The following is a 57,671-nucleotide window of genomic DNA, read 5'->3' as shown; positions in this document are numbered from 1 at the left end:
TAACTGCCGTTTTATCCCAATCCCCTTTGTGTTGCAGCGCTTCTATCTCGGCAAAGTCGACACTATTCAGAATGAGTTTGGCTGAATGCAACCCCCTTTTTCTCTCTTGACGCTCTGGTTGATGAGTTTGTAGTAACTTGCTGTTGATTCCCAACTCATCCCGCCAATAATACCGATTGTTTTCATCACGACTCCCTTCATATAGATATTGTTTTAATTAATCAAATGCATAACGAAATTACAAACAAAAAGTGATCTGAGGTTGTTAACCGATACCCTGTAAGATCCTCACTCCATAAAAAAACCCTGAGTGGTTCACTCAGGGTTTTTGTCTTTTCAGTAGTGTTACGCTAGCTAGTGACTTCTTCTTTAACGGGCAGCACTTGCTTGACATAGCTACCTGGTGCAGGTTCCAGTACAGGGAACTGTTCATTGCCTGTGCTGAACGGCTCAACTTGCTCTTCAGGGCTAAAGCCCAGCAACCACTGATGCCAATGTGTCCACCAAGAACCTTCTGTGTGAGTGGCATTACTCAACCATTCGTCTGCACTCTCATCCAAACTATCGTTGGTCCAGAAACCGTACTTGTTTTTCGATGGATGGTTAACAATACCAGCAATGTGTCCTGACTCACCCAAAACAAACGTTTTGTTGCCACCCACATTCAGTGCACCACGATACGTCCCCTGCCATAAAGCAATGTGGTCTTCTTTGGTTGAAACAAAGTAACTTGGGACCTTTATTTTATTCAGATCAATCCAAACGCCGCCAATTTTGACACCTTTGTCCTGTACCAGTTTGTTGTTTAGATACAGTTCACGAAGCATAAAGTTATGACAACTGGAGCTAACATTAGTGCTGTCGCTGTTCCAATACAGAAGATCGAAGTCTACTGGGCTTTGGCCCTTGAGATAGTTATCTACGTAGTAGTTCCAGTAAAGACTGTTCTCACGCAGTAAACTGAAGGTCACGCTTAATGAACGGCCGTCCATATAGCCTTTGGCATTGTTTTGCGCTTCAATGGCACTGATAATGGTGTCATTAATGTAGGCACCAACTTCACCAGGTTGCGAGAAATCTAACAAGGTGGTGAAGAAGGTCGCGCTCTTAATACGCTTCTTCATACGCTTAGCCGCATAGTAAGCAATCGTACTAGCCAGAACCGTACCACCAATACAGTAACCCGCGGCATTGATTTGTTCCTGACCTGTGATGTCCTCTATTGCTGATACTGCTTTCGCCACACCTTCAGTCACATAGTCACCAAATTCTATCTGACTTTGCGCTTTGCCCGGGTTGCGCCAAGACATCATAAATACCGAGTGTCCTTGTTCAAGCAACCAGCGAACCATAGAATTCTTCTGACGCAAATCCAGAATATAGTATTTGTTTACGAATGGCGGCACGATCAATAACGGCGTCGCATGAACTTTTTCAGTCATTGGACGATATTGAATTAGCTCAAACAGTTCGTTGCGATACACCACTTCACCTGCCGTATTCGCAACATCGTCGCCCAAGCGAAAAGCGTTATTATTGGTCATGCGGATCTTAAGAATATCTGCGCTCGATTCAACATCTTCCTTCAGTTGTTCTAAACCTGCCAGCAGATTTTCGCCATTTTGCTCTAGAGTCAGCTTCAACAACTCTGGGTTAGTTGCGATGAAGTTACTTGGAGACATAGCGTTAATGGCCTGACGAGAGAAGAAACTGATGCGCTCTTTTGCTTTCTCATCGAGGCCTTCAATACTATCGATTGTCTGTAGGTATGTTTTGCTGAAGAGTAAGTATGACTGCTTGATGAAGTTGTAAAACACATCATTTTGCCATTCTTCGTTCGAGAATCGCTTATCGCCCTTTTCCGCTTCAACAATGGATTCACTGTTTTGCGCAAGAGCGACGTTTTGCCAAATTTGCAACTGCTGTTGCCACCATTCAGCTTGGATTTTCAACATTGCAGCTGGTTGGTTCGCAACACTTTCGAAGAGCTTAGTCGTATCTTCGAAATTCACTTCTTGCATTGCTTTGTTCAGAGGGGAATTGACGGCTGCCCTGCTTAGTTCTAGATCTTCCCACCATTTTTGATTGGTTTCCTGGAGCTTCACAAGGTAGTCCGAAAAGAAGTGTTGATACATATTGCTACTCCTATGATCGGAAAAAATGCCGCCTTGCGGCGGCACATACAAGTCAGTGTTATGCGGGCGTCACTGTCTTAAGGTTTTCCGTTGTTAGCTGATCAACGTCATCTTTGAACTCTTTAGCAATAGACTGAAGCTTGTTGCTGTCGTCCATCATTTGTTGAGAAAGCTTAGTTAGAACTGAAAGCTGCTGGCTGTTGAATGCGGTTAGAGAAGTGACGTCTTTGATTTCACTGGCCGCTTTCATTTGAGTCAGGCCCATTTCGCTGTAGGTGCGAATAGCATTCAGTTGAAGTTCAGTCATGACTTCGACATTCTTAGTCACAAGTTTGTTGAACTTTACATACGGTTCTAGGCTCTTTTCAGTTTGGTCTGTGAAAGATTTGAAAAAATCAGTGTACATAGTCTTACTCCTGGGTTAATTCCATTTTAATTTGGCTAAAATTCAGGCTCGATTTGAATTTAAGCGATAGATTTAATAACGACTGCGGTTCCCATACCGCCACCAACACATAAGGAAGCGACACCATAAGTACCGTTACTTCTGTTAAGTTCGTGAACTAGGGAAACCAAAATACGGTTGCCTGATGCACCTAGAGGGTGACCAAGAGCAATTGCACCACCATTGACGTTAGCTTTGTCTAATATTGAAGATACGGATACATCGTGTTCTTGCGCTAGCTTGTGGATGACACCAAGTGCTTGCGCAGCAAACGCTTCATTCAGTTCATAAACACTGATATCACCGGTTGTGATGTCGGCGTTGCTCAATGCTCTAGTCACAGCGTCTACCGGACCCAATCCCATGATTTCTGGGTTTAGACCAGATTGTGCGTAACTTGCAATCTCAGCAATAGGCTGCAAACCATGCTTTTTAACCGCAGTTTCGCTTGCGACTATGATGGCACTTGCACCATCGTTAATACCCGACGCATTACCAGCGGTGACAGTGCCTTCTTTTTCGAAAGCCGGACGAAGCTTTTCTAGACCACTCAAAGTTGCATTCGCTTTTGGGTATTCATCCGTATCAAACACAATCGTTTCTTTACGTTTTTTCACGTCAACAGCAACAATTTCATCAACAAACTTACCTGCCTCAATCGCCGCAACGGCTTTCATTTGACTGGCAAGTGCGTATTCGTCCTGCTGCTCACGGCTGATGCCGACTTCACGAGCAACGTTTTCTGCCGTTTTGCCCATATGATATTGATTAAAAACATCAGTCAATCCATCATTGATGAGCAGATCAGTCAGATTCATGTTGCCCATTTTGTGGCCATCACGAATGTTGCTAGAAACAGTGAAAGGAATCTGCGACATCACCTCAACACCGGCTGCAACGACGACGGAAGCATCACCAGAGCGAATATGGCTGACGGCGTCCATAACCGTTTTCATTCCACTACCACACACCATGTTGAGAGTGTATGCAGGTACCGATTCGGGAATACCGGCATAAATAGCTGCCTGACGGCCAATACCCATGCCTTGTCCCGCGCCGACAACGTTACCAACGATAACTTCGTCAACGAGTTCAGGAGCAACATTGCCTTGCTCCAATGCCGCTTTGATCGCAATTGAGCCAAGGTTTCCTGCCGAGATATCTTTTAACGTTCCGCCAAATGCGCCAATTGGCGTGCGCTTCGCTGCGACAATATAAACTTTTTCCATTTGTCTGGTCCTTAGTGCATGTATAAGCCGCCATTCACAGACAAGGTCTCGCCTGTGATGTACGCGCCGGCATCACTTGCTAAGAACGAAACTGATTTAGCAATTTCTTCCGGTGTTGCGAGACGTTTCATTGGAATTTGAGCTTTGATTGATTCAAGCACTTCTGGCTTCATCTGCTCAACCATAGGCGTACCTGTGTAACCTGGAGCAACAACATTAACCGTCACACCGCTTCTCGCACCTTCTGCAGCAAGCGCTTTGGAAAAGCCGATCATGCCCGCTTTCGCCGCCGAGTAGTTTGCTTGGCCAAACTGACCTTTTAAGCCGTTGACTGAAGAGATGTTGATAATTCGCCCATTGCCTTTTTCACACATCGCAGCAAACAGTGGCTGTGTGACGTTGAACACGCTGTTAAGGTTCGTGTCCATGACTTCTTTCCAAGCCGACGCTGTCATCTTTTTAAACACGCCATCTCTAGTGATGCCCGCATTGTTCACCACAACATCGATAGTCCCTTCCTCTTCTAACAAAAAGAGCTAAGCGTTCAGCGCACTGTTCAGTATTGGTGACATCCAACTCGAACAAGCGAACTTGATCTTCATTGAATCCTTTGTCGTTAAACCACTCTAACGCACACTGATATTTACCCGTAAAATAGGTGGCAATGACACGATAACCATCGTTAACCAATTGAGAAGAAATTGCAGAACCAATTCCGCCTTTAGATCCAGTGATCAAAGCGATTTTTTTCATTAAGAGACTCCATTCTTAATAGCAATAATAATAATTAACTTGCCACTAACCGATGCCAACAATAAGCACCAACCAACGTTATTAATAATATTTAAATAAGGAACTTTCCGCCCTTGCTCTGTTATTTAAAACTAATGCCTTAATATGACAGTTCAAATACTTTTTTAATTTAGTTGCATAATGTTGAACGGGATCTCATAAGGAGTGTAATGTTACGTAGCTGTTAACTAATCATAAGTCATTGTTTTGCAAGAGCATTATTTAAGATCCACTTTTATCAGCAATAGCTAAAACACTGTTTTAACTTAATTTTTCCTCATTTACACCTATTTCATCAGTCTTTATCACCTTTTATGATGTATTTATTTCCGTTGCCGATTGGTTCACATTGATATGATAAAATAACCATTTTGTTATTAAACTTTGGTTTAACCATGCAATGCATTGCTATCTACAATATGGTTAATTAAACTCATAAACCCATGTTTATTTTAATATATGTTTAAATTAACGTTATTTATACTAAAGTAGAATAAAATTCTCGAACACTGTGCTTATTTTATAAAATCTAGACGCAAAAAAACCCGGTAAAGCTTACCGGGTCAGCCAATATCGAATCGTCTTCCTATCAGTGAACTGATACGGCAGCGGATGGTTTAATTCGGTAGAAAATGGCAAATAATACCGGGACGACGATCAGTGTTAATACCGTCGCAAACCCCAAACCAGACATGATTGTTATAGCCATCGAGCCAAAGAAAGCATCGAACACAAGTGGAATCATTCCTAGTATCGTTGTCAATGCGGCCATACTTACCGGGCGTACACGAGATATCGCGCTGTCAAATATCGCTTGATAAGGCTCTTTACCCGATTCCAACTCAATATTTATTTGGTCCAATAAAACGATACCATTCTTGAGAATCATACCACTTAGGCTCAGCAAGCCAAGGAATGCCGTAAAACTAAAGGGCATGTCGGTCGCCAACAATCCTATAGAAACACCAATGATTGACAGTGGGACGGTCAACCAAATAACCAGCGGTTTACGCAGTGAGTTAAATAAGAACATGGTGATAATAAACATCAGCATGTAACCCATGGGCAATGAACCAAACAAGGCTTCTTGAGCATCTTTAGAAGACTCATATTCGCCACCCCAGCTGATGCTGTATCCTTCAGGTAAGCTCATTGCCTGTACTTTAGGCTGAATACGAGCAAATAAACTTGCTGCAGTTTCATTACCCAGTACATCATGGTCAGCCAATACAGTTAGAGTACGTTTACGATCACGACGCTGAATCAGTGGTTCTTGCCATTGAAGGCTTACACCATCAATCACTTGATCCACTGGGATATATGTCTGCAGCGATGGGCTCCAAATCTTCACATTGGCCAAGGATTCGAAATCAACGCGTTCTTCTTCTGGCAAACGAGCGATAATCGGCAGCATATGCGTTCCATCACGCAATAGACCAATTGGCGTTCCACCAAATGCCATTTGCAAAGTATTGGATACATCCTCTTTTGAGATGCCTAAACGACGAGCTTTTGATTCATTAAACTGAGGTACTAACTCCTTGGTACGTTCACGCCAGTCGTGACGAATATTTCGAGCGCCAGGATCGGCTAATAAAATGTCTTCAACCTTAGTCGCAATCGAGCGTAGAGTCTTAGGGTCAGGACCTGTGATTCGAGCTTCAATCTTAGAGGCTGGTGACGGACCAAACTCCATCAACTTGAACTGGAATGTGGGCTGATTGAACTGAACTGAAAGTTCTTTATCAAGCTCCTCCAGAAGTGAGAACATCACTTCTCGATCTGTTGTCCTGATCTGCAGCTGAGTATAGGCTTGATAACTTTTCTCTGGCTGATAAGTCAGTGCGAATCGCTGCAAGCCTTGGCCTGTTGTAGTGGTTACAAATTCAACATTATCTTTAGCACGAATGTACTGTTCGACCTTCTTCGTTTCTTCGATTGTTTTACGAATGTCCGTGCCTTCTGGCATCCACATATCTACGTAAAACATGGGGGTATTTGAAGGTGGGAAGAATGACTGCTTGACCATGCCAAAGCCCATCACGGCAACGACTAGCAGTCCAACCATGCTAGCAACGGTTAACCAACGGAAACGAAGCGCCAACTTTAAGCATGCGCCAAACACAGCAAACAAGATACCTTTGTAAGGATCAACGTCTTCACCGTCAGCGTTCGTTTCATTTTCCTTAAGCATTAAGTCCGCAAGAAAAGGGGTCAGCGTGAGAGCCGTGATCCAGCTTAGGAACAGTGAGAAACATAACACCCAGAACAAAGACCCCATAAACTCACCGGTCGCATCTTGCGAAAGACCAATGGGGGCAAATGCGGTAATAGCGATGACTGTGGCACCAAGTAACGGCCATTGAGTCTGCTTAACAATATCAACAGAGGCTTGAAGCTTAGTCTTGCCTTTCTTCAGCCCGACCAATATGCCTTCCACAACAACAATGGCATTATCCACCAGCATACCCAAGGCGATTATCAGCGCACCTAGGGAAATACGGTGTAATTCTACATCATACTGTTTCATTAAAATGAACGTACCGAATACCGTCAGTAAAAGCACAGCACCAATGATCAGGCCACTGCGTAATCCCATGGCGAAAAGCAAAACGATGATAACGATCGCAACGGCCTGACCTAGGCTGATAATGAAATCATTGACTGAATTGTCAACTTCTGTGGACTGATTGTAGAAGTAATTGATTTCTACCCCTGCTGGCTTAATGCTCTCCAATTCCGCCAGTTCGGCCTGAATCGCGTTCCCTACCTCGACAACATTGACACCAGATCCAAAAGAGATCGCTAGATTGATTGCTGGTTTACCGTTGTATGTCAGTACGTTAGAAGGTTTGTCTTGAATACCTCGTGACACTGTAGCCACGTCTTTCAAACGAATCAGGTTACCCGTATCACGGCCGTGGATAATGAGGTCTTCCAACTCCTGTTCCGAGCTCATAGTTCCGTTTGGTCGAATAGTTAGTGACTGGCCATTCACCATCACATCACCAGCGGACTGTACACTGTTTTGCTGACTCAGTAGGCCAACCACGGTGTTCATATCCAAATTAAGAGCAGCGAGTCTTTCCAGCGACACTTCGACGAACAATTGTTCCTGCTGATCACCTGAGATGGTTACCTTGCCAACACCATCAACTAATTCCAGCTCACGGCTCAAATAATCAGCATAACGTTTTAGCTCGATATAGTCGTAGCCATCTCCCGTTAGCATCAACATAACGCCATATACGTCACCAAAATCGTCAATGATCTCGATAGAATTCACCCCACTTGGCAACGATGGTTGAAGATCATTGATTTTACGGCGCATTTCATCCCAGATTTGTGGCAATTCGTCCGGGCCGTATTCCATTTCCATGCTGACCATAATCTGTGACATGCCATTGGAAGACGTGGAGGTGATCTTGTCGATATAAGGCAATTTTCGAATTTCTTTCTCAAGCGGGTAGGTTAACTCTTCCTCCACTTCCTGTGAGGTTGCCCCCGGATACGTCGAGATGATCATCGCATCTTTGATGGTGAATGCTGGGTCTTCCAAGCGACCAAGATCCATAAATGACGTGTAGCCACCCACCGCCAAAATGACCAGAAATAGCCAACTGATGACTTTGTTTTTTATTGAATACTCCGCAATGCTCACTGCTGCGCTCCTTTAATTTCCATGCCTTCACGCAGCTTGCGTAAGTTAGAGTTAATAATGATGTCACCAGCATTAATGCCTCCAGTGACCAGCGCGCCAGAGCCGTTAATCTCGCTCACCGCAATCGGATAGCGATGGGCAATATTGTCTTCCAACTTCCATGCAAAAAAGTCCTGTGGATTAACGCCTGTATCAACCGCTGTCATTGGCAGTTGATATCCTTGAATGGTATTGAGACCAGCCTTAACCAGATCGACTGAGACTTGCGCGCTCGTACCCGGCAGAATACGTTGCTCAATCTGAGGCATGGACAGCCAGAACTCATACGTTTGGCTATCTGGGTGCAGTTCACTCGTGTGCTCCAGATAAGACACGGTATAAGTTCCATCATGACCCGCAAACGTCGCCGTCGGTTGGTAGCTGTCTGAGCTCAATTCAGGTTTGAGCATTGCTAGGACGGTATCCGACACGTTGAGTTTGACGTAAACTTGTTCGCCTTGGTAGATGGAGACAACCATTTCACCGGGGCTGGTGTTCTCAAACTTTTGCTTGTCTACGCTAGACACTACACCATCAAACGGGGCTTTTAGACGCGTATAAACCACTCTGAGTTTGGCAGTACCTAAGTTCGCTTTTGCTAGTTTGAAATTGGCACTTAACTCATCAAGATCAGCACTTGAGATCATTTTGTTGTGTCTTAATTCCTGACCACGCTTAAACTGCTTTAGTGCCAGCTCGTATTTGGCCTGAGCATCGGTAAGGTTTTGTTTTGCTTTCGCATCATCAAGAATCGCAACGACCTGTCCCTTTGTGACATTGTCACCTTCCTGAACCAGAATCGAGGATATCTCGCCATCAAGTCGGAAAGATAAAGGGGTCAGCTCAGCGGGCATCACCTGACCATTGAAGCTTCTATGTTGACTGGTGAGAGGCGAGCCAACTTCAAATGTATCCACTCGTAGTTCATTTTTTTTCTCTGTGTTCCACAGATGGTTTACACGCCACAAGACCTAAAACAGAGAGCGCAATGATTGAGGCTTTAAACATTTTCATATCAGATCCCTCCCTCTTTGATCCAAGCTTTAACCTGTTGACCAGAAGCCAATTTGTCTACGCCAGCTTCGACAATAAGGTCGCCTTTCTCCAACCCGGAGATAACGTCACCATGTTCATCTAGCGTTACTTGAATTTGTTGGATGGTCTGATTTTCAGAATTAAATCGATACAAAAGTCCAGTGGTATCGTGCTTTGAAATCCACGCAGAAGGCGCAATTTTTATCGTCGCTTTCTTCTCATCATTGACCAAGCGAACTTGGCCCGTCATTCCAGGTAATAGGTTTAATTCTTGTGGTCGTTGAATCGTGACGCTGGCGCTGTAACTGTTGGTATCAACGTCCGGTTGCGTTGAAATCTCTTTGAACTGCGAAGCTATGTCGACATCGCGATGACTGTCCATAGAGACGGTGAGTGTCGAAGCGCTGAACTTGTCTAATCCATATTGCTCGGTGTAAGTCACAGGTACGGTGAAAACAACGTCCATGACACTGTTATCGATAAGGTTTAGGATCGGTTGGTTTGCACCAATGACTTGATGTTCTTTGGCAAAGGTAATGGAGACAACACCATCAAAAGGAGCGGTAATACGGGTATAGTTTAAATCTGTGACAGCCTGTTCATAGGCAGCTTTAGCCGCTTTATACTGAGTTTCTGTCTGGTCAAAATCATCCGTACTGATCAGCTTTTTTGAGTACAATTGATCTGCTCGATTAAATGCTGTCTTAGCTAAGCTGTACTCGGCCTGACGAGCATCCAACGCAAGCTGATAATCGTTAGGGTCCAAAATAGCAAGCACATCCCCTTTCTCGACCATACTTCCCATCTTTACCTTAAGACTCTCGATTTCTCCAGCGACTTGAAAAGAGAGGGTCGCTCGGTCAGTGGCATCGATTTTAGCAATAAAGGAATCGACCTGGCTTTGGGTTACATCCGGCACTTCCATCAACTTTACTGGTGTCACAACGGGTGTTGTTACTTCTGATATGGCTTTATTACAGCCAACCAGCGTCAACCCGATCGCACTTGCGATCAAAAGCTTCGCTGATGGCCTCATTCTGAATGCAGATTTGATCATATGGTGATCTCATTTTAATTTTATTACACAGTCGTGCAGTATATTGGTAATATAAGCGAGATCAATGTTTATTTTCCACACGTACAGTATAATTTTTTAGTAAGCTTGTTTTATAAGTGATGTATGAGATGAAAAGCGCTGCGATTTCTGTTAGAAATACCGCGTCACAAGTAATTGAATGAGAAAATGACTGAAAGAAAGCAAGGCCGCCGAAGCGCCCAAGATGCAGAAAAGACAAAATGTGCAATCATGAAAGTGGCAACAGCACTCTTTTGTGAGCTCGGCTATGAACGTGTGTCACTGCGAAACATCAGCGAAAAAGCCGGGGTTTCGCACAGTTTGATCAGGCACCACTTTGGTAGTAAAGAAAAAATCTGGTATGAAATCAGTGATAGTCTCCATCGCTATATGGAAACCTATATGCGTACTATCGTCGAACACATGCCACAAGACATCACCGCTAACGTTAAGCTATATTTATTCTCTGTCCGCCTACTCGCGCATCTGTTGACCTTTAAGCAACCTATCCAGCTGATCGCCGACGCGGTGCGTCAAGAAGACACGCTGTTCGACTATTTCATCGATAACTCAGGTGAATTAGAAGATATGGTCAACCGTATCGCTGATGACTATAACCAAGCCTTTCCTCAAACTCCGGTTAAGATCTGGGAAATCAAATGGCAGATGATCATGTTCGCCCATGGTGCCGCAAGCCTGGGGCCATTTATGCGTGAAACCTGGGTTGACGAAACGCAAGATTATCAGCAGTGTTTGCTCAATCACTGGGGCATGTTTAACCAAATGATGGCCTGCCGTTTTCACATCCCACAGGAACACATTCTTTCCCCAACCAAAGTCGCAGACTTGGTCTTTGACGTACCTTGCGAAGTGTCGGAAACGCCTGCTTAATGACGTTAAACATTGACAATGCCAATTATAGACAACCAAATCCTTTATATATGTCAATGATTTAAACAATTGGATGGTTTGTGTTCAAACATAATAAGCCCAAGTGCAGCAACACTTGGGCTTAGCAAAAGACTCATTGCTTATATTAACAAGGCGATCACTGAAAATTAGCGATTAAGTTTTGAAAATTGGTATCAATGATCAAATACGTGGCCGCGTACATAATAGAAAATAGGATAGCTGAGACGCCCAGAGTCACTCTTGGAGGGATCACTCGCTTCAAAGGTTGCTTAAGGTATTTCGCTTTGAGGTTGACGAGAGAAACTTTTTCATTTTCCGCCAATCTTTCATCTTTAATCAGACGATAAATCGTATTGGCGATGTCAGCAAGCTTCTCTTGTCCGCGCTCCTCTCGACCATACTTACCCTGAAAACCTAACTGAATAAGAAGGTAGAGTAACTCTATAACATAGCGATAACGACGTGGATCCGCTTTCAGACGTTCGAGAATGGTAAAGAACTTATCACCACCAGATGTTTCGTTGTGAAATTCGGCCAACAAGCTATTTTGGCTCCAGTTACTGTTTGTTCCCCACTCTTGACGACATACCGCCTCGTCAATTGCGGCACAAAGACAATAACGGATCACCAATATAGAGGCGCGATCCACTTCCATTTCGTTTAGCTTGCGCTCACCTTTTGCGTATTTCGCGCGCGATTTGCTCACGAAAAGGCATCGGATCTTCTAGCCACGGGATAGAAGACATACACGAAAGACTAGCAATAAGCCAAGAAAATTGGTCTACCAACGGGTTGACACCCATCTTCTCAATATTCGGGTCTTTAACCGCGATATTTCTCGATAAGTCAGGCGCGGGCATCACCTCCATAGGCTTACCCGGCTCTGGCTGGAACAATACAACGGTTACATCGTTATCTATGTAACTCATGCTCTAACTGCCCATAACTGTAGGGATAAATTCGCGAATTCACCTGACACATGCACAGCAATTGCTGATGCACTTTCTAAACCAGCCCATTCTTCACTCGCTCTGTCGAGTTCAAAGTATGTGTAACCAGCATGATAAGGAAGTGCACGCGGAACAACCGGCATTGGTTTAATACCGATCCCCGGAAGCTGCAAGTTAATAAGGTCGCGAATATTATCGATTGAGCCAATCTTAGTCTGGGTAACAAACTGAGTATGAAGGACATCAAGCGTAACATCCGCTTTAACCGCAAGAATAAAGGTCGCTGTCTCGACCACCTTCTTATCTGGAATAACAGCAGTACGAATACCGAAGTTCTGTTCTTTAAGTGTCAGCGGTATAGCACGTTGTTCAGACATGACACTCAACGTACGCTTCGCATTCTCCAGTGTATGAGACAGACAACTGGTCAAATCGCCATGATTGTACTCGATAAACTGAGGCGGTCTGCGCGATGTCGAACAAAGAGTCGAAAGCTCACCTTCAGCCTGCAGCAAAATGCGATACAGAGATTCAGGGTGAACCCCTTCGACACTCGAAAAATGCCAGAATAGCGGTTCATAGCGATTCAACGCTTGGAGTAACATAAAATCAGATACCGTCGAAACACCTTGCTGATCGACAGTACCCAGACGCTCTACAATTGACTCCGCGCGATGTTTTAGCATGGAAGCAAATTCCTTGGTGAACTTGCTCAACACTTGAGAAGCGTTGATATCAATACAAGTAGGAATATAGCGTTCATCGAGCACCACGGTGCCATCCGGTTTAACTTCTGCGATTTTTAGAATGGGAATCGCAGTGTACGCGCTCCGGTCTTCATCTTCGGTCATCAGACGGAATTTAAGCTGCCCAACAGCAATATTCGCGGTGTCTTCACTTGCATAAACGGCATCGACAGCATCTTGGTGATGAACAAGATAGCGTGCGCCGTCTTTGTCAGAACCGAACAGCTCTTCCCTTTCGGAAGGGAGTGGGCAACAAAGATAAATCACTTTATCTGTAATCGAAGGGTCGACTTCTTTGACATCTGGCACCTCGGCCAACAAAGGCAGATCGAAAGGCGTCTTATCTTGGAGCACACCAATAGCCCGCGTGACTGCGATCTTTCCTTGAGTCAATAATTCAGTGTTAATCTCAATTTGATTCACACCCCAGTGCAATGGCGTACTACTGGCAAACAGCATTGTGCTCAGTTTTGTCTGAGCGCGGTCAAATTGCTGAAAATGCTGTGGTTTCATGAACATGCCATCTTGCCACACTACAGGATTATATAATGACATCTCGTTGTCCCTTAAAAGTAAGTTTGTTCGATTCCACGGGTAGAGTTGAACGACAACTCGCTTCCCTCTAGCTTCAGTTTTAAGAAGTACTCCGACTTCTCCTCAATTATTTCGACTTTTCTCCATGACGAACCGTTAATGTCGCGAAAAGCCGCTGAAAAGCCCAAGGCTCTGGTTCCGGGATCAAGAATGAGCATCTCATGGATTTTTTCGCCTGGTTTCAACTGATATTCATACCGTTTAATGTATTCATCACCCAATGACGATTTGTCATTTTCAAACAAGGCAAAAAGTCAAGATTTCGGAACAAAACCGGAGAAGTCAATTCATGAATTCGAAGTATAACCGGAGAAGGCTGCCCTCCTTCACGTATATTCAACTGAGGAGAAGCTTCAATAACAAGCTCAATAGATGACGTTTCCGGCGTAATGCCGCTCGACTCCTTGAACTGGTCCCACATCGAGCAACCAGTTAAGGAGAAGAATAAGAAAAGGACGATAAGTTTACGCATATTTTTCTTTTAGCAGTCGATTATAGTTTTCTTGAACGAGTTTCTTAGTGCCTACACCGTGCACACCTTTCAAACTCTCCAAATAATGCAGTTTGTAAGCATCCCACAACTTTTGTTTGGCCAAAAAGCCTTTATTTTCGCTTTTCTGCTCAAAGTTTATTGGATCATATTGGCTAATACTCTGCTGCACATAGTTATTCAGTGCCTGCTCGTACAACGACTTATGCTCACTAATCTCATCAAGCATTTGCTCTACCAACTCATTCGGCGATAGCATACTTTGCTTGTTAAGGTCGAGCATCAGGCCAATCAAATCTGTTTCAGCGGGCGTAGGAGACTGTTTTAATTCCTCTATTTCGACAAGTTCATGTTGTAATCTTGTCATACACAAACGAAGGCAGACTCCCATCTGTTCGAACAAGTGAGGATCCGCTTCTAACAGTGCATCATCAGTCACACCCAGCCCCCTCTTAAATGACGACAATAAGTCGCTTTCAGAACGTTCAGGAGTCGCGACACTAAACGGCTTTTCAGAAACGTCTGAAGATTGGGCATCCGGCGTCGGAGCGACTTCTTCCCATTGCTCACTCTGTACCTTTATTTCACTTGGCACCGAAGTCATGGTCTGCTTCGGAGTCGATACTGAGGCAACTGTTGTTTTGGGTTGCGCTTGACCAGCCAAAGATGAGGGTACCTTTTCTACTCGCTTAGGTTCCACATCCGCACTGCCCAGCCAGTCTTCAGGAATCATACTTGGCGCATCAAACTCAGAATAAACACTCAGGCTGTCATCGGCTATTTGACGAGTGGATTCATTGGTCACCACAAACTGGTCAATTTCGTCGTTTTCTGAGCGGATCAGATGGTCTTCACTTTTATCCAATGAGAAATCTAAATGTGTCATTGGATCAGAAGCGTCGGACTCATCAGACTTAGTCTCAAGAAAAATCTCTTCTAATGGACCTTGCTGTTCAAGTTCAGCAGGCACTTCATCCAAGTTTGCCAGAGGATCGGTAGTATCTCGGTCAGGCGTGATATCAAAGGCAATATCAGCTGTGTTTGTAGTACGCTCCACACTCACTGACAATTCATATTGCCCCAGAACAATGCTATCCCCTTCGTGAATTGGAATAGGTTGATTTTTCAGCAACTTATTCCCATTGACAATGAGTCCATTGGTACTCACATCACTGATGTAGTAAGCGTCACCATAGATACTCACCAAACAATGTGTACTTGAGATATAACGATTGTGGTCTACCAAAGGGACGGAACATCCTGGGTTTCGGCCAATAGAGCCACCGCTTTCCGGCAACTCTACAAACTTTGCTCCTGTGTACTCTTCAGGATGCTTTGATATGACTATAACCAAGCGCTCTAACAAAGCTCTTATCCTCTAAAATAGCAGTGATACTGAGAACTCGACACCACCTAGACCATCATTATAAACAGGCAGAATGTACGAGGCCTGTGGGACAATCTGGAGATGCGCATCTGGGTTACTACCTAGTTTGATAACCGTACCAATGGTTGCTACCGCCCCTACTTCAAATTGATCAATATCGTCGAGTTGAGAACCATACTTGTAGCCATCGCTATCCACTACCCAACGATTAGAATACTGGCTATAGCCTGCTGATAGACCCGCACCGATATATGGCGTAAATACTGACCAAGTGCCCAAAGCGTATTGAGGGACAACGCGTAACTCGTAGTTTGTGGTCTCTTGATAAATACCGTTAGCTGGCGCATCAATTGATTCGTTGAGGTAGTTAAAGCCCAGCCACCATCTCCAACGGTTATTGTCTTCATCGATTGGTCGAGTATGGACAAACCCGTACCTCATCGCGTTCGCCGTTCCGCTATCTCCTTGTTTGTAATCCATGCTGTCAATACTCAGCATGTTGATGGAACCACCGTAGCGCTCCCCTTTCGCGTTAGCCGCGACTGACACTGTACATGCCAAAGCTAATAAGCCCAATTGACTTAACTTGTTCATCCTTTTATTCCTCAAAAGGTCTACAGCCAAAAGATAAATTTAAGATTCAACAAAATAACAGGCTAAGTAACAAATTCAATAGCGAAAAAAAATGCCAGTGCAATTAAGAGCATTCGACTAGCAATAACGTCTTTTCTCCTATCAAAACGGACATTTTAACGGTTGCTCAAAGATTAACCTAAGGGACAAATAAACCTAACGAGATGGAGGGCTTTAGATATAGATAAAATTGTAATCAAATAATCTTATAAAATGATGATTAAGTAATCATACTGTAAATTTATCATTCTTTTTAATTTATAGTTTTATCAATTAAACTTTAGTAGTAACGGATAGTCGTCACATTTAATAAACTTTAACTAGTTTTAATCAATATCTTATCTACAAATTACTTTTCTCCCACGTAAAATCCACCCCTTGATAATTAATCATTATTAAATAAGAAACGATCAGAAGTGCGGATACATTTTTATAACTAATGTCATTTGGGTAGGATTTAATGTACTTTTCAGACTTTGCTCGGCGGCCAGTGGACGAGCTCACTCCTTGTGGAGTAAACCCAAACAATCTCGAAGAGTTTGAGGAAATAAAGCGTCAGATTAATAATATTAACAAAGTTACTGGTCGCGTCTCATGGAAAAAGGTCCAGCAGCTTTCCAAAGATATTCTCAAGAACAAAAGCAAAGATTTACGCTGCGGGTGTTACTATGCCGTCGCCTCTGCGCACAATGATGGCTTAAACGGCTTTATTGATGGATTAAATTCAATCCTAGATCTGTGCGTTATCTATTGGTCATCGTCATACCCAGAAGTGTCTAAAACCAGTGCGAGAATGGGCGCATTTGAATGGCTAGTGGAACACGCCGAGAGACGAGCTAAACAATTCAAAGTTGGTATTGAAGATCGCGCTATGCTCGAAGCTGGGCATAGAGTCTGCCTAAGAATAGAAGAAGAGCTGAGATTGCATTATGGTCACAAAGCTCCGTCGTTAGGGACAATTCGCAGACTCTTTAGCCAATACATCGAAGAAATTAAAGAACTCGAAGATAAGAAAGAAACGGCACGACAACAAGCGAAAGAGCAAAATGCAGCCAAGGCACCGGTATCCGGTGGTATTACTGTTAACGTAAAACCGCCAATCGCTGAAAAGCCTGTCCAGGCTCAAACAGAAGTAGAAAAAAGTCGCTCTGCCGTTTGGACAGTGGCCATTGTTGTCGGGCTGTTTCTATTTTCTTTAAGTGCTTACTATCTGCACAAAGACCAAAAGCTAAACAGCTACAAACAACAGATCGCATCAAACAATATTCAAGTCATCCTTCAAGTCACTGAGAGCTTAAGTCTAGAGAACAAAGATACTCTAAATAAGCTTAAGGATCCCTTAATTAGCACAGTTGATGCAATGGTTTATGACCTAGATAAGTCACCTGAAAAAAATTGGCCAGATATCAAGCTTAATTAGCATTACTAACAATCTATCTGAGCTTTATGCTGATTCATCATCGGTTCAGGTTTTATCAGCAGAGCTTCAGCGAGTGAAAAACCAGTTAGAAAAAGACTTTCTCGACATCAGCACTCGATTTTCACGTGCGAGAACCGCTATTGCTAATCTCAAGCTAAATTCTGATGACAAGAATACTAAGCTCGCCTATCAATACAGTAATTCTCTATTCCCATTGTTGGGGCGAATAGAATATGCAGAAAAGTCAAACAACACCGATGAACTCGACCGTTCATTAGTTTTAATCAACGTTTACTTGCATAAGATCGCTCAATTAAAAGCGTCGCATGAGAGTCAAGCATTAAACCAAGTAGTGGCAGAATAACCATGTTAAAAAATATAATACGTCATCCGATATTCATATCTTCGCTACTTGCTATCGTTTTAGTCGGTGTTTTAACAGCGTTACACTTGTTATACCCAGATACCATTTCTGAGCCTATCTTATATTTCGGTATCGGCATCGTTGCATTGGCATTTTGTGCTTATCAAATCGTACTTTTCGTTAAGAAGAGAAAACAAAGTAGAGAACAGCAACTAGAAACAGAAGAAGAAGCTTTAAGTTTAGTCTTGAGACCATTGCTAATCAGCTCCAAGAAAAAACCAATTTATCTGATGATTGGTAACAAATCAGCGGGTAAGAAGCAGTTCCTATTCAGTTCAAATGCAATCAAATCGATTGATACTGCTCGTACGACAAAAAACGACTTTTTCGAATGGTATGAATCTGACGAAGCCATCTATTTAAAACCTGACCAGCGTTTAGTGTTCCAGGAAGTCTCCGCCGCAGACTCTCTGCTCTGGGATGCGATGGTGTCAGAGGTCATTCGAAATCGCCCACGTAAACCCTTTGCTGGCTGTCTGTTCTTTACAGACATAGAGTTTTTGATTATTTCGGAAGAAGAACAGGTCGATTACGCTCTTACCGCTTTGATTGAACGCATTACCTCTATCTGCGAGCGCACCAATACGGCACTGCCTGTGTACATGGTGATGTCGAAGCTGGATAAGCTTCAAGGTTTCAAAGAGTATGTGCAGCTTAGCCCTCTAAAACACAATGTCGAATATCTATCCATCCCACTTAAGGATTCGAAAGGTATCTTAGTTGACTACTACCGTGATAGCTTCAACAACTTAGTCAAAGTCATTGAGCAAAACGCACTAGACTCAACGTCTCAGTCTAATGACACCAAAGAAAAACAAGCCATTCTGTCATTCCCAAAACAGTTGGAAATCTGTCAGAAAGAGATCGAGTATGTCGTTCAGAGATTAAGTGAAGTCAACCGCGGGGCATACTTTCTTGATCTACGAGAGATGTTCTTTTCTTCTTGCCTGCAAGGGGGAAGAAAGTACAACTTACTTGCCAAAAGCTGCAGTACTTACTTTAACTTGCCTATTATCGCGTCTGAGCACACTCAATTATCTGAAACACCGTATTTCACGCGTTTTCTTGTCGAGTCTCAAATTTTACCAGAAGCCGATTTTGCTGGTGAGAACAAAACCTACCTGAAGAGAATACTGCGCCAGAGCCGATTGGCTATGGTGGCTTCTATCGTATTCTTGGCGGGCGGAGCATACATGCTTGGTACGACACTAGACAGCAATCTAAGAGTTATCTACCAGCTATTGAACATTGAGACTGACGATCGAGCAGCAAACTCAGGTCGCTTACTTGATGATAAACTCGCTCGTGCCATTGCTCAGATTCAGCCAGTGTATGGCGCATGGGTTGAAGGTAGTGAGGCCCTAGACCAAGAACTAGTATCCCTTAATGTCAGCCGCCTAGAGCCAACAACCAAGATGGCATATCAAACACTGCTCAACTCAATTCAGCAAGAATTGATACCAGTGATCGAACAATCGTATCGTGTTCAGTTAACTAAGTACCAAGACAAGCCGATTCAAGCGCTTCCTGTCCTAAAAGGATACTTAATGTTGAAAGAACCGAGCAAGCGTGATTTGCCCTTTATGACGGCGCAGACTCAATTAACTCTTTCAAAGGTGATTGGCAACTCAGAACAAGTGAATGACGCGATGAAGTTTCTTAATGCTTACTTCAGAACAGACTTCGAGCCAGTCAATATCAACATGGACATTGTACGGGCCACTCGTCGCAGCCTATTGTCACAATCAAACGTTGATTTGGTTTATGCGCAGTTAATCAACCAAGCAAACACTATAGACTTGGGCACGTTGAACATTGAACGCGCTGTTGGTTTCGACTTCAATAACATCTTTAATGATCAAATCGACCAGGAGCTCCTTGATATTAGCAAAGTGTATACCGCGACAGGTTTCAGCACTTTCTATCGTCCTCGTGTTGATCTGATGTCAAAAGATGTCATCACCAACAACTGGGTATTGGGTCTATCTAAGAATGTCACGCCAAGCAAAGAAGAGCATGAAGCATTTAAAGATCAAATCCGTAAAAAATACACGGACGACTACATTAGTTACTGGCGCAATGCGCTGAGTGAACTTAAGGTGAAAAAATACGACTCGATTGGCGATTTGACCAACGCTATCGATCTGGTTTCTGGTCCATCCTCACCATTGACCACGGTATTGAAGCAAGTCTACTCCAATACTCACTTTTCTCCAGTAGGCGAAAAAGAGCTGCTCGCAAACAAATTGCCAAAAGTCGCCACAGAAGCGATCGACAAACTCACAGATTCAGCAGAAGAGCTTGTTCAACCTGACTACCTGTTAATGCAGCGTGTCGAACAAGCGTTCTTTCAACTGAACCAGTTACAGATCAATGAAACGCCTAACTCCCCTACTCCGTGGGATGAAATTGTGACTGCGTTGAGCCGTTTGCGAACCTACATGAAAGATATCGCTGACTCACCGGATCCACAAATGGCATCGCTCTTGGCAGCGCGATCACGCATGCAAAGCTCAGAAGCCGATCCAATTATTCGTTTGAAACAGATCGCACAAAAATCACCAGAGCCTGTGCGTAGCTGGTTATTAGGAATGGTTCAGCAAAGCTGGTCTGTGATGATCACAGAGTCAGCTAAAGGCGTTCAAAGTCAATGGTATAGTGATGTCTATACAAAATATCGTGATTTGGCTCTGAATAAGTATCCATTCGATTTAAATGCTGAAGAAGAGATTGCACTAGAAGATTTTGAGCTGTTATTCGCTACAGGTGGCATAATTGATACCTTCGTCCAAAACAATCTAGCATCGTTTTACGATACTAACCTTTGGACACCAAAGCGTGTCGATGGTGAAACCATGCCATTAACACCAGAACTTCTGGTTCAACTTAAAAACTACAATGTGATACGCGACACTTTAATCAACAAGAGTACCAACCGTGTCTCGATACCATTTAGTACCAAGATTCTCGACTTAGACTCTAGCGCTATTCGTGCAACCGTTAAAGTCGCAGATTCTCAAATGAGCTACTACCACGGTCCAAGTCGCATTAGGGAACTGGAATGGCCACCTAAGAGCGGCGACTTCAACGTGAGTATTACTATCCAAGACGTAACTGATGAGGGCAAACAATACGTACTAAGCAAAAATGGCCAGTGGGCAATCTACAGGCTATTAGGCCAATCCACACTAACTAATCAACATGATGGAAGTTTTGTTAGTGATATTACCGTTTCAGGTCGTGACTTGAAACTACGAGTGAAGCCACTCTCGCAAAGGAACCCATTTACCTTAGCGGAGCTATATAACTTCTCTCTACCCGAAACCATCAACCTATAAAATATACATATAAAAACAACGTAAGGCAGGATATATGATGTCAACTACTAACCTTCAGGGTTTAGACAAACTAGATCGGAAAATTCTATCTACTCTTTTGTCTAATGGCCGAGAGTCAATCGCTAACTTATCGCGAAACATTGGCTTGTCGCGTACCGCCGTCGCTGAACGTATCAGCCGACTGGAAAAAACCGGTATTATTAAAGGCTATACTGCGCAGATCAGAGTGGAAGAAGAAAGCGGCAACGCAGCCAGTTACTTGCTGATTTCGTGTGAAAAAGGCAAGAAAAATGATGTCACGGAAGCACTCAAAGAGCTTCCTGAGGTGAGACTAACCAGTATTGTTGGTGGTACTTACGATATTATTGCTCTCATTGAAGCGCCGGATCTTCAGTCGATACATACCCTGTGTAATGAAATAGAGTCGTTTAGCGGCATTCAGTCACTCAACAACACAGTGGTTTTACATCAACCTATCCGACGCTAACCTTTGTCAAGGTTTGTGTAAGACATATAAAAAAAACCCGCGAATGCGGGTTTTTTATTACGGTTAAAGCTGGCCGATTTGTTTGATTGAAGCATCTTTTGTACCTGGGTCACCCAACCATATCGTCTGCCCCAATAAATTGCCCTCACCCTGTCCCAATTCATTTTTAGGGATGGTATCAAGCCGAACTTTCATAATCAGATCCCATGCCAGCGGATCGCGTAAGATGAATTGCATTAAGCCTATTAAGGTCTTGTAGTTCTCTCTACCCGGCAGAAACGTTTGGTAAGTTGAAAAGTCTATATCTTCTATCCGTAGATGGAACTTACCCACCAAATCCGGCACCGTTTTTCCCAAGTGCAGATCCTGTCCAAGCACGCAATTGACGTGATTCAGCTTGTTTCGTTGCGACTTGTGGATAGACACCCGGCGGTAGATCCACTCATCCACACTCACATCGTCCAAAGTGAAGTAGTGTGCCACAATGCCTGATATCAATTTCGGAGAACGTGTCCGAGTGGATAATTGGCTTACGTATGAAAGAAGCTTTGCTCTGTCCAGTTCACTGACTTCGGCTTCTTGCATCACTGATGACAAGCCAAGTAGGTGTAGCATCCGTCCAGAAAACGGATCTTTGGCTTCACTCTGATATTGAATGTGGTAGCGGTACTTCTTCCAAACCCGATAAACCAACGAAATATGGCGATTGTGGAAAAAGTCAAAAAACTGTTTTACTGGGTTTTCTTCATCATCACGCCCAGCCAGTTTCTCGGTATAAGAAGAAGGTAAAGGAGAGCTTGAACCATGAAGACCAAGAAAAGTCACCTCTACTCGTGAATAAGGGTTACCGTCTACTTCATAATGCGACACATAGTCGATATCACTTCTCGGAAAGGCCAAGCTCGGCGAAACACTGAAACGAATATGTTCTTGCGAGACATACTTATTCTGCCCTATCCCGTTATAAGCGAATTCAGTTTGAGCTTGATAGTATTTTTCCAGCAGTGATACTGCTTGAAAAAAGCCGAACTCATGAGTTTTATGTTCAATTTGAGTAATCATAGAACCGTCTGTTGCCCAGCCAGACTAGGCCAATGGTAGTTTTCACCCGTTTTCTCATCGAAAACTTCTAGCTCAGTGAACGAGTTTAAACTTGAGTACAAACGGATAAACTCGTTCAATACATTAACTAACAGGAACATATCACCTTCGTTAACAAAATATGTAGAGTCAACCGTTAACGTGAACTGTGTTCCTCGAATAGCAGTACCTCGGAACACCCGATCTGCCGGTTTCATTTCTGATTTTTTGATGCCATCAAGACGTTGTATCGACGCTCGGTGAGCTTGACGATCCACCCTAGAGTGGAAATCATAGGTAGACAACAGTACTTTAAGTACATCAATGTTGGCGAGTGATAGATAGTTAAGCGACATATTAGCGATCAACTGCCATTGCAGTTCACCATTAACCTGTGGGCTCACCGATTGAGTCGGTTTGGTAATATTGGAAAAACTCGCGAATGTAGTCGAGTTAGGTGACATGTCTTCCACATGCCCAACAGACAAACGCTCAGCAAGGTCACCGTTACTACAAGTTAACTTCATCAACACCGTTTCGGAGCCCAGATCGGCGATATCACTGTTGTGGGTATGGAAAGAGATATAACGCTCCAAACCTCGACCACTGGTTCGTTCTGAAACCTTAGTTTTATAAAACTCGCGCTTATCGCGCTGATTCACCTGATGCTCGAACGATTCAAATTCGATGAGCTTCTTACGGCTTCGCTCACTCTTGCTCCAAGTCTCTACATTCTCAATCGAGTAGACTTCGTAGTGATCCTGATTAGCACTTTGTGGTCGAACCTTATATTCACTGCGGCGATGTTCGAGACGGATCGGGTCAGCATCTATGTCGAAAAGGTTAACAGCAGGCGTACAATGTAAGCGTAAGTGCTTGTTCTTTATCACAACCTCAGAAGGTAGCGCTCTTTTGAAAACAAACGACATGGTGAGGCTGGAACGGCCAGGCACACCACTTAACCAATCCAAATCTGTCACGTCGAAAAACATGAACTTCTCAGGCAGAGAAAAATATTCCTGCAGCAGACGATAACCGGCAAAAGAGTTGGCACCATAAGGTAGAAGGGCTTCGTCATCGCCAAAACCGACAGGTTTAATACTGCTCGCAGGGAGTTTTCTCTTAACCCCACCGCCTACATCGACCTCAATATAATCAAGGTAACGGAACAACCACAAGTATAAAGTTCGTGTGATATGGACTTCGCCATGTAAATGGAAGCGCAATGAATCCATTTTTAGTCTGGACAACTCCTGACCATATTCAGTCGCAATCGTCACATCGACGTTTGAGCTCGTTCGGCTATTTGACTGCTCGATGTTCGTCAGGGTGATAGGATACAGCGAGATATCGTAACAGGTACGAAATAAGCACTCTGTCTCTTCAACCGGTTTACTGGCCATCTCGACGCCGCGTTTGACGACGATTTTCTCGGTCATACTTCCGAGATGTGGCTTGAATTCAGAAATACACATGGAAGGCACAGAACGCATGTAATGAGGCCAAAGCAACGTCATCAATGACTGTGTCAACTCTGGCAATTCATCGTCTATTTTTTCACGAATACGTCCGGTAAGGAAAGCAAAACCTTCAAGCAGACGCTCAACATCTGGGTCATAGACACCTTCACCGAGAAAATTGGTCAGCTTTGGATGATACTTTGCAAATTCACTCCCGGCTTCTCGCAGATACGAAAGTTCGTCTTGGAAATATTTACTGTTGCTCACGAAGATTTCTCCTGAATTTACACGTTGAACTGGCCATCAACGCCCATGAACACATTGATAGACATTGGTACCTGCCCACCGTTGTGAGAAACCTCACCGGTGATGCCAAAGCTTAGCTGCAAGGGATTATGGAAGTCCTGTCGATACGTGACTTCGATATCACCCAAGCGAGGTTCAAACTTAGTAATGGTCTCGCGAATATTCTGCTGAATATGACGCACCAAGTTTGATTGACTGGCTAGGACATCATTAAAGTCAGGAAGACCGTAATCATTGTCTATCATTGCATTCCCGGCATGCGTGTTTAGCAAGTCAGCGAGATGAATGTGAATAGATTCAATAAGATGTTTGTGAGAAACAACTTTTTCGTAGCAATTCTTGGGTTCACCCAATTCAATGCGTTCGAGTAAGCGATAACCTTTTTCCATACTGAACTCTAAAAAGAGCGGTCAGCAAAACTGACCGCTCGAAACTTAAACATATGCTCTGATTACTGGTCCAGTTTACCAACTAGAGACAGATCGAAGCTCGCACCCATGTACTTGAAGTGTGGACGAACAGACATTGATACCTTGTACCAGCCCGGATCGCCTTCAACATCAGATACTTCAACCTTCGCAGCGCGAAGTGGACGACGACCACGTACTTCTGCTGGCGGGTTTTCCTGATCTGAAACATACTGACGAATCCACTTATTGAGTTCGATTTCTAGGTCAGAACGCTCTTTCCAAGAACCAATTTGCTCACGCTGTAGAACTTTGATGTAGTGAGCAAGACGGTTGATAATGAACATGTATGGCAGCTGAGTACCCAGCTTGTAGTTCATTTCTGCGTTTTTACCTTCCGGCGTATTCGCGTAAACCTTAGGCTTTTGGATTGAGTTAGCAGAGAAGAACGCTGCATTGTCAGAACCTTTACGCATAGTCAGCGCAATAAAGCCTTCCTCTGCAAGTTCAAACTCACGGCGGTCAGAAACAAGGATCTCTGTCGGGATCTTAGTTTCGATTTGTCCCATTGACTCGTAGTTGTAAACTGGCAAGTCAAATACAGCACCACCACTTTGAGGGCCGATGATGTTCGGACACCAGCGGTACTTCGCGAAAGACTCACTGATCTTAGATGCCATCGCGTACGCTGAGTTACCCCACAAGAAGTGGTTGTGGTTGTCTGTTACCAACTCATCATAGTCAAATGCTTTGATTGGGTTGTCTTCAACTGAATAAGGGTTACGTAGCATGAAACGCGACGTACACAGACCTAGGTAACGTGAATCTTCATGTTCACGCAGACCACGCCATTTCGTGTACTGAGGACCTTCGAATACCGATTTCAGGTCTTTCATATTTGGCAGCTCTTCGTAGCTGTCTAAACCAAAGAACTGAGAAGATGCAGACGTGATGAACGGCGCATGCGACATTGCACCAACGTTCGCCATGTATTCCATCAACTTGATATCAGGGCTAGAAGACGTTAGTTGGTAATCACAGATTACTGCACCAACTGGCTTACCACCAAACTGACCGTACTCACGTGTGTAGATCTGCTTGTAAAGGCCTGATTTTACAACCTCTGGAGCGTCTTCGAAATCATCCAGCATTTCGTCTTTCTTAGCTGAAATCAGTTCGATAAGGATGTTTTCGCGGAAATCCGTGTGATCAACCAAGTACTTAAGACCACGCCACGTAGATTCGATCGCTTGTACTTCTTCGTTGTGAAGAATCGCATCAACCTGCTTTGATAGCTTTTGGTCAATCTCACCAATCATCAAATCAACCAGAGACTGATCAACTTTTTCGGCAGATTTGTTACTTAAGAGTTCACCAATGAACGCTTCAACACCACGCTTTGCAACTTCAAAGCCTTCGTCCTGAGGCTTCAGGCGTGTTTCGGTAAGAATGCTATCCAGAAGAGAACCAGATTCGACCTGAGTCTCACTTTGTTCTGGAGCTTGTGCTTCTGTTGTCATAATATCCTCTTATTCAGCCTTTTCAGCATCTTGGTTTTCACCAATGCTGAGTTCTTCTAGTAATTTCTTACGAGCTTCTTCATCCTGAAGAACAGCAGCGATCTTCTTACGGAATGCAGGGACGTTGCCTAATGGACCTTTTAGCGCAACCAGTGCTTCACGAAGCTCTAGCAGACTGTTGAGTTCTGGAACACTTTTAGCAATCGCCTCAGGAGTAAAGTCCTTCATGTTCTTGAACGTTAGATCAACACCAAGCTGTGCACCCTCTTCATCAGAAAGACGGTTTTCAACATTAACTTTGAGGTTTGGAGCATAGCCTTCCAACACTTCGTTAAAGTTGTCTTTATCAATATTAATTGGCGTACGTTCTTCAATTGGTGTCTCATCAGCACGTGCTGTGAAGTCACCGACCACCATCATATTCAACGGCAGTTCAACGTCTTCTTGCGCATCACCAGTCGCTGGAACGTAACGGATATTAATTCGCTCTTTAGGAGCTACCGAGCCATCGCGTGACATAATTAGTTCCTTATCTAATTGTGTTGTTTAGTTATAGATTGACTCCCACGCCTCAAACTTTGCAGGCAGCAATTCCTTGTTTGGATACAGCTGCTTCAGAATTTTTTGAGTCAATTCGTCTAATTGCAAAGAGAGATGTGGTTCCCAGCCGCTAAGACTCATTTCGTCCCTGATAACCCATAACTTTTCAAGATAAGGCAAACAGAGCGCATAAAGACCAACAGCTTGGTAAGCTTTTACGATTTGTAAATGCAGCATAAATTGCCCTCGCCCTGAGCTATCTAGCTCAAGGTTTTGCGCGACTTCTGCTACGCGTTCTCCCAAGTTTTCGAGAGTTACATCGTCCATTGATACCAAATCGCCTTCTTGCACCACGACGCTAGGCAGTAGCTGCCCGGTTCCCGTCGCCGATGAACGCGCTTTATTCAGCCATTCAATCGTTGCTTCGTTGGCAAATGGAATCGAATTCTTAAATGACAGCACTTCAATACCCGGCAAAGACTGGGCGAAGGCTTTTACCTCTTCTGAAACCGCTTGAGCCGCTTCTTCAAGGTTCAGGTTTTTTAACATCTGATAAACGTAGAAATGCCCAGTGAGCCAAAAAGGCGCATCGGTCAAAGTACGTTCAAGACGTTTAATCGTATCAATATCACTTTCTTGCTTGGCTTTATCTCTATACTCAGACTGTTTGTCTTGAGAGACAGCAAGGATCAGCGGCGTTTCGTTATTCTGATGGTCTGGTAACTCTTCTATATCTGACCAGGTCAAATGCCTATGGATACGATAAGACAAAGCCAACTCAGGCTCTGCACTTAATAGGGTTTCGGCCACTTTTTTCAATGTACGCTTCGACGCCGTCGGCGATGAAAAATCGGTGTCAATGTCCACTTCTTTTTGCGGGGCGCCTAGTCGGTGCAGCGACCGAAGGTTTGGGTTGAACCGGTGTCACCTGAGCGGCTTTGGGCTCTGGTTGACTCTCAGCAGAAGGTGGCTCGGTAGCCACTGGCTCTTGCGCCAATTCCGGCTCAGTAGATGCCGAGTGTGGCACGTCGGCATTTGCGGATTGCATCAAGCGGTTGATCTCAGTGCGTAGTTCAAAGAAGTCCGCTTCCGAGTCTTGGAAGACTTCATCAAAGTGGCGCTGAATCTCTTCGACACGATCATTACACCGCGACAGCCCTTCCCACGTCAGTTGTTCATTGGGCAGTTTAGGCAAAGCAAGCTTAAGCTGATGGTTAAGCCACTCTACAGCGCCGTCTCGCCCACGTTTACGACGTGGGTACAAATCCGCACCATAGCGCGCTAAAGACTCAGCCAGCAGTGACAGCCCCTGTTCAAGACCATTTAAGCCGTCACTTTCAACCAGAGCGCGCGACAGATAGCACATGGCTTTGAAGTCTTTACTGTGCTGAGTAATCACTTCAGTGGCATGATTTTGAACCACTGACCAGTCAACCGTCTCACCAAACAAAGAACCAAACTTCTTAACTTCCGCTTCCATCATTTCGAAGCTAAATTCGTAACGGGCATCTTCACCGGTCGGTGATGCCTCATTGATAGGTTCTAGAAGCGCGTTAATTTCAACAGACATCCGTTAGCTCCTTGCATCTGGCTCATAATCACTAATTGCACGTTTGACCGCCAACGCGCCTCGTGCAGGCTTAGACTTTTTATGACTCTTGCGGATAGCATCACTGGCCATGCTATTCAGTAATTGAGTGACTTCGCTGAATTTTTTCGGCGCATTCACTTCGAGATCGTTGAGCGACGAATTAAGCTTCGCCTTCTCGAAAATCACTTGCTCTGTCACCGTGCTGAATAGAATGTACTCGCTACGCGCAACCTTGAGGGCGCGAACCTTAGCGTTCAAATCGGCAGTATTACCAAAATACTGCTTGGCGGCTTCTGCCTGCTCAATGGCGCGTGAGTAATAATGCTGTTCAGCGTTGGCATCAATGGTTGCGTAAACCTCATTCAACACGGTACTAGGCAACACTTGGCTATAGTAATAGGATTCAGCCTGATGATTGGCCCATGCACTCTTCATGTAATCATCAACGGCATTAGCCTGGCCACTTAAGATCAAACTGACCAGTTCAGCATCCTGTTTGCCCATGTAACTTGTCATTTTTTGCGCTTCAACCGTTAATGTGTTCAAGTTTGACATCACCTTGTTGAATGAACGCTCAGATTTAGCAAACAAAACACCGTCGTTGTTCAAGCTTGCATGAAGCGAGACAAGTTGTGAACGCATGTCCTTGAGCACCAAAGGAAGATTACTCGCCAGTTCTCGCCTTAAGTTCAATGCATCTTCATTCTGCTGATAAACAGTAAGTAGCTTGGTCTGCTGCACTTGATAAGCATCCTGATAAGGAGCCATCATGACAACATCATTCGACATGTCATTTAATGCTTGCTCAACCTTCCACGGCGGTTGTGCAAGAAATGATGCAGTTTGAGCTGGTTTGATGGTATTGACCAAGGCGCTCGATTCACTAAAGCCAGGTTTGGCTGAAGGCTTCCACTCGGGCTGCATATAATCGTAAAAGTAAGTCCCCGTTACCAGAAGAACCGAAGCCACTAACGTTGCTTCCAAATACTTAAATCGACCGAAGGCGAATTTGTCAGTCACGCTGTGCTGTGTCAGTACCAGATCGGCATTTCTAAGATTTGAAAAAATGGGCGCACTGTTGTCGGATTTTAGCGCTTGCGTATCAATACGGGCCAACGCCTGTGCAAACGAAATCGCGGTATAGCCGTGGGAACGAGGCTTGTTAATAACATTTTTAAGCAGCGACCAAACATGTTTCGGGATCAGTTGGCAACGCTTGTTTTGTCCCAGCAATTGACGCCAAACATCACCGTAAGACGAGCCAAGGAACAGATGGCCTGTCAATAGGGCTAATGAGTAGACGTCATCTTGCGGTTTTGCCACACCACTCTCAACATACATAGGCGAGGCGTAATTCATACTCACCTCTGCTGGGCCCTGCGATTCCTCAGTGTAACGAGCCGCGCCAAAATCAATCAGTTTGACGCTATCATCTTCAGCCACCAGCACGTTGGCAGGCTTAATATCTAGATGGCATACGCCTCGGGTGTGCATGTACTCTAACGCGCCAGCAAGCTGGTAAATTAGCCAGGCAATATGATCGTGACGGAAGCCCTTCTTCGCGTGTCTTTCTATTTTTTCAGCTAAGGATTCACCATGTATCCATTCATACATGATGTAGGGGCGATCAAACTCATTACCGATCTTAATAAAATCAGCCACGCTTGGATGCTGAGAGATTTCAAGCTTACTGGCTTCACCGATCAGTAACGAATGTTCATGGCTAGAAGTGCCTTCATTGGCGACTTTACAACACACCTGTTTATCAGGCTCACCTTGCTTTGCTAGGTGATATAAGGTTGTATTGCCATTTTTTGAAGGAAAAGATTCAAGCACGTCGAATTGTGAGAATAAAACATATTCCAACTTGGGCTTGTTTCTCTGCGCTTCCTGCAGCTCTAGCTGTTTTTTTCTCTCAATCGCTTTATGAACTAGCTGATTGATATAGCTGTCGCTTGATCCATTTTGATCAGACACGTTCCACTCTTTAGCCAAATGATAATAATAACTAGGAAAGCATAATAATTAGTTTAAATATTGCTTTTCAACCGCATAAAAATAAAAAGCCCACTATCCCTATCAATTTAGGCATAATGACTGTAGAACCGACCTTAAGTGTTTCTATTTCGACGGTTTGAGAGCCACACTTTTTATTGAAATTGATCTACCATCCAGTAGATTTGAACCAATTAAGCATCTTCACACCGAGATATTCTTAATAAACCGCGATCACCATCTAATCCGTACATAAACAAGCAGGCTGGGTCCGATGAAGGATGCATTTGGGTGAAGCTGCAAAGCAAAGCCATCGCAGACGATTGCCCTAGTGTTCCCCATAAACCATTGATAAGCACAGGCTGCTCAGGGTTAGTGAATTTCTCTGCTCTTGCACCGAGGGCAAAGCCATAATCCTCAGTATGATGCCGAGAATTATTCAAGTCAGAATAGATATAGCCTAAGTGTTCAAAAGCCGCTCCGGCTTTGCGAACCAAGCGCATCATACCTCTGCGGTCCGACGTGTTCCATTCAGCCACAAAGTAATCAAGCGATGCAACGGGCTTTAACTTGAGAGTGTCAACAATGTTTTTCTTAGTGAAAATGACACCCCCACCTCCTTCACTGGGGAGCAGCCCCCATGGGTTTTGAGTTCCTTGCACATTGTCATCGGCAATAAGCGGGGCTAACTCACTGAATAAAGAGTCAACCGCGATACAAAGCACCGCATCTTGCTGGTTTAGGATAGTGAGGGAATCATGGATAAAACGCGGTCCGCCGACATGAGTAATGTCGATCTTTGACAACCATTTGGCGTGTTTACTCGCCTCGACCCAAGCTTGTAGACGGTTATTATCCGTCGATTCAGGAACAGAGATCACCGCGGGAACAGGCCTAAGCGTTTTGGGTAGCTTAGCTAACATAGAAGAAAGCAGCGAATCGATCATTTCGACTACCCTTTCTTGCTTTTTGTCTGCTTTAATAAAGTCCGCTTTAGCGAAAGTAAACTTATCGATACCATTTTCAGCTAGGTGCTGGTTGAATCGTGCAAGGTCAGCTTTGGCGACAGCGAGTGAAATATCTAGGTTCATGCCCATTGGCGTCAATACATCAACATCAAGAACGTATCGACCATATACATTACTCATACGCTTTCTCTCGCTTTAGAAATCGTGGAAGACACCAACAGGTGTTCTTTGCCCTGACAGGGGAATGAAGCGTTGTAGCTAATCGTAAGACGTTGTTCTTCAGTATCAACAAACAGTGTGTACATGGCCATAGCAGCGCTCAGCTTCTCTTCACCAAAATCGGCCACAGCGACATACTTCTCTGCCGGAATGCGAAAAGCCAACACGTCGTCATGAGAGAAACCACTCATCATCAGGCGCTCACCACCTTCTAAGAAGCCATTACACTGCTGGTCTTCAGGAGCAGATTGGTAAAACTTCGGGTTAAAGTCTTCGGGCAGTAAGGGGCGTCTATGCTCTTGCCAAGCATCATCAAAGGTCCCCGCGTACTTAGCCCTCTGAGTAAAAAAGGGCGGGATAGGCCCAAGACCCGCTACGCGCAAGTTTTTGGTGTTAGGAGCCCATTCTTCATTAGGATAAAACACGGACGGAACTGGCATTGCCATCAACTCGGCACTGCTTTTCGCCACGCCACAACCAATACGGTTACGCTCATCCCCACCCAATGCTTTTGAGTAATCAATCTCAGCTTCAACATACGCTGTTGGGTGAGAAACCGTCACTGTACCGCCGTGTTCGACCCACTTACGTTCACCATGAACAGCAATCGTCTTGTCGATATGACTATCGATGAGGATACGACACTCGTGATAAGTCACTGGGCGCTTAGCGTAAGCGCGTGCTTTGCCGTACACCAAAACGTCGGTATTTTGCTTTGATACTGGAAACTCATGGTCGACTTTCATCGCCGACATACCAGCTTCACCGAGATAAACAGGGTCATCGTAAATCTCCTCAGCTGGTACCTCTTGCCATTCGCCCTCGTTGAGCTGCCATTGTCGTTTAGCCGCTATCACCCACACTTCGTGACCATTTTGATCACGTTGGAAGCGACCCTTTACTAGCAATTCCGTTTCTTGTTCAATATCCCAAAGTTGCATTCTGATTCCTTAGGTTAAATCGTTCAATCGCAGCGGATTGCTCAGATAGCTTACTAAACAGCCAGTTTTGTTGTATTGCAGGCATGGCCCAATTCCAAGGAATGTAGACACGACCATGAATACAGAGATGACGCCATATCCAGGTTCGGTAGTTAGCGGGGATATTGTGATCCATCATGGCTTGGACACTCGATTCAAACGTCACAGGTACGCCATGGCGAATCGCTGTGTTGACATGGTTTTCACCACTATCACGCCAGTTTTCAAGTACCGCCATCGCTTGTTCCCATTGATACTCGACACCCAAGAGATGTGGGTTAAGCGGGAAACGCTCACCGTAGACAACATAGAGGGCAAACAACCACTCCTCCTGCCCATCTTTCAGCGTCATGAGGTGTTCCAAAGCCGTTTCAATCCAGTCTGGGCGGCCGGTTAACACCATCTGGATCGGCGCCATTTCGAGACTAGGATCAAACTGGTCAAACTCGACCAACTCAAGCAATTTAGCGTATGTCGCCACATGCTCACTCGGCAGCGCTTGCTGTTCAATACCAAAACGCTTTCTGAACCAAGTACCCCGGTCATGCTTACAGAGCAACAACTCAAACAGGTACTCTTCATCGCTGTCGATTTCATTAATCCACTCGATACTGTCTTCGACATCAAACTTGGCTAACACCGGGTGCACTTGTTGTGCTTCAAGCGAGGTTTCCTTCAACCAGTGTTTGGCCAAACCAACACTTAATGTCTGACGCAGCCGCAACGCTTCAAAGCATAAGCTTCTCATTGAGACTTTGCCCTCGACAAGCTGCGTTAGTGTGATATCCAGCGTGTGTCGTTTGGAGTGCAGTAACAACAGAGTCGCCTCATTGACATCGATGTCCTCAGCCACTTTTATTGCCGCAATAAGGTAGGACGTGTGCTGCTCGAATTCAGGCTCTAACATCAGCCAAACGAAAAGCGCTGGTGCAGTGTCTTTGAGCTCGTAAACCAGCCCCGGATGAAGCTTATAGAAGGCGATGTAAACCTGTTTAATCTCTGCCATCTGGCGTTCAACCAAACGGAGGTAGTCCTGCGAAGTCGCTGGATACCCTTTGCGATGCAACCTTACCCATTGCTTAAACAGAAAGGACAAGGACTCAATCGCGACCGCTGATTTCTCATGACAAAACTCAAGCCACGCTGGGCGCAGATCGCTCAGCAGCGCAATTTGCTCATCTAATGTCTGTATGGCTTGGGTTAAATCACTATCACTTAACGCTGAGCTAAGCTGTTGTTTGGTAATTCTTTGTCTCATACTCTATCTGCATAAGTGGCTAGTTGATGGCAACCGTACCGCCCTGAATCTTCTGCGCTTTTTCTGCCTGCGAAGTCACATACTTCGCCTCAGTCGTCACTCGCCCGTCTCTGCCACTGTAGCGAGTTTGGGTGTCACCACTTTTTAGCGTCAGTTCTTGATTGGTTTTTATTGTCATCTTCTCTGCGCGAATAATGACCTCTTGATCCTCACTCAGCATAGAAAAGAACACGTCCGTCACTATGGGTAAGCTGATATCTTGGTTAACAAACTCAATACGACAATGAAGCTTATTATCCATAGCAAACTTAAGTTCTGACCGAGTAAACCCGCGGCCTAGCTTTGCAGAAAGGGGCTGACCAAATGGGTTTCCTTCAAAATCGACTCTGACGCTATCTTTCGCTTCATTCATGCCGACTATCGTTCCAAAACGGGAAAAGCAAGCCGATTTCTCGGCTTGCTGCGTTTCTTGTTCAAACTGTTGTTGGTGTATTTGTTGTTTCATTAGTTAATCGCTACGTTGCCACCTTTAATCACAACTTTGTCGCTGCCTTCAATCGTGATCGAAGACCCAGTCAGCTTGATACTTCCATCGCTGTTCATTACTAAGGAAGAGCCACCGGTCTTAAGGACAATTTTGTCACCACTGACCACCTGAGTTGCAGCATCGGCTTTATACGATGTATTACCTTTAACTGAAACCGTGAGATCGCCACCGACCGTTTGGTTATCGTCCTTACCAATGTCAGCGGAGCGCGAAGCACCGACGACCAAGTTGCTGTTCTCACCGACGTCTAGATCGTCGTTTTTGCCAATCTTAGTCGAGCGGTTATCGCCAATCTCAAGTGTTGAGTTGTTCTTAACAGACTGTGTTTCATTAGCGTTATAAGTAACGGTCACATCCTGTTCAACGGTCTCAGTAAAGGTGCTGTTCACCTGAGTGGTTTTGTGACCATCGATCGTTTCTTTATGATCGCCATGCACTTCGTTAGTCTGGTTGCGGCCCACTTCAAGGAACTCATCCTGACCAATATCGCGGTAACGGTTGTTGAGTACCTTAGTCGCCATGTCTTTTTGAGCATGGAAGTAAATCTCTTCCTGATTCGCTTCATCCTCAAAACTCATCTCGTTATAGCCAGTGCCCTTGTGCGTTTGGGTACGGAATGTGGTACGAGTTTTGTTCTCTGGCAATGAATACGGAGGAAAGTGCAGACCATGGTAAACAGCGCCTGTAACCAGCGGACGATCTGGGTCGCCTTCAAGGAAGGTGACCACGACTTCATGGCCAATACGCGGCAGGTACACTGCCCCCATGACGGCGCTGCCATTGATTGGCTGACACGAATCCAACAACTTGAATTTTCGTCATTGTTGCCGTATCGATCCCAGTGGAACTGAACTTTAATTCGTCCAAGTTCATCGGTATAAATCTCTTCGCCAGCAGGCCCGACCACAACCGCAGTGTGAGGCCCCTCAACTACAGGTGGAGACGGTTTTTGTACTTTAAAAATCACATCACGTGGGATGCAAGTAAAACTGTTATCGTAATGCGTCGGCAGACCACTGTTTTCATCTTCATGAACTTGGGGATCATGACCATTGTGGACGATAGACAGCATGGTGTAGTCACGATTGAGCGCACTGCGTGGATGCTCACTGATATTAAAGCTATAACCCGGCACCACGCGCATAATGTTCGACATCGCGGCGATCTGATGATTATCGACCTGATGTTCCGCGATCCATTCTGATGCACGCACCTGCCCCATCACTGGGTCAACGTAACGGCCTGGGTAGTCAAACAATTTAAGATCTTGATCTAAAGTGCCCTCACTCGACATTTGTTGTGGGATCTTAGGCTGTTCATAGTTGTAATCGGTGTAAGTCGTGCTGCCGGTTCTCACTCGGTTGATGGCCGTCAAATCGACAATATGTTCGCGATCGGCGACGCCACCCGCATCTGAATGATAAACCAACGGGCCTAAGTAAGAAGCGTTAAGCGGAGTACTGAGCAATTCTGGAATGGCATCGTTGCTATCGACGATCACTAAGGTGTGATTACTTTCAGTGTGCTCGTAGTAGTACCACATACCATGTTCAGCCAGCATTCGGTGCACGAAAATACTGTCGGTTTCACGATACTGAAGAACGTATTCTTTTTGTGGATACACGCCAGACAGTTCAAGACGATAGTCGGTAACAGAAGCGTCGTCCAAGACTTGAGAAATGATATCTGGAGCCGCTAGATTTTGGAAAATGCGACAGTCTTGGCGTTGGGTCAAGAACCAGCTTTGTGGTACCAGAATAATCTGGTAACGAGAGAATCTTCGGCCTGTGCCAAGGAATCGAACCTCATTGACCACACCGTGGAAAAAACGAGCAGAACCCACACCTTGACCAAACAGAGTCAGCAGTGCAGGTTTGCGGATAAGTTCTTCGAAGGTAATATCAGCATCAAGTGAAAGTAATGAGAGGCTGACTTGAAAGTCTTTAGACAGTTCTTCATTCACTTGAAAACTTTCAACACGAAATTCATGCTCACTACCTTGAACTTCAAACTTAAATTCTACGTCTATTGTCATACCTTTTACCTGATACAAATAATGAGATCAGGGCCAACATAAGTTGGCCCTTAGCGTTTGGTAAGAGAATCTTACGCTTCGCGTGGAGCACGCCAGTCGTCGTTACCGCCTTTACCCATAACTTCGTGAGTTACTTCGATTGCGCGGTAAGTGAAGCTAAGTACTTCTTCAGTTACACGGTCAGAAGTCGCAGCATCTTGACAGTGAGCCATGCGAGTTTGCATATCAACTAGAAGAGCATCAATCAGTTTGATTGTGTAGTAGTGCTCTTGCTTACCTTGTACAGAAGTACGGTAGAACTTGATGTTACACTCAGGCAGTTTCTCACCAGAAACTAGAGCGTTGAATAGAAGCGGTGAACAGCAGTCTTGTGCTTTAGTCACAATGACTGGCTTGTGAACGCGTTGACCTGTTGGCTGACCGCTTTGTGGATCACGTGGAATAGTAAGTACGTGATCAAGTTCTTGAACTAGGAACTCATCAACGTGAGCTTCTTGCCAAGAGTTACCAACTGAGTCAGCTGAGTAAGCATCTTTTGTGATATCGCCTTGAGTTTCACCTGTGATAGACATATATGCAGGAGTTGGCATCTTGTATTCCTTCTAATTTATTTAAATTTACCAAATCGCTTAACCGCGACGCTATTAACCTAATACAAAGAGCGTGCCAACTTTACAATCTATATAAATCAATAACTTATAGTGTTTATCTTATTATTAGATAACCTTATCAATTCAATAAATTGGAAAATTTCACAACTTCTTGTGTTCAGCAAACAATTTATTGTTACTTATCCATTTCGATAAAACAACGATAGGCAATCGAGTAAAAAAAGCGTTATTAACGGGCATTTAAGACAGAATAACTAACATAATAATCATAGTGACTATCACATATATCAAATTTGGTTTTAATCTAATCAATATCGCCTGAAAAACAACCATAAAATAGTGGTTAAAATAGTCTGTCAAAAAAAACAATTTTTAATATTTAGTATAATCGAGCCAATTTTAAACAACCATAAGCTCGATAAAGACAATGATAAATATTAATCTCTCTTCATTAATTCAACGTCTGCACCCTATCGCAAAAGTCGCGCTAGAAGACGCCGCAGCTCTGGCTGTATCAGAAAAGGCTAACGAAGTTCGAATTGAACACTTACTGTTAAGCTTGCTTGAAAGACCAAACAGTGATTTCGACGTTCTACTCGCACACTTTGACTGTTCGGAAAACATCCTACGTCAATCGATTCGTTCTACTTTAGATACAAGCCCAACAGGTAATGGTGGCAAACCTGTATTTTCTGCTTTGTTGATCGAATGGCTACAAGAAAGCTGGCTAGTGTCTTCTTTAGACTTATCACAAACGCAGATCCGCTCAGGTGCTCTACTACTGACGCTAGTCAGCAACCCACTCCGTTACGGCCAGCATAGCTACTCTGACCTTCTAGACAATGTCAACCCAGACAGCTTGAAGCGTAATTTTGGCGAACTGACCAGCCATTCACTAGAAGCACAAGTGGCAACGTCTGAAAAGACACAAGCTCGTGAAGACGGCTCAGCGCTCAGCAAGTTCACCACCGACTTTACCGGCAAGGCACGTAAAGGCGAGATCGATCCAGTATTCTGTCGTGATCAAGAGATCCGCCAGATCGTCGATATTCTTGCGCGTCGTCGTAAAAACAACCCTATCGCTGTCGGCGAACCTGGTGTCGGTAAAACCGCCGTGGTTGAAGGTCTGGCACTAAAAATCGTACAAGGTGAAGTGCCTGATAACCTTAAAGGGGTAGAACTTTATGGTTTAGATATGGGCCTACTTCAAGCGGGCGCGAGCGTCAAAGGCGAATTCGAAAAGCGCCTCAATGCGGTTCTCGACGAAGTGAAAAACTCACCGACGCCTATCATCCTCTTTATTGATGAAGCCCACACGCTGGTCGGTGGTGGTAACCAAGCTGGCGGTAGCGATGCCGCCAACCTACTCAAACCAGCCCTAGCCCGTGGCGAAGTGAAAACCATTGCCGCGACAACGTGGTCTGAGTATAAGAAGTACTTCGAGAAAGACCCGGCTCTAGCGCGACGTTTCCAACTGGTTAAACTTGACGAACCGTCTCCACAACAAGCGGCGCTGATCATCCGTGGTCTGCGACCAGCGTACGAAAAGTCCCACAATGTTTACGTTCGTGACGACGCCATTACCGCAGCGGCAGCGCTTTCCGCGCGTTACATCTCTGGCCGTCAACTGCCGGACAAAGCCATCGACGTACTCGATACCGCCTGTGCACGGGTTAACATTAGCTTAAATGCCGTGCCAGCATCGGTTGAAACCTTACAACAAGAACTTGCCGCGCAAACTCGTGAGCTAGAAGCCTTAGAACGTGACCAGTTGCAGCAAACTGGCGACAAACACAGCCTGGCGTCGATCCCAGATCTCAAAGTGGCGATGGAGAAAACCCAAGCTGAGCTAGAAGTTCAAGAAGCACAATGGAAAAACGAGAAAGAGCAAATCGAACAGATGATCGCGTTGCGTACTCGTCTTCATGAACTGGTTTCTGGCGAAGAAATTGAAGTTGCACAAGCGGATGAAGAAGGCGAAGAAACAGAAGCTTCCCCTTATGCAGAAATGGACGAAGAAGCGGTACGTATCGCCATTGCCGCCTGTCAGGAGCAACTGGATGCGATTCGTGATGGTAACCCGCTGGTGCATTTCGAAGTTGGCCCAGATGAAGTAAGCCACGTGATCTCCGACTGGACTGGCATCCCTATGGGTAAAATGCTTCAGGATGAAGCCGAAACCACGCTCAAGCTAAAAGACAGCCTCACCAACAATATCAAAGGCCAAGAATACGCCATCGATGCGCTAGCAGAAGGCATTCAAACCGCCAAAGCTGGCCTCGGTAACCCAGATGCACCAACAGGCGTATTCTTACTTGTCGGCCCAAGCGGTGTCGGTAAAACCGAAACTGCGCGTGCGATTGCCGACCAACTGTTCGGTGGTGAGCGCTTTATGACCACCATCAACATGTCTGAATTCCAAGAGAAACATACGGTATCGCGCCTAATCGGTTCACCTCCGGGTTACGTCGGTTACGGCGAAGGCGGCATGCTGACTGAGGCGGTGCGTCAACGTCCATACTCTGTTGTCCTGTTAGATGAAGTAGAAAAAGCGGATCCAGAAGTACTGAACCTTTTCTATCAAGTATTCGATAAAGGCACACTCAACGACGGTGAAGGTCGCACTATCGACTTTAAAAACACCTTAATCATCATGACCAGTAACCTTGCGACTCATGAGATTGAATCACTCGTTCAGCAGTCTAAAGACATCAACGCTGGCGTGATTGCCGAGGCGATTCGTCCAACGCTAAACCAGCACTTCAAGCCTGCGTTATTGGCGCGTATGTCAGTGCTGCCGTTTGTTCCACTGTCTGACGAAGCCATGACTGACATCATCCACCACAAGTTGGGCAAAGTGTCTGAGCGTCTGCAAAGCCACCATAAACTGTCGTTGAACTACGAAGACACCTTAGTGGAATTCGTACTTGGCAATTGTCGCTTGGCAGAAACGGGAGCACGTAACATCGATGCGGTGATTAACCGTCAGTTACTGCCTCAGCTATCCACACAGCTGCTCGTGCACGACAGGGATGAGTCGCACAGTCAGATCACAGTATCTGTCGATGAGCAAGGAACGCTATCTTATGCGTTCAGCTAATCAGAACGATCTGAGTAATGCGTTACTAGCGATCAGCCAGTCTCTGGCTGATCGCACTCAGCTTGCGCAAACTTTGGACGCGGTGCTCACAGCAGCGCGTCAGATGACGTTTTCTAAACACGGCATCATCTACGTTCTTGATCAAACGGGACAGGCACTCATACCGAGTATTGTTCATCACAATGAACAAGCTCTCGTTTCTCACCCATGGCAGCCGCTATCGTTTAACCAAACCAGCCAAACCGACCCATTCAACTACGCCATCCAAAATGGCGAAGTGGTGTTGATCAACGAGCTGTATCAATACAATGGTTACGATTGTGAGGCCGTGTATGAGACGGAGTTAGCACTTGGCATCAAAAGCAGCAACCTCCTTGCTTGGCCCTTGGTCGATGACAGCGCTAAAACCATAGGTTTGTTGGCGCTGTTCGATTTGAGCGTCATCGACAACGAATCGGCACTCACCGCGTTCTGTAATATGGCCGCCAACAGCATTCGACAAGCCGTTTGGCTCGAAGAATATGGCCATATGATCAAAAGCCTGAGCGCCGATAACGCTGCGTTAGTGCGCGAGAATGAGCATCTCAAAAAACGCAAACAGAGCCATTACAAAGGCCCGATTGCGGAAAGTGAACAGATGCTGGAAGTGCTGCGTCGGTTAGACAAAGTGCTGGCACTGCCGGTAGACGTACTGCTACGCGGTGAAACCGGTGCCGGTAAAGAGGTGATCGCCAAGTACATTCACGAAAACTCCAACCGAGCCGATCAACCGTTAATCGTTCAGAACTGTGCTGCCATTCCGGAACAACTGCTCGAATCTGAGCTGTTTGGGCATAAAAAAGGCTCATTTACCGGTGCAGACAAAGACAAAATCGGTTTGTTTGAAGCCGCTCATGGAGGCACCCTATTCCTTGATGAGATTGGCGACATGCCATTGTTGCTGCAAGCTAAGCTATTACGTGTTTTGCAGGAACGTAAAGTGCGTCCGGTGGGGGCCAGCAAGGAAGTGGAAGTCGATGTACGCGTGGTGGCCGCCACCCATTGCCATTTGATGGATAAAATCAAAAATGGCGAGTTCCGTGCCGACTTGTTCTATCGCCTCAATGTGTTCCCTATCACCCTTCCTCCTTTGAGAGAGCGTGAAGCCGACATTTTGCCGCTGGCAGAACACTTCGTGAAGCAGAGTGCCGCCAACTTGGGCCTAGCTCAAGCACCCGGGTTAAGTGCTAACGTACAACTGCAACTTCAGCAATACCCTTACCCGGGTAACGTTCGTGAGCTCAAGAACATCGTTGAACGGGCTTTGTTACTTTCAGATTTCGAAACCATCAATCAGGTTGAATTTGGAGAAGCGGCAGCCCTCGCCAATCTCCCTCAACCGACACCACAGACGCCAGAGATCCCTGAACCCGTCTTGGAAAGCGAGCCGCAACCACCCGCTCAGCAAGAGCCAGCATCGACAGATGCGGCCCAGCTAGAGCAATCAGAGGCCACAGTGGAAGCAGAACCAATGGACTATTCCAAAAGCCTTAAAGAAGCGGTCAGCGAGTATGAGAAGACCGTTATCATTGATTGTCTCAACTCATCAAACTGGCAAATTAAACGTGCCGCCGAGCAGCTCTCGCTGCCAATCAGTACATTAAGCCATAAGATGAAAAAGTACGACATTTCTACCGCGAGTTAACCACTTCTCCGCCGCTCAAGACAAAAACCGCCATCTGGGGCGGTTTTTTTATACAAGCATTTGCTGACTTGCCATGCTAGTACCATGTCGATGACAGTTCCCCCTCAGATCGGCTTCACCGTTGGCGGGCGTATAGACGGCGAAAACTGGCGCAGAAAAACGCCAACCGTCAGATAGAATAGCCAAATAGACAAAAACACCAGCACTAACGACATTTTACCTAGCCTTTCACCATAGTTGGAGCAATCGTTTCCCCTTGGGCAAGCTGGCCAAATAGGTAAATACCATGAATAGTTTTCGCATTAGCCACGGCGCTTCTCCTTTGTTGACTGACAATTAACAGCAATAAAGTGACTGCCATGCCTTTCTATCTGGCATAGGCTTTTGCAGCCATAAATATCCATATCGCTCCATTTACCCTCGTGTTTGGTTTGCCACAACTGCTCACACTTGTCTAATTGCTCTTGGTAATTGAGGTCAAAGGCGGTTTGATATTGGCTATAAGTAGGTAAAGCGGGTAGCTGTTGCACTAGGTTATAGTGGTTAAAGCCCGAGCTGATAGCCGGGGGAATATAAAAGGAGAAACCGCTCATTCTATCCTTCGCACTGGGGAGCTTATAAAAGTAACGCAGTGTGTCTATTGGCGATGACTCGTCTGGCTGGCGCTGGCGAGTCAAAATAGGGGTAAGCGATTCTCTGCCACTCAACACCCCAAGCTGAAGCGGGTAGCGAGTATCATCGGCCAGTAAAGCAGATTGACTTAAATCATTCGCATTGTAGCCACGATAACCAGCGGCGGTATCGCAGCTAAAGGCGCCGCCATCTTCACGCCAATAGATGGCTTTGCTCCGAACACACTCTTGAGGATAAAAACTCTCTTTTTGGTAGTGTTGCCAATCGCCAACGTTATAACTTAAATAGGTTGGCTTAGCGTTTAGCTCTAAGGAAGACTTGTTGTAGTAGGTTTTAATATCTACCAACAACTGAGTACCATTATTTACCAGACGTACCCGTTTTATCTTATCTTTTGCATGGTCATTACCATCGAACCAAGCTTTTCTTAACTCTGGGGTATCTGGGTTAGGCACAGCAAGAGGTAAAGGGCTTATCGTCATTGCCGCAGTATCAAACTCATACGCTTTCCCCAATTGAGAGACATAAGCTTTACTGCTATCGGGTAACCAGCCACCAAATAGGCAATCACCACCAAAACGTTCGATTTGGCGGGTTTTTAAATCGACCATCGCACAGCCTATTTGCTGTTCAAACAGCCCATTATTAAACAGCATATAACGGCCATTGGGTGAGCGCTGCACACGTAAGTCTTTTGTCCAACTGACCAGCCTATTGACTTCGTCAGCGGTTAACAGCTTTTGCAAGTTAGTCCCATCGAGGTTCATGGTATATAGCCCAGCTTTTTTCGGTTGTTCGGCTAACCATATCTGAGTGATCACCTGCGCTTTATCACCCGGTTTGTCCCACTCGGCTAGCGGCGCAGTTCTTGGGTCAGCGACCGCTAAAACCCAATCAGTTAAAGCTGATGATTCTTCAGGAAAAGAATCCATATATGAAACGACCGTTTTTAACGCCGCATCGTATCTTGCTTGTTTTGCTTGATCTTCGGCTCTGGCTTCTAACCAGTGGTTAATCTGTGGCCGATAAGCAAAACCGACACCCAGTGCCACCGCCACTAGAGCCGAGACACTGAGAATGATTTTTTTGTTCATTTTGATAGTCCTAATTCTTTTTGCCACAGCGACATATAGCTTTTGAGGTTCTCCACTGCGGCTTGATCTTCGGCACTCACTTCAGGCCGCGGTTCCAGCGCCGGAGCGGGACTAGCTGGTTGAGACCATGCCAGTATTTGCTCGAAGGTAAGGTCACTAAAAACCAATTCAGAGTGGTGGGTGTGCCCTGACGAGGAAATTTGCAAAGTAAACTTGCCCTTAGGTGGGAAGCCGCCCAATATCGCCGTCGCAAAATGTGGGTTGTCTTCGCTGTATTCTAATGGCTCACTCAGTACCCAATCACTTTCACTGTCAGACAGCACGGCATAGTGGGTAATGGCGGTATCAAAATCCATTAGCCCAGTCTCGACGGAAAGTTTAAAACCACTATTTTTACCATCGACATAAGCAATCACGGTATTACTCTTGTCGAAGCTGCGCACTAGCAGTTGTTGATCACTCAGCCATGGCATATCGTCTTCGCCAACGGCATGGACTTTGGCGTTATCAACGTCGGAGGTGTTCTCCTGCACCGAAAACGCCTGCTCTGCACTGTAACTCGCGAGCTCATCAAGGGGGTGCTGGATTTGTCGAGCAATGCAGGATCAGATTCTAATGCCTCTATCTGATTGAAGCGCTTCTGTTTGGGCGAAAATAACACTTTGACGCCATTTTCCCCTTGTTGCACTTCACCCAAAAGCTTGTAAGGCACCCAAAACTGCGGCAGCGGAAACCCTTCCGCTTCACGATGAATCGCTTTCGGCTGCTTTTTCGCCTGTTCTTGTTTATACAAGGCGCGGTAATACTCGACGTCGATATCCTGATAGTAGCCTTTGTCGGTGATTGCCATTTCACGCCACAACTTGCCTTTCCAGAACACGTAAAGGTAACCGCCGCGTAATTCAGACGCTTTGTCTTTATTTTTGCTGCCATCGAGATAAGCCAGCGGCCGGACGGGCACTAAGACGTTAAATAAGGAAAACTGGCGCAGAAAAATGCCAACCGTCAGATAGAATAGCCAAACAGACAAAAACACCAGCACTAACGACATTTTACCTAGCCTTTCACCATAGTGAGAATTAGACAGCACAGCAGGGCTTTAAGTGTAAAAAAAACCGCCATTTCTGGCGGTTTTGTTACTAATCGAGCTCGTTATACAACCAATCTCTCAACATACTCTTACGTTCATCAGAAAGTGACAGATCTTCAGCTTTCACGTAACTCAATAACTCAGGCGAGGCTTTGATCCAGTTATTGAGTTTGGAAGATTTGTGTTTAATCTGTTTATCTTTTGACGACTTGATGTTCTCATCGAAATCATCCGTCGTAGACGCAGTGTATGCTCGTACGTTATCAAATTCTTGCTGGTCCATTTCATACCATTGCGGCTTGAAAGGAATATTGTCACTGTCTTCATTTACGCCAACAACAGACACTTTTTGTGAGGACGCACTTAAGCCTAGGCCTTCTTTACCTTCCATCTCCACCCAAATACAGGGCTGCTCATCGTCGTTAGCAACAAACGGACGCATACCCGGAGTTTTCTTGCCCGTTGCGTTGACGTATTCGAGCGAGACTTCCATTGCGTAGAGATCCGTATCGACTGGCTTAGCCTCCCAGTCAGTAAAACTGCTTTCGGTGATCGCCAGATCGTCAATAAGGCTTACGGCATGTTTTTTAACATGCTGCGACAATGGCACAAAGTTCTCTGTCACTGGCTTAGTCACAAAGCTGACTTGTCTGTTTTCAGCATCAAAAGTCAATGTACCCAGTGGATGCAAGCTACCAGACAGAGACACTTTATAATCCTCTTCAGTATCATTCGCTCTCAACCATGTGTCGACGACGATACTTTCTGTGTCAAAACCACCATTTTTAAGCAGCGTTTGTGCGTTCTTCACAGACTTGGTACTCACCAACATCAAGAGCTTCGTCGCTTGGGTTGAAAGATCTCTTACTGGCCTTTGCTTTGTCCAGCCCAACTCTTCCATTGGTTTAGTACGGCTCTCACCCGGTATGAGTGATTGCACATTGGTATCGTGGACGTAGAGCCCCAATTTAGGGTCTTCAAATAGCTCAGGGTATTGACGCTTTTTCTCTTCCGTTCTGGTTAAGAAGGTTTTCTCGTATAGAAACTCATGCTCTTTTGACATCGCGAGCTCAAACATTGATGAATTGTCTGCCGAGATTTCTGCTCTATCACCGTTTTTGTCGGTGTAGTAAAGGCGTCTTGTAAACGTTAAGCCCTTTTCGGTATCAGAGTTATTGGGTACCCCAACTTCCAGCAAGTATCGCATAATGTAAGAAGCGCGTTCTTGTTTATTCGCCGCACCAAAGACCGACTCCCAATCCTTACTACCGTAATCGTCAGACATAGGCTTGATACCATTGATGACATTGATTCCCAAGTAATAAGTCGGTGTGATACAAACACCAAATAGTGGGCTATCATCGGCAAGTAAGCCTTTCTCGGAGAGATGATTCCGTTCCAGCTCGTGCAATGAGTCGGGAGACAATTGACGAACATATTCCGTTGTATACGCGCCAACATCATCAATAAATCGGTTCTTCCTAACTGGCCTTACACCGATTGGTACCAAACTTAGAGTGCCTTCCTGTTTAAATTTAGCCAGATACTTATCCTTCATGTCGAGAATCACCAGCACTCTGACAGGGTCAAGTGGGTTCACTTGTTCGCCAGCGTTAACGATCGTCTCCAACGACTTCCACACCCCATCTTTCTGGATAGAAACAAAGTGCGTAGTATAAATATCCTCACCTAATTTGCCCAACGCTGGGGTTTTAACAAGCTTTCTAATTTGGCTTAACGATGGATCAGACAACGTATGAATCGGGCAGTATTTTTGATAACTCTGAGAGTGTTCAAGTACCTTTTCACCTAACTCAGATTGCTTTGCTTTGTAAACAAAATAGCTTGTCGAGGCAAGATAACTTTTGATGCTGTTATCCGCACTGCCAACGTCATCCTTTGTTTCCAACCAAGCCTCATCTAAATGAAACGAAGGCAACCATGTACCACCGATATCCCAGTCATCGCTGAGAAGATAGGTTCGAATATAACCTGGGATATCAAGCTGTTGGGACTTGCTAGAGGTATTGGCGTAAGCGGTACTTGTCGTATCACTGCCAGCGATAACTTTACTTGCCTCTTCCGGGTTTGAGGCTTCCAAGAGCAGTAAACGTACCAAACCATTAAGCGCAATGGCGCGTTTAATGTACGCCTTACTCAATACACTTAACTCATTAAAAGCAACATCATCTTTCAGCAATAATGCCTGGCCGATAACGTCTAATTCTGAATACTGCTTTTGCGCTTCCTTGTATTTGATGATGTCCTCTTTGAGGATCTGATCTACCCCTTGGTAAGCAGAAAGGAGCACACCGCCTGCCCAATACAAACTGTATGCGATAGCAGCAGACGGCCCCAAAACAGGAGCGGCTATACCAAGCGCGATATCAAAGGCTTGACCGGCGAAGTTCCACACTTCATCTTGTACTTTCATTTCTGCCGACACGGACACCTGACGACTTTTCTCTAGCCCCAGTAACCAGCTGCGACAAGGAGGATAATCAAAGGCAGAATTGAGGAAAAAGCGCATTTCTGCACGTCTGCTGGCACGACGCTGGCTCTTGTCGTTATTCGGGGCAACCCCGCGGCCAACCACCAGTAAACGGGGCTCCCATTTTGCTGCATCCGCCGCTAAACGGCTTAAAATAGCCGATTTAAGGGCTGAGGCACGCTTTTCAGACAACACTAAGTTGTATTCCAGCGTACCAACATCACACGTAAAGCCGTTAATCTCGAGCACCATTTCAGACGTCGTGTTGCGCAGATAATCAGCCACTTTACTCACTAATTGCGTGTCCGATGGCGATAATCGGTCTTCAGCACTATCAAACTCAAACAGCAGGGTTAAGTAACTCGCCTCACCGGGTTTGGCCGCTTGTTTTTGAGCAATTGGCTTACCATTAAGCAGCACTTTATGCTGATTGGCATGGTCAGAAAAGGCATTCAAAAGGGCTTTTTTATGCGCTTCTTCGGCTTCAAGCAGCCGTTGCTGTTCTGTTTCTTCACTCAGGGCAATCGTTGACACGACAGATTGTGTCTTCTGGCTGTACTCGATTGACTTGCTATTGTAGTCAGCAAACGCCTTTTGCGCGTCTTGGACACCGTTATAGACACTGAGCCCTGATGAAACAAGCTCAGCGTAACCAAAGGGTTTGTCTAAACCAACCTCAATCACTTTTGCAAAAGGCTTTAACGGTGTCAGTATCTTGTCATCGACCTTGTGCCAAAAATGCTCCAAAGCTGGCGGAATAGTAAACGCGTCAGGTACGTTTGAGGCGATCACCCCACTCCAGTTGAGTTTCTGGACAACCTTCATGACCATCGGAATCCGCTCTTGCGTTGGCGCTGGCAGTCGTCCGGCAAAGTCTAAGAAATCCCGCGCGCTGGCATCAATACCCACCGCCAGCTTGACGACTTCCAACAGGTCGCCCGCTTGGGCTTCACCCAGAGCAGCACTAAAGGCTTTATGCACCGTGGTCATACTGAATGGGTCCATCACCCCAGAGGCCGACGCCTCTAGCAAGCCTTTATAGGTACCAAGGGTATTCAGAATATCCAGTGAAGGTTGGCTAACGGAGTCAACCTTGTTGTCACCAGTATGGGGCTGGTTTTTGCTCCAATCGACCCAGTCGCTAAACAGGCTTGGTGCATGTTGAAACAGTGCCTCCTCAACACAGATAGGGTCGCCGGAGACCAGTACACTGCGCCCAGCAATCGAGAATATTGGCAGGTGCAATACTTGCTCAGAAATCGAGTATTGGTTATTAGGAATGCGTAGTTTGCTAACGGAATCTAACGCTCTACTCGCCGATTGCTCGTCATCACTCCAATAATCTTTAATACTGTCTAAGTTGATATCAAAGCGTATTAACTGTTTAATCTGCTCGTCAGAGTCGAGATGCCCGCCTATGATCCAAAATGTCGCCACATATTGGGTCACTTGTTCGGCTTGAGCCGCATCATCGGTTTGATTGGCAATATCAAAGTAGGTAACAGGCCGCACTCTGCTAACAATGCTATCTTTTTTGTCAGTTACATCGCCTTGGATAATTAAATTTTCCGGCTGGCCTGATAGCGTCACTTCCGTGCCTTCAAAATACTCCGCGGAGAAAAACAAGTTGATTGTCCACACTTGCGGAATACGCAAATAGTGAAAGTCATGTTGGTAGTGACCACTGTAGAGCTGCTGGTAAAGAGTGCTATAGGCACCAGCGTTAAGCCCGAGTTCCTGTTCGGCCTTTTCCGCGCTTTGAATAAAAAATGCCGCCAAATCAGGGTCTAAAAAACGCCGCAGCGGTTTTTCGCTGTTAATATCCTTAGTGATCACCTCATTTGAAACGGTAGAAATGTCTATTTCATTCGGCGCACCATTTGCTACGCGCGCATCCTGAATATTTTTTGCGTACGAGACCAGCTTAGTTGTCCAGTCTTCCTCTTGCGACATCACCGCAGCAGGAATTAAGTAAGGGGGAATAAAAACCGGTTTCAGCTTAGAGGTATTAGGCAAGACTGTTAACGGCGAAGAGGAAAGAGAATGCGGTTCCCCCTTCTGTTGCTTGCCTATACCAAGTTGCTCAACGGAACGAATTTCACTGTTCCAACTTTGCAGTCGCCCGGCCGAATCACTAAAGTACAGCGGGGCGCTGTTAGTACTGCGACTCTCATCCGCCACTTCGGCGGCAACCCGCTCTGGTAATGCAAAGGTAAAACCGGGTAATGGATAGAGACCGTTACCATCAATCACCTTTCCATTTGGCCCGACCAACTGCCCCATTAGATAAAGAGCTTTATTTTCGATTTTAGCGATCGCCATGATTACGCTCCTGTAAAACCAACTTGGCTTTTTCGAGATCATCATAAGTCGGTAGTGGGTATAGGGATTCACTCCAACTATCACTGTCTTTATGTTCAATCACATAGCGGCTAAAACCAAAGCCAAACGCCGACATTTCTGCTCGCTCACCATCTTGCAAACCACGAAATGTATAGAGCATCTCTTTAGTCGGGCTGTTTTCACTTGGCTGTGCTAACACGCGTGAAATATTCCTCTGTTTCATCGAAGTCATCCAGATATCACCGCCGTTTAACGCCAGTAGGGTGGCATTTGTTAGGTGTTGGCCAGCTTGCTGGGAGGGCCTGCCAACACGATACACTTGCCCCTGCCCATGACCCGAGCAGTAAAAGCCATCGGAGAACTTGCTGTCCCCAACATGGCAGTCAAAAGCATTTGGGCTGAAATCGCCGCGGTCGACCAGTTGCAGTGTTTTGGCATCAAACACAAAGGTATTGCCACAATTAGGCACTCCATGGTCGCCAAAGGTTGCAATATACTCCTCAGACTCGCCGCAATAAAAACTGCCTCCCGCCATATCACGGTCAAAACTTATATAAATCATTTGCTCTGACTGGCTCATGTAAGTGCTGCCAAACACTACCGCTCGTCTTGCTAATGGGCCATTTACTTCTTCAAACTTAAGCACCGCTTTGGTGTCCAATTTCACCAACAAGAGTTCGTCTCGTTTTTTGACCACCACTTGAGTACTGTCCACATCCCACATAAATACATGAGGACTGGTTGCCACCTCACCCAATCGAGTTTTTTCGCCATTGGCAAGGTCATACAAGATGGTGCCGCCTTTTTGTGGAATCACCAGATAACGCCCATTGGGCGAGCGCGACATATATTTGCTGTAATCAGTGGTACTTCTGAATGGCGGTGGTGGCAGAACCCCATCAGGGATCAATAACTGAGGGTTAGTACCATCAATACTCAGCGCCCAATAGCTGACCTTGGTTTCATCTTCTGGGTTAGTAACGGTAAACAACACCTGAGGTAATTTGAGTTGCTCGGTATTCCAGTCGGCCACTGTGGGGTTATCTGGAATATCAAAATCGTAACGGTAACGCCAACGTACTCCGCCAGCATATCGAGTTTTATTTCGAGATTCTAACTGGTCAGCGAGCAGCTCTATGCGAGCTTGTTCGGCAAAATAGGGCTTAGTGGCGAAATAACTGACGCCAGCGACCAACGCGGCGGCGACACCCAGCCCAAGTAGGAGTTTCTTATTCATTTGTGTTTCACTTTATTATTCAGTTAAAACGACCAATCCATGATTAACGACTCAAAGCGCTGCTTATCTTCGCGGCTTAACGGCTTGGGCATCTGGTCCGGTGTAGGGCTTAGCTCAGGTTCAGCAAAGCCTCGTGGTTGTGCAAACAAATCTTGATAAGCCACTTGATCAAACAAGATATGTCGGCTGTCGGGGTCTTGGTCACAAACCAGCGAAATGGTAAAGACACCTTCTCGCGGCAAGCCGCTTAACAGGGCTTGCTGCCAGTCATGATCCGGGCCATGAAACAGTTCCAGTTCAAACGCATCTTTATAGTCACTGTTATGGTCGACAATATAGAGCGTGTTCAGCGCCGTAGTACCGGAAGTTCCAACGTCAACTCTAAACATCAACCCATCGTTTTTACCATCGACATAGGCAATCACGGTATTACTCTTGTCGAAGCTGCGCACTAGCAGTTGTTGATCACTCAGCCATGGCATATCGTCTTCGCCAACGGCATGGACTGTGGCGTTATCAACGTCGGAGGTGTTCTCCTGCACCGAAAACGCCTGCTCTGCACTGTAACTCGCGAGCTCATCAAGGGGGTGCTGGATTTGTCGAGCAATTCAGGATCAGATTCTAATGCCTCTATCTGATTGAAGCGCTTCTGTTTGGGCGAAAATAACACTTTGACGCCATTTTCCCCTTGTTGCACTTCACCCAAAAGCTTGTAAGGCACCCAAAACTGCGGCAGCGGAAACCCTTCCGCTTCACGATGAATCGCTTTCGGCTGCTTTTTCGCCTGTTCTTGTTTATACAAGGCGCGGTAATACTCGACGTCGATATCCTGATAGTAGCCTTTGTCGGTGATTGCCATTTCACGCCACAACTTGCCTTTCCAGAACACGTAAAGGTAACCGCCGCGTAATTCAGACGCTTTGTCTTTATTTTTGCTGCCATCGAGATAAGCCAGCGGCCGGACGGGCACTAAGACGTTATCCCACTCTGGTTTATCGAGGCTACCATCTACAGGCTCGACATTTTTGGCCAGTAACAGCTTAAGAGGCATAGGTAAGCCACTCATAGGTATCGACAAATACAGGTTGCGAGGCTCATCTTCGAGATCTTTAAACACCGACACGCTGCGATGACTTTTACTGCTGTCTTTCTGCGGACTGGCGGTGGTTTCAGACTGACATTCGGTCTTCGTCAATAGAAGACGGGCAGCGTAAGACCGCCACTGGCCAGCAAACTCGACCACTATCTTTTTGTCTGGAGAAGGTTCAACCGGTGTATAACTGATGTTTGGCGCCAAATAGACGTCGTCTCTTACCGCATCATAGTTGGCTTTAAGGAATTTCTTCGCTGGCTGGGCGGCCAACCGCTCAACCCGCTTTTTGAGTAAAGGGTAACGGATCAGGTCCGCTTCTGAGAGTGGATATTGCCGCCTAAAAGTAGATAGCGCCAACCAATCACCTCGTTCGAGGGACTGTTTAATGCTCGACAGTAAGCTGTAGTTGCTTTTTTTCGCCGAATCGGGAATAGAGTCAGATAAAGGCTTAGGTAGCGCTGCGAGCAAATCCTTAGGATTGTGCGCACGCGAAAGCTCCCCGATGCATTCATCTGGCGAGAGTAAGTAGTCTAGCATTTCCCGAGAAGCCGTGTTCCCTGGGACAAATTTGCAAACTAATAACATTTTGAGTTCTCCACAACCATCATTAATGTGTTTTGATTGCGGTAACGGATAAACCCGGAGGTTTACTTAACGATTTGGTAACTTGCATCGTAATCACTTGGCAAGACAATAGCAACCCGGCAAAAGCAAAAAAGTCATATAGAACAGTAAAATAGGTAAAATCACTAGCAATAAAGTTATTTTAACTAGGCTCTGAGTGATCTATTAGGTGGCAAAAGCGCCTCAGCAAAACAATACGGGGTTAATGGTGCCACTCACCGCCAGCGAAATGGTTACCAGTGCGATAGGCCCATGGCGAGGTGATACCCTCAGTTGTGTTACTCCGCAAGGCGATGGCAACGCAACCGCTGTGTTAGCGCTGGTTGCGTTGCTGTAATACGGCTTTGGCTTTTTCGAGATCGTCATAAGTCGGTAATGGGTACAAAGATTCACTCCAACTATCACTGTCTTTATGTTCAATCACATAGCGGCTAAAACCAAAGCCAAACGCTGACACTTTTGCTCGCTCACCATTATGCAAACCACCATATGTGTAGAACATCTCTTTGGTCGGGCTATTTTCAGTCGGCTGGTTTAACACGCGTGAAATATTTCTTTGATGTAGCGCTGTCAACCAGATATCACCACCATTTAACGCCAGTAAGGTGGCGTTTGCTGGGTGTTGGCCAACTTGTTGGGAGGGCCTTCCGAGGCGAAAGACTTTGCCCTCGCCAGCACCGGCGCAGTAAAAGCCATCGGAGAACTTGCTGTCCCTGACATTACAGTAGTAGGCATTGGGCGTAAAATCGCCGCGGTCGACCAATTGCAGTGTTTTGGCATCAAACACCAAGGTATTGCCACAATTAGGCACCCCATGGTCGCCAAAGGTTGCAATATACTCCTCAGACTCGCCGCAATAAAAATTGCCTCCCGCCATAAGGCGGTCAAAACTTATATAAATCATTTGCTCTGACTGGCTCATGTACGTGCTGCCAAACACTACCGCTCGTCTTGCTAATGGGCCATTAATTTCTTCAAACTTAAGCACCGCTTTGGTGTCCAATTTCACCAACAAGAGTTCGTCTCGTTTTTTGACCACCACCTGAGTGCTGTCCACATCCCACATAAATACATGAGGACTGGTTGCCACCTCACCCAATCGAGTTTTTCGCCATTGGCGAGGTCATATAAGATGGTGCCGCCTTTTTGTGGAATCACCAGATAACGCCCATTAGGCGAGCGCGACATATATTTGCTGTAATCAGTGGTACTTCTGAATGGTGGTGGTGGCAGAACCCCTTCAGGGATCAATAATTGAGGGTTGGTGCCATCAATACTCAGCGCCCAATAGCTGACCTTGGTTTCGTCTTCTGGGTTAGTGACGGTAAACAACACCTGAGGTAATTTGAGCTGCTCGGTATTCCAGTCGGCCACTGTAGGGTTATCTGGAATATCAAAATCGTAGCTGTAACGCCAACGCACTCCGTTAGGATATCGACTTTTATTGCGAGATTCTAACTGATCAGCGAGCAGCTCTATGCGAGCTTTCTCTTCAAAATAGGGCTTAGTGACATAGTAACTGACGCCAGCGACCAACGCGGCGGCGACACCCAGCCCAAGTAGGAGTTTCTTATTCATTTGTGTTTCACTTTATTATTCAGTTAAAACGACCAATCCATGATTAACGACTCAAAGCGCTGCTTATCTTCGCGGCTTAACGGCTTGGGCATCTGATCCGGTGTCGGGCTTAGCTCAGGTTCAGCAAAGCCTTGTATTTTGTCACTCGTCGGCTAGGGGTGCGCAAAGTATAGAGACAAACACGATCGTGGTCTGTCGCTCGTCCAACCCATTCACTCGCGAAAACATGTCACATCCAGTTTGTGAAACAAACTCGACTATGGTGTGACAAAGAAAAGAATAATACACAACGGCAACGCCCATAGTATGAAAAACACTAATAAAAGTGTTAAACCGTACTATAGCCATTAATATACGACAGGGAAAATAATAGAGTAAATAAAAAAAAGACGTGATTTAATATCACGTCTATGTACCAAGATAATAGATACTAAACAGATAGAATTAACCACCTGTGCAGGATAGCACCCTCAGGCGCAGCGTTACTATACAATGTCAGTCTAACAATGCAACGTGGCGAAATTCTTATGATTTTCATCATTTTGACGGCTATTATCCGCCATTATGTAGGCAAATGATCAACCAACTAAACAATCAGACTATTTTAATATTCATTTCGTTCATAGCTGGGGAAATTAAATAAAAAAAAACGCCAAAAAAATTGGCGTTTTAGTTCAAATATTAGATTATTTTTTTATTTACTTAGATTAATCACTTCAATCTAAGCCGTCGATTAAAAAATATCTGATTAGAGTGTGGTGTTGTACGTGTCTTGGCCTGAAGCATTCTGACTGTTGGTTACCACTGCGGTGACATCGACTGAACCACTGGCTAAGCCCGATAGCTCACCAAACGTTACCGTTTGTTCAAAAGCGCCATCCGACAAGTTTACGTCTTTATTTGGGGTCGCTGTGGCGCCATTGTTATCTTTAAACGTTAGCTTCAACGTCGCGGAGTTGCTTGAATGCGTCGCGCTGCCTTTCACCGTCACCGCTCCTGCGTTGACCGTTACCTCGCTTATGGTCACTACTGGCTGCAACGCAAACTGGTGGTCCGTGTTCTCCGCACCTGGGTTGCCTGATGCGTCTTCAAAACCTTTGATACTCAGTGGCAAGGATTCCGCTTTCGTATCAGTGCTGCGAATATTGACCTGACCTACCCACACTGTTTTAGCCGTGCTGGCTGCGTCCCAGATAATGGCCTGATCGCCCAGTTGGCTGCCTGAAGGTTGCGTCACCTTCTCTGAAAAGGTTACCGTCACTTTCACCTTGCTTGAGTCCAGTCGCTCAAAGCTCACTGGGTTGTCTGATTTCAACGTCGGTGCTTGCTTGTCTAAGGTAAAGGAGGTTGTTCCTTCACCTGAAGCATTCTGACTGTTGGTTACCACTGCGATGACATCGACTGAACCACTGGCTAAGCCCGATAGATCATCAAACGTCACCGTTTGTTCAAAAGCGCCATCCGACAAGTTTACGTTTTTATCTTGAGTCACTGTGTTTTTACTCGCATCTTCAAACGTTAGCTTCAACGTCGCGGAGTTGCTTGAATGCGTGGCGTTGCCTTTCACCGTCACCACCCCTGCGCTCACCGTTACCTCGCTTATGGTCACTACTGGCTGCAACGCAAACTGGTGGTCCGTGTTCTCCGCACCTGGGTTGCCTGAATTGTCTTGGTATCCTTTAATAGTCAGTGGCAAGGATTCCAACGTGTTATCGACACTGCTAATGTCAGCCGTTCCGTTCCAAACGTCATTCGCTTTGCCGTCACCTTCCCAGCTAATGGCCTGATCGCCCAGTTGGCTGCCTGAAGGTTGCGTCACCTTCTCTGAAAAGGTTACCGTCACTTTCACCTTGCTTGAGTCCAGTCGCTCAAAGCTCACTGGGTTGTCTGATTTCAACGTCGGTGCTTGCTTGTCTAAGGTAAAGGAGGTTGTTCCTTCACCTGAAGTATTCTGACTGTTGGTTACCACTGCGATGACATCGACTGAACCACTGGCTAAGCCCGATAGATCATCAAACGTCACCGTTTGTTCAAAAGCGCCATCCGACAAGTTTACGTCTTTATCTTGAGTCACTGTGTTTTTACTCGCATCTTCAAACGTTAGCTTCAACGTCGCGGAGTTGCTTGAATGCGTGGCGTTGCCTTTCACCGTCACCGCTCCTGCGTTGACCGTTACCTCGCTTATGGTCACGACTGGCTGCAACGCAAACTGGTGAGCCGTATTTTCCGCACCTGGGTTGCCTGACTCGTCTTGGTATCCTTTAATAGTCAGTGGCAAGGATTCCAACGTGTTATCGACACTGCTAATGTCAGCCGTTCCGTTCCAAACGTCATTCGCTTTGCCGTCACCTTCCCAGCTAATGGCCTGATCGCCCAGTTGGCTGCCTGAAGGTTGCGTCACCTTCTCTGAAAAGGTTACCGTCACTTTCACCTTGCTTGAGTCCAGTCGCTCAAAGCTCACTGGGTTGTCTGATTTCAACGTCGGTGCTTGCTTGTCTAAGGTAAAGGAGGTTGTTCCTTCACCTGAAGCATTCTGACTGTTGGTTACCACTGCGATGACATCGACTGAACCACTGGCTAAGCCCGATAGATCATCAAACGTCACCGTTTGTTCAAAAGCGCCATCCGACAAGTTTACGTTTTTATCTTGAGTCACTGTGTTTTTACTCGCATCTTCAAACGTTAGCTTCAACGTCGCGGAGTTGCTTGAATGCGTGGCGTTGCCTTTCACCGTCACCGCTCCTGCGTTGACCGTTACCTCGCTTATGGTCACTACTGGCTGCAACGCAAACTGGTGGTCCGTGTTCTCCGCACCTGGGTTGCCTGACTCGTCTTGGTATCCTTTAATAGTCAGTGGCAAGGATTCCAACGTGTTATCGACACTGCTAATGTCAGCCGTTCCGTTCCAAACGCCCTTCGCTTCACCGTCACCTTCCCAGCTAATGGCCTGATCGCCCAGTTGGCTGCCTGAAGGTTGCGTCACCTTCTCTGAAAAGGTTACCGTCACTTTCACCTTGCTTGAGTCCAGTCGCTCAAAGCTCACTGGGTTGTCTGATTTCAACGTCGGTGCTTGCTTGTCTAAGGTAAAAGTATCGCTCCCTTCACCTGAAGCATTCTGACTGTTGGTTACCACTGCTTTTACTGTGATGGTGCCAGCCGCCAAACTGCTTACGTCCACGTCTTGTGTCCAACTACCGCTCGACAGTGTGTAGGTCTGACTAACGTCAGCCGTGACAACGTCTGTGTCTGAAAGCGTTAGTTTCAACGTCGCGGATGTCCCTGTTCTTGTGGTAGTTCCTTTTACCGTTACTTTGCGCGCACTCACTACAAGCTCAGTGATTGTTACCTTAGGTTTCAGTAACAACTTTTTATCTTGATAGGCTACGCCCTCATTC

The 57,671-nt window shown here is 45.6% G+C and carries 33 protein-coding genes and 9 pseudogenes (2 of these 42 running past the window's edge); 8 read left to right on the top strand and 34 right to left on the bottom strand.

Features of this window, described 5'->3' with window-relative positions:
• From KW548_23795 to KW548_23760, 8 genes and pseudogenes are all read right to left on the bottom strand, one after another.
• A pseudogene (locus KW548_23795) lies at nucleotides 1–186 on the bottom strand (aspartate/glutamate racemase family protein); it reaches 506 nt to the left of the window's first position.
• A 164-nt stretch (nucleotides 187–350) separates the two neighbouring features.
• A complete protein-coding gene (gene phaC, locus KW548_23790) occupies nucleotides 351–2,135 on the bottom strand; it encodes a class I poly(R)-hydroxyalkanoic acid synthase (protein ID QXX08614.1) in 1,785 nt (594 codons plus the stop codon).
• Nucleotides 2,136–2,193: 58 nt separating this feature from the next.
• Nucleotides 2,194–2,541 carry a phasin family protein gene (locus tag KW548_23785; protein QXX08613.1) on the bottom strand — a complete coding sequence of 116 codons (348 nt, stop codon included), beginning with the start codon at nucleotides 2,539–2,541 and terminating at the stop codon, nucleotides 2,194–2,196.
• Between the two features lie 59 nt (nucleotides 2,542–2,600).
• Nucleotides 2,601–3,809 (bottom strand): acetyl-CoA C-acetyltransferase, encoded by a 1,209-nt coding sequence (locus KW548_23780; protein QXX08612.1) that lies wholly within the window; start codon nucleotides 3,807–3,809, stop codon nucleotides 2,601–2,603.
• A gap of 11 nt (nucleotides 3,810–3,820) precedes the next feature.
• Nucleotides 3,821–4,562, bottom strand: a pseudogene (locus KW548_23775) (SDR family oxidoreductase).
• Nucleotides 4,563–5,190: 628 nt separating this feature from the next.
• A complete protein-coding gene (locus KW548_23770) occupies nucleotides 5,191–8,262 on the bottom strand; it encodes an efflux RND transporter permease subunit (GenBank protein QXX08611.1) in 3,072 nt (1,023 codons plus the stop codon).
• A pseudogene (locus tag KW548_23765) lies at nucleotides 8,259–9,315 on the bottom strand (efflux RND transporter periplasmic adaptor subunit). The gene KW548_23770 and the pseudogene KW548_23765 overlap by 4 nt, the downstream one beginning before the upstream one ends.
• 1 nt (nucleotide 9,316) lies before the next feature.
• A complete protein-coding gene (locus KW548_23760) occupies nucleotides 9,317–10,393 on the bottom strand; it encodes an efflux RND transporter periplasmic adaptor subunit (protein QXX08610.1) in 1,077 nt (358 codons plus the stop codon).
• 186 nt (nucleotides 10,394–10,579) lie between these two features.
• Between KW548_23760 and KW548_23755 the strand changes: the two genes are divergently transcribed.
• Nucleotides 10,580–11,302: a TetR/AcrR family transcriptional regulator gene (locus KW548_23755; GenBank protein ID QXX08609.1), complete on the top strand. Its 723-nt coding sequence runs from the start codon at nucleotides 10,580–10,582 to the stop codon at nucleotides 11,300–11,302.
• A 157-nt stretch (nucleotides 11,303–11,459) separates the two neighbouring features.
• Here the strand turns inward: KW548_23755 and icmH are convergent.
• The 5 genes and pseudogenes from icmH to KW548_23730 form a co-directional block, all read right to left on the bottom strand.
• Nucleotides 11,460–12,252: pseudogene (gene icmH / locus KW548_23750) on the bottom strand (type IVB secretion system protein IcmH/DotU).
• Nucleotides 12,249–13,574 carry a type VI secretion system baseplate subunit TssK gene (gene tssK, locus KW548_23745; GenBank protein ID QXX08608.1) on the bottom strand — a complete coding sequence of 442 codons (1,326 nt, stop codon included), beginning with the start codon at nucleotides 13,572–13,574 and terminating at the stop codon, nucleotides 12,249–12,251. Before tssK ends, icmH begins: the two are co-directional and overlap by 4 nt.
• Before the next feature lie 11 nt (nucleotides 13,575–13,585).
• Nucleotides 13,586–14,085, bottom strand: a pseudogene (gene tssJ, locus KW548_23740) (type VI secretion system lipoprotein TssJ).
• Nucleotides 14,078–15,469: a type VI secretion system-associated FHA domain protein TagH gene (gene tagH, locus KW548_23735; protein ID QXX08607.1), complete on the bottom strand. Its 1,392-nt coding sequence runs from the start codon at nucleotides 15,467–15,469 to the stop codon at nucleotides 14,078–14,080. The pseudogene tssJ and the gene tagH overlap by 8 nt, the downstream one beginning before the upstream one ends.
• A 12-nt stretch (nucleotides 15,470–15,481) precedes the next feature.
• The gene (locus KW548_23730; protein QXX08606.1) at nucleotides 15,482–16,084 is read right to left on the bottom strand and encodes a porin family protein; all 603 of its coding nucleotides are present in this window, start codon (nucleotides 16,082–16,084) and stop codon (nucleotides 15,482–15,484) included.
• A 499-nt stretch (nucleotides 16,085–16,583) separates the two neighbouring features.
• On the opposite strand from KW548_23730, the gene KW548_23725 reads away from it, so the two are divergent.
• The 4 genes from KW548_23725 to KW548_23710 all read left to right on the top strand — a co-directional run bounded on the left by KW548_23725 (nucleotide 16,584) and on the right by KW548_23710 (nucleotide 21,792).
• A complete protein-coding gene (locus KW548_23725; protein ID QXX08605.1) occupies nucleotides 16,584–17,543 on the top strand; it encodes a type VI secretion system ImpA family N-terminal domain-containing protein in 960 nt (319 codons plus the stop codon).
• Between the two features lie 73 nt (nucleotides 17,544–17,616).
• A complete protein-coding gene (locus tag KW548_23720; protein ID QXX08604.1) occupies nucleotides 17,617–17,907 on the top strand; it encodes a hypothetical protein in 291 nt (96 codons plus the stop codon).
• Nucleotides 17,908–17,909: 2 nt separating this feature from the next.
• Nucleotides 17,910–21,305 (top strand): type VI secretion system membrane subunit TssM, encoded by a 3,396-nt coding sequence (gene tssM / locus KW548_23715; GenBank protein ID QXX08603.1) that lies wholly within the window; start codon nucleotides 17,910–17,912, stop codon nucleotides 21,303–21,305.
• A gap of 34 nt (nucleotides 21,306–21,339) precedes the next feature.
• Nucleotides 21,340–21,792, top strand: coding sequence for an Lrp/AsnC family transcriptional regulator (locus tag KW548_23710; protein QXX08602.1), 453 nt, complete (start codon nucleotides 21,340–21,342; stop codon nucleotides 21,790–21,792).
• A 63-nt stretch (nucleotides 21,793–21,855) separates the two neighbouring features.
• On the opposite strand, the gene tssG is transcribed toward KW548_23710, so the two are convergent.
• From tssG to KW548_23645, 13 genes and pseudogenes are all read right to left on the bottom strand, one after another.
• Nucleotides 21,856–22,854 (bottom strand): type VI secretion system baseplate subunit TssG, encoded by a 999-nt coding sequence (tssG, locus tag KW548_23705; protein QXX08601.1) that lies wholly within the window; start codon nucleotides 22,852–22,854, stop codon nucleotides 21,856–21,858.
• On the bottom strand, nucleotides 22,851–24,599 hold the full coding sequence (gene tssF, locus KW548_23700) for a type VI secretion system baseplate subunit TssF (GenBank protein QXX08600.1): 1,749 nt from the start codon (nucleotides 24,597–24,599) through the stop codon (nucleotides 22,851–22,853). Before tssF ends, tssG begins: the two co-directional genes overlap by 4 nt.
• 17 nt (nucleotides 24,600–24,616) lie before the next feature.
• Nucleotides 24,617–25,027 carry a type VI secretion system baseplate subunit TssE gene (gene tssE, locus KW548_23695; GenBank protein QXX08599.1) on the bottom strand — a complete coding sequence of 137 codons (411 nt, stop codon included), beginning with the start codon at nucleotides 25,025–25,027 and terminating at the stop codon, nucleotides 24,617–24,619.
• 62 nt (nucleotides 25,028–25,089) lie between these two features.
• Nucleotides 25,090–26,565: a type VI secretion system contractile sheath large subunit gene (gene tssC, locus KW548_23690; protein ID QXX08598.1), complete on the bottom strand. Its 1,476-nt coding sequence runs from the start codon at nucleotides 26,563–26,565 to the stop codon at nucleotides 25,090–25,092.
• Nucleotides 26,566–26,574: 9 nt separating this feature from the next.
• Complete coding sequence (gene tssB, locus KW548_23685) at nucleotides 26,575–27,084, bottom strand: type VI secretion system contractile sheath small subunit (GenBank protein QXX08597.1); 510 nt, start codon at nucleotides 27,082–27,084, stop codon at nucleotides 26,575–26,577.
• A 27-nt stretch (nucleotides 27,085–27,111) separates the two neighbouring features.
• Nucleotides 27,112–28,675: pseudogene (tssA, locus tag KW548_23680) on the bottom strand (type VI secretion system protein TssA).
• 3 nt (nucleotides 28,676–28,678) lie between these two features.
• On the bottom strand, nucleotides 28,679–30,673 hold the full coding sequence (locus KW548_23675; GenBank protein QXX08596.1) for a protein kinase: 1,995 nt from the start codon (nucleotides 30,671–30,673) through the stop codon (nucleotides 28,679–28,681).
• A 212-nt stretch (nucleotides 30,674–30,885) separates the two neighbouring features.
• Nucleotides 30,886–31,839 (bottom strand): hypothetical protein, encoded by a 954-nt coding sequence (locus tag KW548_23670; GenBank protein QXX08595.1) that lies wholly within the window; start codon nucleotides 31,837–31,839, stop codon nucleotides 30,886–30,888.
• On the bottom strand, nucleotides 31,836–32,819 hold the full coding sequence (locus KW548_23665; protein QXX08594.1) for a DUF2169 domain-containing protein: 984 nt from the start codon (nucleotides 32,817–32,819) through the stop codon (nucleotides 31,836–31,838). The genes KW548_23670 and KW548_23665 overlap by 4 nt, the downstream gene beginning before the upstream one ends.
• A complete protein-coding gene (locus tag KW548_23660) occupies nucleotides 32,800–34,116 on the bottom strand; it encodes a hypothetical protein (protein ID QXX08593.1) in 1,317 nt (438 codons plus the stop codon). Before KW548_23660 ends, KW548_23665 begins: the two co-directional genes overlap by 20 nt.
• Before the next feature lie 19 nt (nucleotides 34,117–34,135).
• A complete protein-coding gene (locus KW548_23655) occupies nucleotides 34,136–34,621 on the bottom strand; it encodes a hypothetical protein (GenBank protein QXX08592.1) in 486 nt (161 codons plus the stop codon).
• A pseudogene (vgrG, locus tag KW548_23650) lies at nucleotides 34,621–36,698 on the bottom strand (type VI secretion system tip protein VgrG). The gene KW548_23655 and the pseudogene vgrG overlap by 1 nt, the downstream one beginning before the upstream one ends.
• 71 nt (nucleotides 36,699–36,769) lie before the next feature.
• Nucleotides 36,770–37,288, bottom strand: coding sequence for an Hcp family type VI secretion system effector (locus tag KW548_23645; GenBank protein ID QXX08591.1), 519 nt, complete (start codon nucleotides 37,286–37,288; stop codon nucleotides 36,770–36,772).
• A 448-nt stretch (nucleotides 37,289–37,736) separates the two neighbouring features.
• Here KW548_23645 and tssH point away from each other — a divergent pair, with 448 nt between their 5' ends.
• A complete protein-coding gene (gene tssH, locus KW548_23640; protein ID QXX08590.1) occupies nucleotides 37,737–40,409 on the top strand; it encodes a type VI secretion system ATPase TssH in 2,673 nt (890 codons plus the stop codon).
• Nucleotides 40,396–42,093, top strand: coding sequence for a sigma-54-dependent Fis family transcriptional regulator (locus KW548_23635; protein QXX08589.1), 1,698 nt, complete (start codon nucleotides 40,396–40,398; stop codon nucleotides 42,091–42,093). The genes tssH and KW548_23635 overlap by 14 nt, the downstream gene beginning before the upstream one ends.
• A gap of 302 nt (nucleotides 42,094–42,395) precedes the next feature.
• Here the strand turns inward: KW548_23635 and KW548_23630 are convergent, their stop codons facing one another.
• From KW548_23630 to KW548_23605, 6 genes and pseudogenes are all read right to left on the bottom strand, one after another.
• Entirely contained in the window at nucleotides 42,396–43,820 is a 1,425-nt protein-coding gene (locus KW548_23630; protein QXX08588.1) for a hypothetical protein, read from the bottom strand.
• Entirely contained in the window at nucleotides 43,817–44,293 is a 477-nt protein-coding gene (locus KW548_23625) for a hypothetical protein (protein QXX08587.1), read from the bottom strand. Before KW548_23625 ends, KW548_23630 begins: the two co-directional genes overlap by 4 nt.
• Entirely contained in the window at nucleotides 44,281–44,871 is a 591-nt protein-coding gene (locus tag KW548_23620; protein QXX08586.1) for a hypothetical protein, read from the bottom strand. Before KW548_23620 ends, KW548_23625 begins: the two co-directional genes overlap by 13 nt.
• An 88-nt stretch (nucleotides 44,872–44,959) precedes the next feature.
• Entirely contained in the window at nucleotides 44,960–49,723 is a 4,764-nt protein-coding gene (locus KW548_23615) for an OmpA family protein (protein ID QXX08585.1), read from the bottom strand.
• Nucleotides 49,710–50,981 carry a hypothetical protein gene (locus KW548_23610; protein QXX08584.1) on the bottom strand — a complete coding sequence of 424 codons (1,272 nt, stop codon included), beginning with the start codon at nucleotides 50,979–50,981 and terminating at the stop codon, nucleotides 49,710–49,712. Before KW548_23610 ends, KW548_23615 begins: the two co-directional genes overlap by 14 nt.
• A 23-nt stretch (nucleotides 50,982–51,004) precedes the next feature.
• Nucleotides 51,005–52,659, bottom strand: a pseudogene (locus tag KW548_23605) (hypothetical protein).
• Nucleotides 52,660–52,867: 208 nt separating this feature from the next.
• On the opposite strand from KW548_23605, the gene KW548_23600 reads away from it, so the two are divergent.
• Nucleotides 52,868–53,035, top strand: coding sequence for a hypothetical protein (locus tag KW548_23600; protein QXX08583.1), 168 nt, complete (start codon nucleotides 52,868–52,870; stop codon nucleotides 53,033–53,035).
• Here KW548_23600 and KW548_23595 read toward each other — a convergent pair.
• Both KW548_23595 and KW548_23590 read right to left on the bottom strand, forming a co-directional pair.
• Nucleotides 53,012–54,276, bottom strand: a pseudogene (locus KW548_23595) (hypothetical protein). The gene KW548_23600 and the pseudogene KW548_23595 overlap by 24 nt on opposite strands.
• A 748-nt stretch (nucleotides 54,277–55,024) precedes the next feature.
• A protein-coding gene (locus KW548_23590; GenBank protein ID QXX08582.1) for a tandem large repeat crosses the window boundary here: on the bottom strand, nucleotides 55,025–57,671 show its 3' portion. Its footprint extends 2,516 nt past the window's final position; the window shows 2,647 of its 5,163 coding nt (coding positions 2,517–5,163); its start codon lies beyond the right edge, outside the window; the stop codon is at nucleotides 55,025–55,027.

Origin of the sequence: Vibrio neptunius (assembly GCA_019339365.1) — a bacterium.
In the GTDB taxonomy this organism is placed as follows: domain Bacteria; phylum Pseudomonadota; class Gammaproteobacteria; order Enterobacterales; family Vibrionaceae; genus Vibrio; species Vibrio neptunius.
This window is presented reverse-complemented; position numbering and strand designations above follow the sequence as displayed.

What these genes read in the sequence shown, in the direction of transcription:
- KW548_23670 (QXX08595.1), bottom strand. Translation starts at nt 31,839, where the DNA reads ATGAGTAATGTATATGGTCGATACGTTCTTGATGTTGATGTATTGACG.
- KW548_23785 (QXX08613.1), bottom strand. Translation starts at nt 2,541, where the DNA reads ATGTACACTGATTTTTTCAAATCTTTCACAGACCAAACTGAAAAGAGC.
- KW548_23635 (QXX08589.1), top strand. Translation starts at nt 40,396, where the DNA reads ATGCGTTCAGCTAATCAGAACGATCTGAGTAATGCGTTACTAGCGATC.
- KW548_23665 (QXX08594.1), bottom strand. Translation starts at nt 32,819, where the DNA reads ATGCAACTTTGGGATATTGAACAAGAAACGGAATTGCTAGTAAAGGGT.
- phaC (QXX08614.1), bottom strand. Translation starts at nt 2,135, where the DNA reads ATGTATCAACACTTCTTTTCGGACTACCTTGTGAAGCTCCAGGAAACC.
- tssH (QXX08590.1), top strand. Translation starts at nt 37,737, where the DNA reads ATGATAAATATTAATCTCTCTTCATTAATTCAACGTCTGCACCCTATC.
- tssK (QXX08608.1), bottom strand. Translation starts at nt 13,574, where the DNA reads ATGTCATTATATAATCCTGTAGTGTGGCAAGATGGCATGTTCATGAAA.
- tssG (QXX08601.1), bottom strand. Translation starts at nt 22,854, where the DNA reads ATGATTACTCAAATTGAACATAAAACTCATGAGTTCGGCTTTTTTCAA.
- tssE (QXX08599.1), bottom strand. Translation starts at nt 25,027, where the DNA reads ATGGAAAAAGGTTATCGCTTACTCGAACGCATTGAATTGGGTGAACCC.
- KW548_23660 (QXX08593.1), bottom strand. Translation starts at nt 34,116, where the DNA reads ATGAGACAAAGAATTACCAAACAACAGCTTAGCTCAGCGTTAAGTGAT.
- tssC (QXX08598.1), bottom strand. Translation starts at nt 26,565, where the DNA reads ATGACAACAGAAGCACAAGCTCCAGAACAAAGTGAGACTCAGGTCGAA.
- KW548_23755 (QXX08609.1), top strand. Translation starts at nt 10,580, where the DNA reads ATGACTGAAAGAAAGCAAGGCCGCCGAAGCGCCCAAGATGCAGAAAAG.
- KW548_23760 (QXX08610.1), bottom strand. Translation starts at nt 10,393, where the DNA reads ATGATCAAATCTGCATTCAGAATGAGGCCATCAGCGAAGCTTTTGATC.
- KW548_23620 (QXX08586.1), bottom strand. Translation starts at nt 44,871, where the DNA reads ATGTCGTTAGTGCTGGTGTTTTTGTCTGTTTGGCTATTCTATCTGACG.
- tssM (QXX08603.1), top strand. Translation starts at nt 17,910, where the DNA reads ATGTTAAAAAATATAATACGTCATCCGATATTCATATCTTCGCTACTT.
- KW548_23710 (QXX08602.1), top strand. Translation starts at nt 21,340, where the DNA reads ATGATGTCAACTACTAACCTTCAGGGTTTAGACAAACTAGATCGGAAA.
- KW548_23780 (QXX08612.1), bottom strand. Translation starts at nt 3,809, where the DNA reads ATGGAAAAAGTTTATATTGTCGCAGCGAAGCGCACGCCAATTGGCGCA.
- KW548_23655 (QXX08592.1), bottom strand. Translation starts at nt 34,621, where the DNA reads ATGAAACAACAAATACACCAACAACAGTTTGAACAAGAAACGCAGCAA.
- KW548_23625 (QXX08587.1), bottom strand. Translation starts at nt 44,293, where the DNA reads ATGCCATGGCTGAGTGATCAACAACTGCTAGTGCGCAGCTTCGACAAG.
- KW548_23630 (QXX08588.1), bottom strand. Translation starts at nt 43,820, where the DNA reads ATGAACAAAAAAATCATTCTCAGTGTCTCGGCTCTAGTGGCGGTGGCA.
- KW548_23730 (QXX08606.1), bottom strand. Translation starts at nt 16,084, where the DNA reads ATGAACAAGTTAAGTCAATTGGGCTTATTAGCTTTGGCATGTACAGTG.
- KW548_23610 (QXX08584.1), bottom strand. Translation starts at nt 50,981, where the DNA reads ATGAATAAGAAACTCCTACTTGGGCTGGGTGTCGCCGCCGCGTTGGTC.
- KW548_23725 (QXX08605.1), top strand. Translation starts at nt 16,584, where the DNA reads ATGTACTTTTCAGACTTTGCTCGGCGGCCAGTGGACGAGCTCACTCCT.
- tssB (QXX08597.1), bottom strand. Translation starts at nt 27,084, where the DNA reads ATGTCACGCGATGGCTCGGTAGCTCCTAAAGAGCGAATTAATATCCGT.
- KW548_23615 (QXX08585.1), bottom strand. Translation starts at nt 49,723, where the DNA reads ATGGCGATCGCTAAAATCGAAAATAAAGCTCTTTATCTAATGGGGCAG.
- KW548_23645 (QXX08591.1), bottom strand. Translation starts at nt 37,288, where the DNA reads ATGCCAACTCCTGCATATATGTCTATCACAGGTGAAACTCAAGGCGAT.